Annotated in this window: 49 protein-coding genes (1 of these 49 running past the window's edge); 22 read left to right on the forward strand and 27 right to left on the reverse strand. The window is 40.7% G+C overall.

The genetic code is table 11. The features are described from left to right. The 4 genes from ACIPUA_RS05730 to ACIPUA_RS05745 all read right to left on the reverse strand — a co-directional run. On the reverse strand, positions 1-2,094 hold a 2,094-nt coding region (locus ACIPUA_RS05730), incomplete at its 3' end, for a bifunctional salicylyl-CoA 5-hydroxylase/oxidoreductase (RefSeq protein ID WP_449059419.1). Further along, a complete protein-coding gene (locus ACIPUA_RS05735; RefSeq protein ID WP_042848455.1) occupies positions 2,091-2,531 on the reverse strand; it encodes an acyl-CoA thioesterase in 441 nt (146 codons plus the stop codon). The genes ACIPUA_RS05730 and ACIPUA_RS05735, both read right to left, overlap by 4 nt. A gap of 9 nt (positions 2,532-2,540) precedes the next feature. After that, on the reverse strand, positions 2,541-4,049 hold the full coding sequence (locus ACIPUA_RS05740) for an indolepyruvate oxidoreductase subunit beta family protein (RefSeq protein ID WP_048608769.1): 1,509 nt from the start codon (positions 4,047-4,049) through the stop codon (positions 2,541-2,543). Positions 4,050-4,059: 10 nt separating this feature from the next. Beyond that, positions 4,060-6,258, reverse strand: a complete 2,199-nt coding sequence (locus ACIPUA_RS05745) for a thiamine pyrophosphate-dependent enzyme (protein ID WP_449059420.1) — start codon at positions 6,256-6,258, stop codon at positions 4,060-4,062. A gap of 756 nt (positions 6,259-7,014) precedes the next feature. Between ACIPUA_RS05745 and ACIPUA_RS05750 the strand changes: the two genes are divergently transcribed. Continuing rightward, a complete protein-coding gene (locus ACIPUA_RS05750; protein WP_042848460.1) occupies positions 7,015-8,022 on the forward strand; it encodes an AraC family transcriptional regulator in 1,008 nt (335 codons plus the stop codon). 68 nt (positions 8,023-8,090) lie between these two features. Here ACIPUA_RS05750 and ACIPUA_RS05755 read toward each other — a convergent pair whose 3' ends face one another. The 7 genes from ACIPUA_RS05755 to soxR form a co-directional block, all read right to left on the reverse strand. Beyond that, positions 8,091-8,984 carry a SphA family protein gene (locus ACIPUA_RS05755; RefSeq protein WP_230683895.1) on the reverse strand — a complete coding sequence of 298 codons (894 nt, stop codon included), beginning with the start codon at positions 8,982-8,984 and terminating at the stop codon, positions 8,091-8,093. Between the two features lie 75 nt (positions 8,985-9,059). Continuing rightward, positions 9,060-10,673, reverse strand: coding sequence for a phytoene desaturase family protein (locus tag ACIPUA_RS05760; protein ID WP_048608773.1), 1,614 nt, complete (start codon positions 10,671-10,673; stop codon positions 9,060-9,062). A gap of 3 nt (positions 10,674-10,676) precedes the next feature. Continuing rightward, entirely contained in the window at positions 10,677-11,459 is a 783-nt protein-coding gene (locus tag ACIPUA_RS05765) for a cyclase family protein (RefSeq protein ID WP_048608775.1), read from the reverse strand. 14 nt (positions 11,460-11,473) lie between these two features. Next, positions 11,474-12,010 carry a flavin reductase family protein gene (locus ACIPUA_RS05770; protein ID WP_225833164.1) on the reverse strand — a complete coding sequence of 179 codons (537 nt, stop codon included), beginning with the start codon at positions 12,008-12,010 and terminating at the stop codon, positions 11,474-11,476. 14 nt (positions 12,011-12,024) lie between these two features. Further along, entirely contained in the window at positions 12,025-13,269 is a 1,245-nt protein-coding gene (locus ACIPUA_RS05775; RefSeq protein ID WP_048608776.1) for a styrene monooxygenase/indole monooxygenase family protein, read from the reverse strand. A 35-nt stretch (positions 13,270-13,304) separates the two neighbouring features. Next, complete coding sequence (locus ACIPUA_RS05780) at positions 13,305-14,090, reverse strand: SDR family oxidoreductase (protein WP_042848466.1); 786 nt, start codon at positions 14,088-14,090, stop codon at positions 13,305-13,307. A gap of 233 nt (positions 14,091-14,323) precedes the next feature. Further along, positions 14,324-14,821, reverse strand: a complete 498-nt coding sequence (gene soxR / locus ACIPUA_RS05785) for a redox-sensitive transcriptional activator SoxR (RefSeq protein ID WP_048608778.1) — start codon at positions 14,819-14,821, stop codon at positions 14,324-14,326. Positions 14,822-14,920: 99 nt separating this feature from the next. Between soxR and ACIPUA_RS05790 the strand changes: the two genes are divergently transcribed. Genes ACIPUA_RS05790 through ACIPUA_RS05805 form a run of 4 tightly spaced genes read left to right on the forward strand, consistent with a single transcriptional unit; the run spans position 14,921 to position 19,765 of the window. After that, a complete protein-coding gene (locus ACIPUA_RS05790; RefSeq protein WP_042848469.1) occupies positions 14,921-15,349 on the forward strand; it encodes a DoxX family protein in 429 nt (142 codons plus the stop codon). Positions 15,350-15,361: 12 nt separating this feature from the next. After that, positions 15,362-16,471 (forward strand): efflux RND transporter periplasmic adaptor subunit, encoded by a 1,110-nt coding sequence (locus ACIPUA_RS05795; RefSeq protein WP_048608780.1) that lies wholly within the window; start codon positions 15,362-15,364, stop codon positions 16,469-16,471. 10 nt (positions 16,472-16,481) lie between these two features. After that, the gene (locus tag ACIPUA_RS05800) at positions 16,482-19,586 is read left to right on the forward strand and encodes a MexW/MexI family multidrug efflux RND transporter permease subunit (protein WP_449059421.1); all 3,105 of its coding nucleotides are present in this window, start codon (positions 16,482-16,484) and stop codon (positions 19,584-19,586) included. Next, entirely contained in the window at positions 19,583-19,765 is a 183-nt protein-coding gene (locus ACIPUA_RS05805; protein ID WP_042848473.1) for a hypothetical protein, read from the forward strand. The genes ACIPUA_RS05800 and ACIPUA_RS05805 overlap by 4 nt, the downstream gene beginning before the upstream one ends. A gap of 52 nt (positions 19,766-19,817) precedes the next feature. On the opposite strand, the gene arnT is transcribed toward ACIPUA_RS05805, so the two are convergent. From arnT to ACIPUA_RS05835, 6 genes are all read right to left on the reverse strand, one after another. Next, positions 19,818-21,461: a lipid IV(A) 4-amino-4-deoxy-L-arabinosyltransferase gene (arnT, locus tag ACIPUA_RS05810; protein WP_449059422.1), complete on the reverse strand. Its 1,644-nt coding sequence runs from the start codon at positions 21,459-21,461 to the stop codon at positions 19,818-19,820. A gap of 397 nt (positions 21,462-21,858) precedes the next feature. Beyond that, the gene (locus ACIPUA_RS05815) at positions 21,859-23,133 is read right to left on the reverse strand and encodes a bifunctional O-acetylhomoserine aminocarboxypropyltransferase/cysteine synthase (protein ID WP_449059423.1); all 1,275 of its coding nucleotides are present in this window, start codon (positions 23,131-23,133) and stop codon (positions 21,859-21,861) included. Between the two features lie 296 nt (positions 23,134-23,429). Beyond that, positions 23,430-24,689: an aromatic amino acid transport family protein gene (locus ACIPUA_RS05820; RefSeq protein ID WP_042848477.1), complete on the reverse strand. Its 1,260-nt coding sequence runs from the start codon at positions 24,687-24,689 to the stop codon at positions 23,430-23,432. 278 nt (positions 24,690-24,967) lie between these two features. Further along, entirely contained in the window at positions 24,968-26,326 is a 1,359-nt protein-coding gene (gene dcuC, locus ACIPUA_RS05825; protein ID WP_042848478.1) for an anaerobic C4-dicarboxylate transporter DcuC, read from the reverse strand. Positions 26,327-26,644: 318 nt separating this feature from the next. Next, positions 26,645-27,100, reverse strand: coding sequence for a regulatory protein RecX (locus ACIPUA_RS05830; RefSeq protein WP_042848480.1), 456 nt, complete (start codon positions 27,098-27,100; stop codon positions 26,645-26,647). Positions 27,101-27,227: 127 nt separating this feature from the next. Beyond that, positions 27,228-28,685, reverse strand: coding sequence for a DUF4026 domain-containing protein (locus ACIPUA_RS05835; RefSeq protein WP_042848481.1), 1,458 nt, complete (start codon positions 28,683-28,685; stop codon positions 27,228-27,230). Positions 28,686-28,941: 256 nt separating this feature from the next. Here ACIPUA_RS05835 and ACIPUA_RS05840 point away from each other — a divergent pair, with 256 nt between their 5' ends. The 8 genes from ACIPUA_RS05840 (at position 28,942) to ACIPUA_RS05875 (ending at position 37,942) form a co-directional block, all read left to right on the forward strand. After that, the gene (locus tag ACIPUA_RS05840; protein ID WP_042848482.1) at positions 28,942-29,124 is read left to right on the forward strand and encodes a hypothetical protein; all 183 of its coding nucleotides are present in this window, start codon (positions 28,942-28,944) and stop codon (positions 29,122-29,124) included. 236 nt (positions 29,125-29,360) lie between these two features. Beyond that, positions 29,361-30,362 carry a hypothetical protein gene (locus ACIPUA_RS05845; protein WP_042848483.1) on the forward strand — a complete coding sequence of 334 codons (1,002 nt, stop codon included), beginning with the start codon at positions 29,361-29,363 and terminating at the stop codon, positions 30,360-30,362. Then, entirely contained in the window at positions 30,362-31,507 is a 1,146-nt protein-coding gene (locus tag ACIPUA_RS05850; protein WP_042848485.1) for a BamA/TamA family outer membrane protein, read from the forward strand. The genes ACIPUA_RS05845 and ACIPUA_RS05850 overlap by 1 nt, the downstream gene beginning before the upstream one ends. Next, positions 31,507-32,652 (forward strand): DUF4056 domain-containing protein, encoded by a 1,146-nt coding sequence (locus ACIPUA_RS05855; protein WP_131680236.1) that lies wholly within the window; start codon positions 31,507-31,509, stop codon positions 32,650-32,652. Before ACIPUA_RS05850 ends, ACIPUA_RS05855 begins: the two co-directional genes overlap by 1 nt. 481 nt (positions 32,653-33,133) lie before the next feature. Further along, positions 33,134-33,940, forward strand: coding sequence for a protein bax (locus ACIPUA_RS05860; RefSeq protein WP_042848487.1), 807 nt, complete (start codon positions 33,134-33,136; stop codon positions 33,938-33,940). A 229-nt stretch (positions 33,941-34,169) separates the two neighbouring features. Further along, positions 34,170-35,588, forward strand: coding sequence for an MBOAT family O-acyltransferase (locus ACIPUA_RS05865; RefSeq protein ID WP_048608824.1), 1,419 nt, complete (start codon positions 34,170-34,172; stop codon positions 35,586-35,588). After that, positions 35,575-36,744, forward strand: coding sequence for an SGNH/GDSL hydrolase family protein (locus ACIPUA_RS05870; RefSeq protein WP_042848489.1), 1,170 nt, complete (start codon positions 35,575-35,577; stop codon positions 36,742-36,744). The genes ACIPUA_RS05865 and ACIPUA_RS05870 overlap by 14 nt, the downstream gene beginning before the upstream one ends. Beyond that, entirely contained in the window at positions 36,716-37,942 is a 1,227-nt protein-coding gene (locus tag ACIPUA_RS05875) for an SGNH/GDSL hydrolase family protein (RefSeq protein ID WP_042848490.1), read from the forward strand. The genes ACIPUA_RS05870 and ACIPUA_RS05875 overlap by 29 nt, the downstream gene beginning before the upstream one ends. A gap of 56 nt (positions 37,943-37,998) precedes the next feature. On the opposite strand, the gene gntU is transcribed toward ACIPUA_RS05875, so the two are convergent. The 3 genes from gntU to gntR form a co-directional block, all read right to left on the reverse strand. Next, positions 37,999-39,354 carry a gluconate transporter gene (gntU, locus tag ACIPUA_RS05880; RefSeq protein ID WP_042848492.1) on the reverse strand — a complete coding sequence of 452 codons (1,356 nt, stop codon included), beginning with the start codon at positions 39,352-39,354 and terminating at the stop codon, positions 37,999-38,001. Further along, the gene (gene gntK, locus ACIPUA_RS05885) at positions 39,351-39,893 is read right to left on the reverse strand and encodes a gluconokinase (RefSeq protein WP_042848493.1); all 543 of its coding nucleotides are present in this window, start codon (positions 39,891-39,893) and stop codon (positions 39,351-39,353) included. Before gntK ends, gntU begins: the two co-directional genes overlap by 4 nt. A 530-nt stretch (positions 39,894-40,423) precedes the next feature. Beyond that, entirely contained in the window at positions 40,424-41,419 is a 996-nt protein-coding gene (gene gntR, locus ACIPUA_RS05890; protein ID WP_042848495.1) for a gluconate operon transcriptional repressor GntR, read from the reverse strand. A gap of 199 nt (positions 41,420-41,618) precedes the next feature. On the opposite strand from gntR, the gene ACIPUA_RS05895 reads away from it, so the two are divergent. The 8 genes from ACIPUA_RS05895 (at position 41,619) to ACIPUA_RS05930 (ending at position 50,000) form a co-directional block, all read left to right on the forward strand. Beyond that, positions 41,619-42,656 (forward strand): ABC transporter substrate-binding protein, encoded by a 1,038-nt coding sequence (locus ACIPUA_RS05895; protein WP_048608789.1) that lies wholly within the window; start codon positions 41,619-41,621, stop codon positions 42,654-42,656. After that, positions 42,653-43,669 carry a FecCD family ABC transporter permease gene (locus ACIPUA_RS05900; RefSeq protein WP_449059424.1) on the forward strand — a complete coding sequence of 339 codons (1,017 nt, stop codon included), beginning with the start codon at positions 42,653-42,655 and terminating at the stop codon, positions 43,667-43,669. Before ACIPUA_RS05895 ends, ACIPUA_RS05900 begins: the two co-directional genes overlap by 4 nt. After that, positions 43,666-44,433 (forward strand): ABC transporter ATP-binding protein, encoded by a 768-nt coding sequence (locus ACIPUA_RS05905; RefSeq protein ID WP_048608794.1) that lies wholly within the window; start codon positions 43,666-43,668, stop codon positions 44,431-44,433. Before ACIPUA_RS05900 ends, ACIPUA_RS05905 begins: the two co-directional genes overlap by 4 nt. Before the next feature lie 11 nt (positions 44,434-44,444). After that, positions 44,445-45,263 (forward strand): class I SAM-dependent methyltransferase, encoded by an 819-nt coding sequence (locus ACIPUA_RS05910; RefSeq protein WP_449059425.1) that lies wholly within the window; start codon positions 44,445-44,447, stop codon positions 45,261-45,263. Continuing rightward, the gene (modD, locus tag ACIPUA_RS05915; RefSeq protein WP_042848502.1) at positions 45,260-46,105 is read left to right on the forward strand and encodes a ModD protein; all 846 of its coding nucleotides are present in this window, start codon (positions 45,260-45,262) and stop codon (positions 46,103-46,105) included. The genes ACIPUA_RS05910 and modD overlap by 4 nt, the downstream gene beginning before the upstream one ends. A 133-nt stretch (positions 46,106-46,238) precedes the next feature. Beyond that, positions 46,239-48,233 carry a TonB-dependent receptor plug domain-containing protein gene (locus ACIPUA_RS05920; RefSeq protein WP_449059426.1) on the forward strand — a complete coding sequence of 665 codons (1,995 nt, stop codon included), beginning with the start codon at positions 46,239-46,241 and terminating at the stop codon, positions 48,231-48,233. A 453-nt stretch (positions 48,234-48,686) separates the two neighbouring features. Beyond that, positions 48,687-49,523: a winged helix-turn-helix domain-containing protein gene (locus tag ACIPUA_RS05925; RefSeq protein WP_042848505.1), complete on the forward strand. Its 837-nt coding sequence runs from the start codon at positions 48,687-48,689 to the stop codon at positions 49,521-49,523. Then, entirely contained in the window at positions 49,524-50,000 is a 477-nt protein-coding gene (locus ACIPUA_RS05930) for a FidL-like protein (RefSeq protein ID WP_042848506.1), read from the forward strand. It abuts the gene before it with no gap. Between the two features lie 70 nt (positions 50,001-50,070). Here ACIPUA_RS05930 and ACIPUA_RS05935 read toward each other — a convergent pair whose 3' ends face one another. The 7 genes from ACIPUA_RS05935 to ACIPUA_RS05965 form a co-directional block, all read right to left on the reverse strand. Continuing rightward, positions 50,071-50,928: an MrpH family fimbial adhesin gene (locus ACIPUA_RS05935; RefSeq protein ID WP_042848508.1), complete on the reverse strand. Its 858-nt coding sequence runs from the start codon at positions 50,926-50,928 to the stop codon at positions 50,071-50,073. A 63-nt stretch (positions 50,929-50,991) separates the two neighbouring features. Then, the gene (locus ACIPUA_RS05940) at positions 50,992-51,531 is read right to left on the reverse strand and encodes a fimbrial protein (protein WP_042848509.1); all 540 of its coding nucleotides are present in this window, start codon (positions 51,529-51,531) and stop codon (positions 50,992-50,994) included. Then, positions 51,531-52,025, reverse strand: a complete 495-nt coding sequence (locus ACIPUA_RS05945) for a fimbrial protein (RefSeq protein WP_042848511.1) — start codon at positions 52,023-52,025, stop codon at positions 51,531-51,533. Before ACIPUA_RS05945 ends, ACIPUA_RS05940 begins: the two co-directional genes overlap by 1 nt. Positions 52,026-52,035: 10 nt before the next feature. Further along, positions 52,036-52,485 (reverse strand): fimbrial protein, encoded by a 450-nt coding sequence (locus ACIPUA_RS05950; protein ID WP_226619011.1) that lies wholly within the window; start codon positions 52,483-52,485, stop codon positions 52,036-52,038. Positions 52,486-52,553: 68 nt separating this feature from the next. Continuing rightward, positions 52,554-53,291 (reverse strand): fimbria/pilus periplasmic chaperone, encoded by a 738-nt coding sequence (locus tag ACIPUA_RS05955; protein WP_071547649.1) that lies wholly within the window; start codon positions 53,289-53,291, stop codon positions 52,554-52,556. Positions 53,292-53,325: 34 nt separating this feature from the next. After that, a complete protein-coding gene (locus ACIPUA_RS05960; protein WP_048608803.1) occupies positions 53,326-55,812 on the reverse strand; it encodes a fimbria/pilus outer membrane usher protein in 2,487 nt (828 codons plus the stop codon). 93 nt (positions 55,813-55,905) lie between these two features. Continuing rightward, the gene (locus tag ACIPUA_RS05965; RefSeq protein ID WP_042848515.1) at positions 55,906-56,502 is read right to left on the reverse strand and encodes a fimbrial protein; all 597 of its coding nucleotides are present in this window, start codon (positions 56,500-56,502) and stop codon (positions 55,906-55,908) included. Between the two features lie 939 nt (positions 56,503-57,441). Here ACIPUA_RS05965 and zur point away from each other — a divergent pair. After that, positions 57,442-57,671, forward strand: the 5' end (the start) of a protein-coding gene (gene zur / locus ACIPUA_RS05970) for a zinc uptake transcriptional repressor Zur (protein WP_042848516.1). 286 nt of this gene lie beyond the right edge of the window; 230 of the gene's 516 nt are visible here — the first part of the coding sequence; it begins with the start codon at positions 57,442-57,444; its stop codon lies off the right edge, out of view.

The following is a 57,671-nucleotide window of genomic DNA, read 5'->3' on the forward strand; positions in this document are numbered from 1 at the left end:
CCCCGGGACCCCGGCTTCGTTACGAATGCGGTCAGCCATTGGTGTCTGGTACATCCGGCCATACACCGGCTGCTGTTGCGGCGAAACCTCCCCTGAAGAACAATCCACCATGTCGACTCCCACTTGTTTCATCGCACGAGCAATTTGCACCGCATCATCTACAGTGGTCCCCCCGTCTACCCAGTCGGTACTGGAAAGACGTACTGACAATGGTTTTGACCACACTTGGCGTACTGCGCTGATCACTGCCAATGGAAAACGCAGGCGATTTTCTAACACCCCGCCATACACATCGGTACGTTGGTTGGTTAATGGAGAAATAAAGCTCGACAGTAAATAACCATGACCAGCTTGTAATTCAAGCCAATCAAACCCTGCTGCCTCAGCACGCTTGGCAGCGGCGACAAATTGGTTAGTTATTATTGCCATTTGTGCTTCAGTAAGTTCTGCCGGTGTTTGTGAAATATTGGGTAAATACGGTAGAGCAGAAGCAGAAACTAGTGGCCAGTTCCCTTCTTTCAGTGGGTGATTTTCATTTTCCCAACCACGCTGAGTTGACCCTCGACGCCCTGCATGACCCAATTGAATACCAATTTTGGCACTGGTATTTTGATGTATAAAAGTCGTTATGCGCTGCCATGCCGAGACTTGCTCGTCATTCCATAACCCAGCACACCCCTCAGTGACACGTGCATCTGGGGCGATAGCCGTCATTTCTGCCATGACTAACCCTATTCCTCCTAACGCACGGCTCCCTAGGTGTACCAAATGGAAGTCTTCAACCACGCCTTGATTGGCGCTGTATAATAAGGTCGGTGAAGCCACCACACGGTTACTCAAGGTAACCCCACGTAACTGATAAGGTGTCAGCATTGGCGGTATATTGACTGGCGGTGTGACACCCGCTTGCGCGGCGAACCACTGTTCGTATTTTTCCAGCCAAGGAGTATCACGAACACGCAGATTTTCATGGGAAATACGTTGAGAGCGCGTTAACAAAGAATAAGCAAACTGCTCGGGAGCAAGGTTTTCATAGCGGCTAACATTTTCGAACCACTCGGTGGAATTACGCGCCGCATTCTGAATTTTCAGGACTTCCACGCTACGTACTTGCTGATAATGTGCTAGCCCATTGCGTAAATCACCTTTTGCAGTTTTCAGGCTTTCACACAGCTCAATCGCATCTTCTAAGGCTAATTTGGTGCCTGAACCGATAGAAAAGTGCGCAGTGTGAGCCGCATCCCCCATTAACACGATAGGTACATCTTTCCCTGATGTTGGTTGAGTCCAGTGTACCCAGTTATCACAAATGACCCGAGGGAAACGGATCCAAATTGCTGCGCCACGTAAATGCGCAGCATTAGCCATCAATTTTTCCCCTTCAAGCCATGGAGCAAACAAGTTTTCACAGTAGGTAATCCCATCTTCTTGCGACATCTGGTCAATACCTGCTTTTAGCCAAGTTTCTTCTGTCGTTTCAACGATAAAGGTTGATAACCCCTCTTGAAATTGATAGGCATGAACTTGGAACCAACCGTGTTCATTTTCGGCGAATAGGAAGGTAAATGCATCGAAAATCTTTTTAGTACCTAACCAAACAAAACGGCAACGACGCGGGTCAATATCTGGTTTAAATACCTCTTCATAACGCGTACGTACCGCGCTGTTAATACCATCGGACGCAATGACTAAATCGGCTTGGTACTGACGGGCGATGTCTTGATCGTCCGTGACTTGAGTTTCGAATACTAGCTCGACACCTAGTTCAAGGCAGCGGTCTTGCAAGATATTGAGTAATTTTTTACGCCCTATACCAATAAAGCCATGCCCCCCACTGCGGTGGCAAGTCCCTTTGAAATGCACATCAATGTCATCCCAGTGACTGAATTCCGCAGCAATGGTCTCTGCCGACTCAGGGTCTGCACGGCGTAAGTTATGCAGTGTTGCATCTGAAAATACGACCCCCCACCCAAAAGTGTCATATGGCCGATTGCGTTCCACTACCACAACCCGATTTTGAGGATTTTGCCGTTTCATCAGTAACCCAAAGTATAAGCCTGCAGGCCCACCACCAATACATACAATATTCATCATATTTCCCCTTTTGCGCTTACGGGTTGTTGAGCAGTTAACGCCTGATACAGAATGTCGGGTATAGGAATAGCTTGATGTGTCACTAGCGAGGTGGTGACATAAGTTTGTGTCACTTGCATGCGTAATTCCCCCTCTCTCCCTATGCAGCGCTGACGTAAGGTCAAAGATTTGCTACCAATACGTTCGACATGAAGCTCTAGCATCACTTCATCCCCCATACGGCTAATCGCGGTAAACTCAGCGTCTAAGTGCACGGTCGGCAACCCAAACCGTTGTTCAAGGATATAACCGGCAAACCCTTGAGGAATGAGTTCATCAAACCAGTGTTCAAGTAGGTTGTTAAACATCACAAAATACTGGGGATAAAAAACGATCCCAGCAGGGTCACACTGCGAAAAATGAATTTTATGTGGTCTAGAAAATTTCAGTAAGCTCATGATTTACCCTTAATTTATAGCCAGCCGTTGGCGACATTTTTCTAATTCTTTTCCATGTTCATCAGCCAATGCAGCTTCACGCAGTTCCCGCAAATTAATTGGCGCTAACTTGCTACCCTGCTGGGCAACGATATCCATTAATATTTGGAAATTACGCAACCCTCGAGCATGTGTATCGCTATACCCCTTAACCACACGCTGGCACTGCGTAATTTCTGCAGCTAGTGCAGGGTTGGTTTGTGCAGCCTGAGCCACTAGCTCTAGCCACTTTTCAATCCGTTGTGTTTCAAGTTGATAACGTAACGTCGAACGCCGTCCTTTTCGCCAAGCAGCTAATAGATACAACTGTAAAAAACCAAAGAAAGAACTGGTAGTGATGGTGCGCCCTTTTTCTGTCACTTTGCGAAGCGCTTTGTGTAACCAATGTGGACGCATTAACCAGCGACCTAAATTTTTGGGAAGCGTTTCGCAGATTTCTTCAATGCGTGGATGCATAAATTCATTGATATTCAATAATTGGTTATCTTTTGCCTGTACTTCATCGCGTACTCGCGCAAATCGGCTATCACGGATTTTCAGGTCAGCCACACGGATGGTGTCCTCATAAGACATCCAAAGGGCCAAATGGCGTGCAAGTGCCCGCTGTAACCGCTCATCTTGGCCACCATTTTGCGCAAACAGGTTATTAAGGCGATTCAAGTACAACGTGGCATAAGCAGGGTCTTGGTAATCAATAAGCCGACGGATGCCTTCGGTGACCAGATAATGCACATGAGGAGAAAATTCATTTTCGACACGCGCTAGTAACGCTGAAACTTGCTTGTTTTTAGGTGTATGTATCACGTTTTGTGCTGATGGCGCTTGGTAAGGCTCTTCCGGGTGTACTGACTTTTCGGCACCTAATGCGAAAGCACGCAAGCTTGGTTTTACACCGACGCCACCACGAACAATCGTTTCCTCAAATTGCGTGCGGCTAAAGGGTAAGACCCCTGAACCAAACAACGCACCAAATAGAACCGCGCTGATGACACTGCCTGTATCCTGTGCCGCTTGTGACATATCAAAATGAATAAACTGGCGGGCAGATGAACTTGCGTGACGAATAAGTGCTTGGCTATCGACGCGCCCATCTCCCATCGCTGACTTTTCAGCAATTGAGTAAACACGGTGTGTCGAGCTGATTAAGGTCGTCCGTTCTGGTGTAACAAAACCCCGTTGAACTGCTCTGCCCGCTTCCATTAACTCAGAAGCCAGTACTACATCAACATCACCCGGCATAGGCATCAGGGCTAAAACTGGGCGTGGCGTTTGTAAGTTATCTGCGCCAGGAAATAACTCGACATAATAAATCGTCGCTCCCGTACGCTGGGCAACACCAGGTACTGAAGTTGTTTGCGCAAAATAACCATTTTCTTCGCCTAGATTGACTATCCAATCCGCAAGAACTCCGCCACCTTCACCACCCATCGCTAAAATCGCTATTTTGATGGGCTGCAATGCTATTGAGGATGAAAGCATTTATTCCCCCTTAAAAACTGAATTGTTCACGACGACGCGAATCACGACGTTGTAAATAACCAATAAACCAACCACGAATACGGTGGCATAGCTTGTCCCAGCCAGTTGGATTAGTGATAATCTGGGCTTTAAAAAATGAAGGGCATAAAACAGCGGCATGAGAAACCTCACCGCATAAGCCGCAGCCCACACAGCTATCCATTACTGTTGCAACTGGGTCAGTTCTCAATGGGTCTTGGTTGGGCTTGATGGATAAAGATGGGCACCCTGATAAACGAATACAGGAGTGATCTCCCGTACATGTATCAGGGTCGATACCGAAACGTTCACGCACGACTCGTTTACCCGCAGCAACATCAGTACGAACCTTTTTCTTTTCACGTCGCTGTTTATTCAACATACATTCGCTTTGTGCAATGAGAACTTTTGGCCCTTTCTCATCAGTAGTTAAAGCTTCACGTAATGTGTTAGTCATGGTTTTCAGGTCATAAGTGTGTTTAATGGTTTTAACCCAATTCACACCGACCCCTTTCACGGCCTTTTCGATTTCATGGCCCGTGCTACGCGTTGGGTTTAAAGCGGTTGATGAAAGAATATCTTGTCCACCCGTTGCTGATGTATAGCTGTTATCAACAACAATGGTTAAATTATCACTACGATTAAACACGCTATTCGCAATACCACTGGTTAAGCCGTTATGCCAAAAGCCGCCATCCCCCATAACTGAAATAGCGCGCTTCCCTGCTTTTGCATTCAAGGCCGCAGCACCCGCACCTCCCAGCCCATATCCCATGGTGGTATTACCTAAATTAAAAGGAGGCAGTATGGAAAATAAATGGCAACCAATATCTGCACTGACATGGTGTTCACCCAATTCACGTTCAACCAGTTTCATCGCAGTAAAAATAGGCCTTTCTGGGCAGCCAGTACAAAAACCGGGTGGGCGTGCATGTACCGAGCTATCTAATGTTGGCTCTGCTGCATTCACATATTCAGGTAGAGGGTCATCAAGCTGTTGAGTGGTAATGTTAATGGTTGGAATACGGATTTGCTTTGCAGCGGCTTTAACTTGAGGCTCAATTTTTCCGTAATGTTCAAGGAAAGAACGCAAGCCAGCAAGCACAGTCGCTGTATTGTATTCACCTGCCATCGGCAACATATCCTTGCCATGTAATTCAATATCAATATTTCGTTGGCGTAGGATATTTGCTACGTTTTGCTCTACAAAGTTCGGTTGCCCTTCCTCTAGAATAAGAATGGCCTTTTTATTGCGGCAAAAACGCTCAAATTCATCATCAATTAGAGGATAGGCCACATTCATCACGTATAACGGTATTTGGCTGTTACCAAAAACATCCGCTAATCCAATTTGGTTTAAAGCGCGGATCAACGTGTTATAGCACCCCCCTTGTAATGCAATGCCCACATCTTCTGCGTCTTCAGCAAAAAATTCATTCAGCTCACGCTGTTGGATAAATTTAATTGCAGCAGGCCAACGTGCTTCAATTTTTTCTTTTTCGTGCAAGAAACTTGCTGGCGGCAAAACAATACGGCTAACGTCTCTTGTCGGGTTTTCGAGGGCATCTTTTACGGTAAATTTAGGGTGTTGATTATCAGAGCAAATGAATTGCCCATGAACATGGCAAGAGCGAATACGCATCTGTAACATGACAGGCGTATTACTCGCTTCAGAAAGATCAAACCCATCTTTTACCGCTTGAACAATAGATGGCAAATTAGGACGAGGGTCAAGTAACCACATCTGAGACTTCATCGCGAAAGCATGGCTACGCTCTTGCATAATAGACGAACCTTCGCCGTAATCTTCCCCAACAATGATCAGTGCCCCACCCAGTACCCCGCCAGAGGCTAGGTTTGCTAGAGCATCAGAAGCGACGTTAGTACCCACAGTTGCTTTAAAAGTTACTGCTCCGCGAAGAGGATAGTTCACGGAAGCCGCGAGGGTTGCGGCCGCCGTTGCTTCACTGGCACTGTTTTCAAAACGTATTCCATACTCAGATAAAATATCTTGTGCGTCAGCAAGTACATCCATTAAGTGTGAAATAGGCGCACCTTGGTAGCCAGCAACATAAGAAACACCTGATTCCAATAGTGCTTTTGTGACAGCAAGAATGCCTTCACCACTAAACGTTTCCCCTTGCCCTTGTCGTAATTTTTCAACTTCTTGTATAAACGATCGCTCAGCCATTTTTACCTCACCCGTAAACGTCAGAACGTTTTTATCTTTTTTGTGTTTCTTTCTTGTATCCTTTTTGTTAATGAAAGGTCAATCCATGATTAATCATGGATATTAGATTTATGCAGAGAGTGGATAAGGCTTGCAGATAGGGGACAAATCGCCAATGAAAACAACTAGAAAATACTCTTTTTCAGCAAAATAACTGAAAAGAATTAACCTCAAAAAATAAATTAATGATGCAACAAATAATATAATTGCAGTAAATAACCCCTATAAAAATAAAGGTATTAGCTATTTGATTCAACATAACAAAACTAACTAGATAATTAAATTGATAAATTCACTAATCGATAGATAAATAGAAACAACAACATGATAAATCATGAATAATTAGCTAATTAAATTATTAAAATAACGTTATATTTTATATTGTTAGCACCATCACAATAACCACATAGTTTCTATTTTTTTGCATTTTTTGGATAGTTTCTGCACGTTTTTAGCTAGGTAAGGAAAACTGTTTATGCTATGTTCAATTTACATTTGGTTAAAAAATAATTAATGAGATGTTAATTAAAAACGGAATATAACTGCTTTTATCCTGAATAGTGGATCACTCTTCTCTTAAAAAGAAGTGTCACATCATTAATCGTATACAATAACCATTTGAATTAATTTATAAAAAATATAAAAAATGATAACAATGCAGCTAAAGATTGACCAAATATGAAATAAAGCTGAAAAATAATTTTGGAGGTACCTCCGATGTTGAGCAACTCGTGGCCCCATTCACCTGCACCTCAGATTGAAAATCAGCTCTGTTCTTCCGAGCGCTTATTGTTTACATCCGCAGATCCCGAGGAGATCAAGTCCATGGTTGGTCGGGTGATGAAGCCCCATCAGTTTCATTTACTCAACCCACATCAACGCCTTGATGCCCGTATGCATTATATTCCCATGGGGGATATTTCGCTGAGCCGTCTACGATATGGCGCTGATGTTACTATTGCTCCAGGGCAACTGCAGGACTTTTTCCTAGTACAAATGCCGTTGTCTGGCAGTGCGACCATTGAAAGTGGCGGAAAATGTATAGAGTCCACACCACAAATGGCATCGTTACTTAGCCCAGAAGAATCAACAACCATGCGTTGGAATAGCGATAACGATCAGTTTATGTTGCGTATTTCTCGCTCCTTACTAGAACGGTCTTTAGTTGGCCAGCTAGGACACACTTTAGATAAACCATTAGTTTTTCAGTTGGGTTTTGCATGGCAATCCTGTATTGCATGGCGCACCTTAATGAATTACTTAATTGAATGTGCTACACGTACACCGGATCTACTACAACATAAGTTGATCACCACACAAGTTGAGCAATTGGTTTCTGTCACTCTTCTCTCCACCCAAGGCCATAACTATACTGAAGATTCTGGAATGCGCAGAGCCACAATCCGTCCTCGCCATGTCAGGCGTGTGCAGGAATACTTAGAAGCTCATGCCCATGAACCTATTACAGTTGAGCAACTAGCCCACATTGCGGGAGTCAGTTTACGTAGCTTATATGCCGGCTTTAAAGAGTTTTTAGATATTAGCCCAATGCAATATCTACGCGATTTACGAATGGAACGGGTAAGAGCCGAACTGCTTTCTGGGGAAGCGACCAGTGTCACGGGAGTCGCATTACGTTGGGGATTTGCTCATATGGGACGTTTTAGTGCGGAATATAAACAACGATATGGTGAAACGCCGAGCCAAAGTCTGAAAAAAGCCTAAATGATGTCTTACACAAAGCCCTACATCGCTATTTTAACACGGTGTAGGGCTTTAATTTATTATACTCGTTAGAATGGAATGGCCGCTTTTAAATAAATTTGCGATCCTTCTGGGCGGTTTCTCACTTCAAAATCTTTTTCCCATTTAGCCGTAAATAACCAGCCTTGAGGGTTGGCATAACGAATGGATGGCCCTATCGAATAGGCTCGGGCTTTTCCTTGTGCTGAATTTGGCCCACTATCATTTGTTGTTTGCATAAAAGCATACCCGCCAATCCCTGCAACCCAACCATTTCCAAAGCCCCAGCCTAAGCCATAATCAGCATGAAATGCTTGGCCTGAACGTGTTTTTGTATCGTTATTACGGAAGTTAAAATCATACATCATTTTTAAATCGGCATTCACACCAATTGGGGGAATATAACTTATTGCCCAGACAGGCTGTAATGCCCAGTAATTTTTCCCCAGACTTGATGGGTCAGTTTTACTGTATTTCCCTGTTGGGGCGTAGGCATCTAACCCCACCACATAGTGTAAATCTGCCGATGGATGAAAACCTAAGGCTGGTCCAAATGTCACATCGCCAAGGCCACGGCTGTTGTCTTTCTGACCTGCTGCCTTTGCGGTAACATCCAATAATGGCACAATCGTATGGAAAGCTAAGTCACCACCAAACACTTTTTGGTCTGTCACCCAAATCAGCCTTGGCGCTAATACATTCACATTTACACTAAAACCAGGCACAGGGATTTTATCCCCTTTGTTATCGCGAATACTGTCATAATGCGCATTTCCACCATACATCAGTACATGGACACCTTGTGGTGGTAGCGCCCCTGACATAAAGTTTTCGAGACCATCGGGATAAACACCTAATCCACCACCTTCGGTAGCGACCGCACCAAATGAAAGAATACTGAGACACGAACCTGCAACAAGCCTACTGATTATTTTTGTTTTCATCATATTTCCTGCCATAGTGGGTTGTCTTACTGTGTGTGCTTTGCCTGCGATAGTACAAATCCATTGCTGATTTATTTATGTCCTACGTTTGACTGCCAATTTTTGTGCAACAAGGTAACCAGAGCCACCACCAAGCCCGGGGCCGGGATGTGTTGATGCGCCAATATGAAAGAGATTTTTTACTGCTGTTTGATGTGCTTTTGTTTGCCCCGTCGCCGCAAAAGGGCGTAACCAAAAGAATTGGTCTGGTGAGCAAGTCCCTGAGTAAGGATCTCCGCCGACGAGATTGCAGTTATAGCGTTCAAGATCAGCTGGAGAAATCGCTTTACGGCCGACAATCAGTGAAGAGAACCCCGGCATAACTTGTTCTAAACGCTGCTGTATCCGATCAGCTACTGCTTCACGCACTTGCTCATTCCACTTTCCATCTTCTGGAATTGAAATTTCACCAGCACTATCACCTTTTAAGGTGCGAGGAAGCTCCTGCATTTGAACCCATAAAATCCACCCTCCATCGGGGGCCCTGCTTGGGTCAAGCGCTGTCGGCTGACCAATACCAAACGTCGGTTTATCAGGTAAGTAACCGTTATTCGCTTGGGCCACAGACAAACAAACCTGTTCCATACTTTCCGTAAAATGAACCAAAGGAACATGAAGAAGCTCAGGGTTACACCAAGGAGGAGGAGCACTCAGTGCAAAATGGATTTGCATCCCCGCACGCCCATAACGATAACCGTTTGACCTTTGCTTTATTTGTGGGGAAGCATTATCAAGCAATACGCCATATAACTGAGTCGGGGTAACGTTGCATATCACGCTCTCTGAAGCGCTAATGTCCTGCCCATTAGCCCTAACCCCTGTTGCTCGGCTATTCTTCCCAAGGCCTTGAGTAATAATTTTTTCAACGTGCATCCCTGTTTTGAGCTGCCCACCATGGGCTTCGATAACCTTCGAAAACGCCTCAACAATGCGCTCGCTCCCACCTTTTACAACAGGCATACCACCAGCAACTACCGCTGCAAATGTGAGTTTCCCAATTAGCGCAGAACTCGCTTCATCAGGCCCTAACCCTGTATGTAATACCCAAGGCGCCATTAAAGCTCGGCTAAAATCATGTTGTAGCTCACGCTCAGACCAACGGCGAAAGCTTTCTATTCCAGACTTAGCAAAATCCAATAACCCATCTACACCTCGTTTGCGCCATTGCGAAAATAATAATTTCAACATACCCGCACTGTATGGGTTTTGACCTAATAAACCAAATGTCAGTGCTGCGTCTTGGTTAAATAGCGTCTCTGCCATTTTACGAAATGCCGTACCGTCTCCCGGTGCTAAACTATCAAGTTGCTTTGCTGCTTCAGCAATATCGCGCTTTAATGCAACAGACTGACCATCTGGCTGAACTAACCCTGTCGAATAATCACATTGGCAAAACTCTAAACCATATTTTTTTAAATAAGGTTCGAGTTCCTGATAACCGGGACTGCCTACGAATAACGAATACCAGCAAGACAGTAAGTCGTGGGTATACCCCTCAAATAAATTTTCAGTACGAATGCAGCCCCCTAAGCGGTCATTACGCTCTAGAACCAGTACTGATTTACCGCGTACCGCCAATAAAGCGGCACACATTAATGAGTTCATCCCGCTGCCAACAACAATGACTTGAGGGTGAGAGTGTGTTGTCATAAATCACCCCACCAGCGCTAGTACACGTAATGGGCTACCTGAGCCCCCTTCAATTTTTAAAGGAGCGGCAACAATGACGACGCCAGTTGCAGGTAATTTATCGAGGTTTTTTAAACATTGCAGGCCATATTTATTGCTGCCATGCATCAATGTGTGACAGGGATATGCAATTGGCCAACGATAAGATTGCCCTGCATCAGTATTAATAGTCTCAACACCAAACCCTTTAACATCACGCTCATGAATCAACCACTCAACCGCTTCTTGCGATGGTCCGGGTGTGTGTGCACCATCTTCGTGCATATTTACATATTCCACAGGGTTATCGGCCTTTTTTGACCAATCCGTCCGAAATAATACCCATGCCCCTTTTGGGATTTTGCCGTGTTTGTGTTCCCATTGTTGTAGAAAATCTACCGTCAGTACCCAATCTGCATTGTTAGCCACTTCTTGGCTGGCATCGACCACAACCGCTGGTGCCACAAAATTTTCGACAGGGATCGTATCTACGGTATTATTGGCTTGGTCTTTGCCGCTTATCCAATGAATTGGTGCATCAAAATGGGTTCCTGTATGTTCCCCACAACTAAAATTATTCCAATACCACCCAGGGCCGTTATCATCGTAGCGGGAAATTTGTTCCATACTAAATGACCATACTTGCCCAAATTGTTCGGGTAACTGCAAGGCAGGAAACGATGGGGATAATGTCTGCGTCAAGTCAACAACGCGAATATTGCCCTGTTGCAATTCTTTTACGAATGTCATCAATGCTGGCTGGTTCATAATCTCTCCTACACCTAAAGGGCTTCATGTAAAGCGGTAAACGTGCCACCATGGAAAACCAGCGGCTTACCTGTCTCACTGCTAATCCGCCGAACATGTCCCACCATTAATAGGTGATCACCGATATGGTCTTGTTTATGATTTTCGCAAACTAAGGTGGCTATCGCGCCATGTAGCGCGGGGACACCTTCTGGCGTTACATGGGTCGCCACATCTGCAAATTTATTTTCGATGCGTGGGTTAGCAAAACGCATGGCCAGTTCTTGGTGCTCTTTACCTAAAATATTGATAGTGAAATGACGGCAATCACGAAACACAGATAAATTTGGTGAATGGTTAACTAGGCTCCATAACACCAATGGTGGGTCGAGTGATAACGATGCAAATGAGTTAATTGTTAACCCAACGTCACGGCCATCCGCTGCACGTGTGATCACAACCGCGACCCCTGTTGGATAACAACCGAGTAAATTGCGCAAGGCTTTAGGTTCAAATTCGGTATGGCCCCATTCCCTATCACACATGAATGTATCCTCTGCAATCATAGACATATTGGACTCCCCTTTTAGGCTCGAGCTTCTTCCATCATTTGTGATTGGATGTAAGCCTCGCAAGCTGCCCCATCTTTCCACCAAGGAAATAAGACTGGTGGGTAGTTGAATGCATTAGCGATAGTATGTGAGAGAGATGGCAACTGTTGAGCGGCATCCAAGAGATGTAAAATATGCGGTTCAGGAGGAGCCAATAAAGAGTTTGTCCACTCAACAACATAGCGACCATATTTCCAGAATTGTTCGAAAGTGTCGTTCATCCACTGGGCGGTATAAGGTTTATCTCCATGCGCTAAGATAGCGTCATAGTAAACTTTGCTGGCTTTCGTCGCATTGTTTGAACCTTGCCCTGTCAACGGGTCATTGGTGACTAGCGCATCACCTAAGCCGAACACAATTTTACCTGATGGCAGCGTTAACACGGGCTTACGCACTGTCGGCGCAAATCGTCCCGCTAGAATACCGTTATCATCCGTTAGCTCAATGTTATGGCAGCGCTCCCCTTCCCATGGTAAATAGGTGTTAAGGATCTTTTTACTGTAAGCCAAATGTTCTTGAGGAGTACGCGCCTCGTTCCATTGGTCCATTGGCCCACCGGGGACCCCTTCAAAGACCATAATGTGGCAATCACCGCTGTTCGTCAGAGAAGGGAATACGAAATATTCACCAACTCCAGGGATCAAGTTAAATGAAACTTGTGAATATTCAGGGGTTGGTAACATGCCGTGGACATAGGTCAATGCCAAAGCTCGCTGAGGTTTATCATACGGCGAACGGGTTTCATCACGCTCAAGGAGCTTGACTATTTCACCTTTGCCCCCTGCTAATATTACTAAATCATGGGTTTCCGCTAGGCGTTCGAGCTCTGCAATACCCACATCTTCAATACGTAAATTACCGCCACGAGCCGCAAATAGCTCCATCCAATATGGCATTTTGATACGCTGATCAACGGCTTGCGCATAGTTATCTAAGCGAGACCGCCATGTGATGGCTTTTTCACCCGCTTTTTCTGGATGTGGAACCGTAAAACCAATACCTTCAACGGGTGGGCAATCTTCTTCCCAAAAATTTAGCCCTAAATCACGCTCAAATTGTAGTGAAATATCGAACATGCACTGGCTCGACATCACACGGCCTTTTTTCACATCATCTGGCGTACGGTTTGTTGCAACTGTGACTTCATAGCCTTTATCGAGCAAGCCTAAAGCTAATGGCATACCCGCTTGACCACCACCTACGATAGCAATACGACGCATAGTATTTTCCTCTGCAAAGTCTTTAATATGGTGTCTTATTCAGCAAGACGGGGAATTGCGGGTTTAGCCTGTTCGGGTCCCATAGCCGAGTAACCGCCATCAACGGCGTAATCTGCGCCAGTGACAAAGCTCGCTAGGTCAGAAAGAAGGAACGCGACAACTTGAGCAACTTCTTCAGGGTCGCCAACGCGTTTTAATAAGTGATAATCCGCAGCTACGCGGTCTGTTTTTTGCCGGTTGCCCCCCGTTATTTCATCCATGACACGAGACCAAGTCCAACCCGGTGACACAGAGTTCACACGGACCCCGTCCTGCGCATAATCCATCGCTTGGCTACGAGTGACCTCTAACATAGTGGCTTTAGATGCGGGATATAACCAACGACCAGTTTGCGCAACGCTAGAAGAGATACTGGTGAAATTAACTATCGCCCCTTTACCCGACTTCGCTAAATGAGGTTTGGCAAACTGAGCCGCCATGACGGCACTGACAACATTAATATTTAAGGCAGTTAGCCAATCTTGCCTTGTGGATGACTGGCCTTCATCAAGATAAGTGGCGGCCAGATTAACTAAAAAATCGAGTTGACCATATTTTTGCGCAACACGGTCAATTCCCTGCTTAAGCTGCTGATCATCGGTAATATCTACTGGAAGAAAATCAATATTCGGCTCATTTTGAACAACTTTTTCACCATTCACTGCATCAATATCAAAAATAGTGACCGTCACGCCGTAATCGCTCAATATTTTCGCCACGGTTGCACCAATTTTGGTCGCACCTCCGGTAACGATGGCAATTTTACTATTTAAACCTCTCATCTTCGGCATCCTCTTTTTTACTCTCATTTAATTACAATGATTTCACAAAAAATTAACATGACGAATAATTACGCAAAAATAGCCAAAAGCTGTAGCCGATGGACGCAAAAATTATCCATTCAGTGCGGCAATTTAAATAATAATGTGTTGATATACCTAAACAAATAGCCACTTTTTGCAGTGGCTATCCAAATGGTGAGAAATGTGATGGGATGCAGGTAAGGGGAAATGACTTATGGGCGTTCCAAAATTCGTGCGCCGGGGCCTCTTTTTCCCAATACATCATCAGGGTTGCGAAGCGGGCAATCACTCAGTGATAAACAACCACAGCCAATACAATTATCTAATTCATTGCGCAAACGAGTTAACTGCCTGATCCGCTTATCTAAAGAAGAGCGCCACTGGGTGGACATTTCTTTCCATTGTTCCGATGTGAGTGAACTATTCGCAGGAAAACGCCCCAAAGCTTCTTGAATTTCATGTAGTGGTATCCCCGTACTTTGCGCAACTTTAATGATGGCAATATAACGCAGAACCACAGAGTGAAAACGTCGTTGATTTCCTTGCGTGCGTGTACTTTGGATCAACCCTTTTGACTCGTAAAAATGAACTGTCGACACCGCCACACCAGCACGTTTAGCTACCTCACCAACGGTTAATGCCCTTGTAAAATCTATTTTTTTTCCACTTTCTTTGCGTGGTTTTATCGCTTTCGTGTCTTTCTCTGTCATTTTTGCGTCCCTTAGCTTGACCTCAACTTAACTTAAGGTTTTATAGTACCACCCTGCAAGTTTGTCAATTGACATTATTTTTTTAAAGGGGATAGGTTTATGCCATCGGTGATCACCAAATTGTTAGAAAGCAACAGCTTATGGATTATTGCTCGTTTGCTGATCTTGGTTTTATTTATTTCATCTGGTTTAGCCAAAGTTTTTGATTATGAGAATAGCCTTGCCGAAATGCGTGCTGCCGGTCTGCACCCGGATTGGTTTTTCAATATCGCATCTGCTTTTGTCATGTTAGCCGCTTCCGTTCTGGTGCTTTTCAACCGCCTTTTATGGCTTGGAACTGGTGCTCTAGCCGTATTTTTGTTTCTCACTATTGTGATTGTTCATACCTTTTGGAGCTATACAGGGGAAGAAGCCAAAATCGCTATGTTTTGGGCGATTGAGCATATTTCAGTCATCGGTGGCTTAATCGCTGTCGCTATTGCAGGGCATTTTCGAGGTCTTTATTTCGCGTTAAAAACGCAGAAATAGAAGGAAAATCTAATGAATAAAAAAACAATAATCATACTGTGTTCAATTTTAATTACTGCAGGAGGCGGTAGTGCTATCTATTCTACCTATGCACAAAATGAAGATAATAAACAAGCTGCTTACCAGTACCCTCCCGTTAAAGTCGCGTTAGCCCCAGTCAGTTTAAACACGGCTCCACGAACTTTCTACGGAGTAGGTGAACTTGAAGCAGGAAGCCAAGTGCTAGTGGCAGCTGAAACCAGTGGCCGCATAACTAAAATTGCTTTTGGATCTGGTCAGCAAGTCAAAAAAGGCCAGCTATTAGTGCAACTCAATGATGCGGTTGAGCAAGCCGATTTATCGCGTTATCAAGCACAGTTGCGTAATGCTGCTCGTTTATACGAAAGAACCCGTTCCCTCGCAACACAGCATTTAGTCGCAGAAGCTCAAGTTGATAGTACACGGGCGGAACGCGATATCGCTCAAGGTTTGATCCGTCAAACCCAAGCTCTGATTGCGCAAAAAACCATCGTCGCACCTTTCGATGGCACAATAGGTATTCGCCAAGTACACGAAGGGCAATATTTGAGTCCCGGAGAAACTGTCGCTAGCCTTGTCAATACGAAAACATTAAAGCTCAATTTTTCATTAGATGAGCAGGCATCCCCCGAACTCCATCTGGGGCAGATTGTCGATATTACTGTCGATGCCTACCCAAATAAAACATTCCCAGCTCGGATCACTGCCATTGACCCATTAATCGGCAAATCTCGCACTATTGCCTTACAAGCAACATTAGACAATAGCGATGGGACACTGAAAGCTGGCATGTACGCCAATGTCAATGTGGTGCGCCAAGTCAGCAATCAAGTCCTCACCATCCCAGAAACTGCGGTTACTTATACTGCCTATGGCGATACCGTATTCATTACGCAAGGCGAAGGCAGCGCCATGACAGTTAAACGCGTTTCGGTGAAAACGGGGCAACGTTGGGATGGAAAAATAGAAATAGAGCAAGGGTTAACTGCCGACGATAAAGTCGTGACTTCAGGGCAATTACGCTTAAACGATGGTTCTGCGGTGACACCTGTCGCACAAGACACCTTGTCTGAACCAATGACTCCGACCGTTCAAGGTTCTTAAGGAAGGCGCAATGAAATTTACTGATATTTTTGTTCGCCGGCCTGTCTTAGCTCTGGTCGTCAGCGCACTTATCGTGTTAATTGGCTTATTTGCACTAAGCAAGCTACCTATTCGCCAATATCCACAACTTGAAAGTGCAACTATTACCATTACGACACAATACCCCGGGGCATCAGCAAAGCTGATGCAAGGTTTTGTGACGCAACCTATTGCCCAAGCGGTTTCCTCAGTCGAGGGGGTCGATTATCTATCCTCATCCTCAGTACAAGGTAGCAGCCTTGTCACTGTACGAATGGAACTTAATCGAGACTCTACCCAAGCCCTTGCTCAAGTAATGGCTAAAGTAAACCAAGTTCGTTATAAGTTACCGAAAGAAGCTTATGACCCTGTTATTGAGCTTTCTTCTGGGGAATCCACCGCAGTTGCCTATATTGGCTTTTCCAGTACTAATTTATCGATACCGGCGCTAACGGATTATATCTCCCGCGTTATTGAGCCGATGTATTCCTCTATTGACGGCGTCGCCAAAGTCCAAGTTTTTGGTGGGCAACAACTTGCTATGCGTTTATGGCTTGATGCCGATAAGCTTGCAGGGCGAGGGCTAACAGCCGCCGACGTCGCGCAAGCTGTGCGCCAAAATAACTACCAAGCAGCTCCCGGAAAAATTAAAGGTGAATTCGTTATTTCTAACGTTTATGTCAATAGCGACCTCACCAATGTTGATGAATTCCGTGATCTGGTGATCCGAAATGACGGTAATGGATTAGTCCGCCTGAAAGATGTAGGAACCATTGAACTGGGCGCTTCATCCACTGAAACAAGTGGTTTGATGAATGGGGAGCCGGCTATTTACCTTGGTTTGTTTGCGACACCAACGGGGAACCCGTTAGTGATTGTTGATGGCATGAATCAATTAATGCCTGATATCACTAAAACCTTACCCCCGGGTGTTAAGGTGGAAATGGCATTTGAAACTTCACGCTTTATTAAAGCCTCTATTGACCAAGTGATCAGCACCTTAATTGAAGCCTTGCTCATTGTCATTGTGGTTATTTACCTGTGTTTAGGCTCAATTCGCAGTGTCATCATTCCAATCTTAGCCATTCCGTTATCAATGTTAGGCGCAGCCGCACTGATGATGGCTTTCGGCTTTAGTGTTAACTTGCTCACCTTGCTAGCAATGGTACTCGCCATTGGGCTCGTTGTGGATGACGCTATCGTTGTTGTCGAAAACGTTCATCGCCACATTGAGGAAGGGAAATCCCCTATTTTAGCTGCATTAATTGGGGCTCGTGAAGTTGCAGGCCCTGTGATCGCGATGACCATTACCTTAGCCGCGGTATACGCCCCAATCGGCTTGATGTCAGGTTTAACTGGCGCGTTATTTAAAGAGTTTGCTCTAACGCTAGCAGGCGCAGTGATTGTCTCAGGTATTGTGGCGTTAACCCTTTCCCCTGTGATGAGCTCTTTCATGCTCAATTCAAAACAAAACGAAGGGCGCATGGCGCGAATGGCTGAAACGTTCTTCAGTACGTTAGCTCATTACTATACTATTGTATTGAATTTTTCTTTGAAAAACCGTTGGTTAACAGGTGTTATTGCAGTTGCGGTCTTTATCAGTTTGCCCCTACTTTACCAATCTGCCCCGCGTGAATTAGCCCCTGTTGAAGACCAATCTAGCGTATTAACCGCTATTAAATCGCCACAACACGCTAACCTAGAGTATGTTGAACGTTTCTCACGTAAATTACATCATGTTTTCATGGAGTTACCGGAAACAGAAAGCACATGGATTATTAACGGCACTGATGGCCCTTCCGCTAGTTTTGGGGGAACAAACCTCTCCTCATGGGAACAACGCGAGCGCCCTGCGTCGGCTATCCAAGCTGACTTACAAGGACGTGTTGGAGATGTTGAAGGAAATAGTATCTTTGTCTTCCAGTTACCTGCATTGCCGGGCTCAACAGGGGGACTACCGGTGCAAATGGTACTACGAAGCTCACAAGATTATTCCGTGCTTTACAAAACCATGGAAGAGATCAAACAGCAAGCGCGTGAAAGTGGGTTATTTATGGTGGTGGATAGCGACCTTGACTATAACAACCCAGTGGTTGAAGTCCGCATTAATCGTTCAAAAGCAAATAGTTTGGGGATCAGGATGCAAGATATTGGTGAATCCCTGACTTTATTAGTGGGTGAAAACTATATCAACCGCTTTGGAATGGATGGGCGCTCCTATGATGTGATCCCACAGAGTATTCGCAGCCAACGACTAACCCCTGACGCACTGTCACGGCACTATGTAAAATCGGAAGCGGGAACGATGATCCCACTGTCAACTGTCGTAGATATCAATACGCAAGTTGAACCCAATAAGCTCACGCAATTTAATCAACAAAATGCGGCTATTTTCCAAGCAATTCCGGCTCCGGGAGTCACACTCGGCCAAGCAGTTGCTTATTTAGATGGCATTGCAAGTGAACTACCTGCCGGCTTCAGCCATGACTGGCAATCCGATTCGCGCCAATATAAACAAGAAGGTAACACCCTCGCCTTTGCCTTTATGGCGGCGCTCATCATCATTTATTTAGTTTTAGCTGCCCAATATGAAAGTTTAGTCGACCCACTGATTATTTTGATCACTGTTCCTTTATCTATTTGTGGAGCCTTGATCCCACTCGCGCTGGGTTATGCAACGTTGAATATTTATACCCAAATTGGCTTAGTGACATTAATCGGTTTAATCAGTAAACACGGCATATTAATGGTGGAATTTGCGAATGAGTTACAGGCCAATGAAGGTTTGGACAAACGCCATGCTATCCTCAAAGCAGCACAAATTCGCTTACGCCCAATCCTAATGACAACAGCAGCGATGGTCATTGGTTTAGTACCTTTGTTATTCGCGACAGGGGCAGGCGCCAATAGCCGCTTTGGATTAGGTTTGGTGATCGTAACAGGGATGCTAGTTGGCACGTTATTTACTTTATTTGTTCTGCCCACCATATATTCATTACTTGCCCGTAATCATAGTGCGACTGCACTGACACCAAGGCGTTATGAGCTTGCTGAAGCTAACCGCCTGATAAAAGAAACAGAGGAGGCTTCTCAATGAGCAATACGTTATCTGGTCGTTACCAAAGAAATAGTCGAACTGCGGATACAGTGGAAGTCGATGCAAATACAATGAGTAATAGTATGACAATGTTATTAATTTACCATGGGCTACCCCCTGTAATAGGGAAAAACCACCCGACGGGCAACAACCCTCACGGCAATAAGCCAACTCGCTAATCAGGCGATTAAATATAAATGGTATTACATTCCATGTAATACCATTTTTCTATTAACCCTCGTAGAAAGCGAAAACTAAGTTCCCCTCACGAATTATAATTGGGTTACCAGGAAGAGCATCAATGATCTCTTTTTGTGAACCATCTACCACCACCGCGACATTCTTATAGTGATTATTTTTTAATAAACCGGGTAACTGCCCTAAGCTATAAAACCGATTAATAGCATCAGGGTATTTTAACCCATAGCTTAATTCACCAGTTTGGTGAAGCATCGTAATATCACTACGCTTTAGTACCCATGCTAAAGCTGTCCCTAACCCAACATTATTTGTCAGTAATATCGATTTGTTTTCTAACTGTTTATGGTATTTTTCAATTACATTTTGAGGCGTGTTATTACTTTCAACGCGATAAGGGATCACATGGCCGACACTCAAACTGATTGCCACGGTGCAAGCCGCAGCGAAGTACCAAAACCGTTGCTTAAAAGAAACCAATGCCACTAATAACCAGCAGATAAAAGCGGCGGCGGCCAGCCATAATTTGTTACTTTCATCTGCCTGATAAATGTTAATTTTAGGTATATAAGGAGAAGCAATAATTAATGCCGCGGCAGCCCCACCGACCAATAGGTTAATAATGGCATTTAAGCGGATAGCGGTTGTTTTTTTCTCAGCCCGTACTTTTTCAATGTAAGCCGCCATTAAAATGGCAACCGGTGCAATGCAAGGTAAAATATAGGTTAGTAGCTTGCCTTTTGTGATGCTAAAAAATACAAATGGGGCGATAAACCACAATAAAAAGTAAAGGTAAATCCCTTTTTGCCGCCAAGCATAATGTATAGCCCCAAAAAGATAACCCAACCATGGTAAAACAGCAGCAAGTAATATAGGAATATAAAACCAAAATGGTGATTTGTTCTGTGCGTTGTCCGCCATAAAGCGTTGAATATGCTCAACCCAGAAGAAGTAATTCCAGTAGTCAGGCTCACGGCTAGCAATCACAAATGCCCAAGGTAAACAGATAACAAATGCCGTAAAGATTGACACAAAAGAAAAAACAAAGACTTCTTTGAATTGCTTAAAGTACACCGCGGCAAGAGAACAAACTAAAACAGGTAATACAAGCACTAAAAAGCCTTTCGTCAGAACCCCTAGTCCACAAGCCACCCCCATCATAATAAAAGCGCATAATCGATGAGAAAAACGTTGTGTGGTTAGACCCCATTGGAAAAAGAAAATCACCATCGTAATAAAAGCGGTGACTATTGGGTCTAGAATATTGTAGGTGCCTATCGTAAACACCATAAGCATCGAAAGGTAAATAAAGGCAGCGTTAAATGCGATACGTACATTTTTCCATGACATTTTAGCGCTGAGATAAACAAATAACCCACTGACCAAAGTGCTAAAGACAGCGCCAAGGCGCACGGACACATTATTTTCACCAAATAACATTTGAAACAGTGCCCCAACCCAATAGCCAAAAATCGGTTTTTCGAAGTAACGAATATCAAGAAGTTCAGGCACACTCCAGTTATAGCTAATAATCAGTTCCCGGCTAATTTCGGCATAACGTAACTCGTCAGGCTGCCATAGCAACCTACCGTTTAACGGTAAAAAATAGGTCACTAAGATAAACCCAAATAGTAAGCACCACTTAAGGTAGGCAACTTTATTGTTTGCCATAATCATTTTTTCTCAACCATTCTTGTTATTGATATTTAATATCTTTTAGCTTATTCGCTTTAAATAAACACTTTTTACTGACTATTTAGTTATTATCGTTATGGCAATTAAACCCCGTTTAAACAAATCAAAAGTTAATTTGTATCAGGCTGATTCTTGGTAAACAATCCATAAATAGAAATTATATTTCATCAATAATAAATAGATAAGAATTGAACATTAAGGTTAAAACCTTACAGGGCCGTTCAGTTTTTCAAAATACTATATAAAACTAATTATTAATATAAAAATAAGAACTAATACAACAAACAAAACGAGTATCATCTTTTTTGGATAATAAAAAAGAAAAAACTGGTTATGATTTTACTTTACCATAACCAGTTTTTATCAAGTTTTACACCAATTATCTTGCCGCAACTAATGCCTGTTCAAGGTCAGCTAAAATATCATCAATATGTTCTATACCGATAGATAAACGGATCATATCCCGCGATACGCCTGCCTGTGCGAGTTCAGCATCATTTAATTGGCGATGCGTTGTGGACGCCGGATGGCAAGCTAATGATTTAGCATCACCAATGTTCACTAATCGTACAATCAGTTGCAGTGCATCAATAAAACGTGCTCCTGCTTCTTGACCACCTTTAATACCGAAAGACATTATACTTGCCGGCTTTCCGTTCATATATTTCTGCGCTAAACCGTGCTCTGGATTGCTTGGTAAACCTGCATATTTCACCCATTCAACTTGTGGGTGCTTTTCAAGGAAATTAGCCACTTTTAATGCATTTTCTGTATGCCTATCCATTCTTAATGCTAGTGTTTCTAAGCCTTGTAAGATTAAAAATGAATTAAATGGCGACAACGCCGCCCCAGTTCCACGTAAAGGCGCAACACGGCAGCGAGCAATAAAGGCGGCAGCACCAAAGTGCTCTGTATAGCTTACACCATGATAAGCCACATCAGGCTCTATCAATAAAGAAAAGCGATTTGGATACTCTGCCCAAGGGAATTTCCCTGAATCGATAACCATCCCGCCAAGTGATGTCCCATGACCACCAATATATTTAGTCAATGAATGAACCACAATATCCGCACCATGTTCAAAGGGACGGCATAAGTATGGGGTTGCCACTGTGTTATCGACAATCAGTGGAACACCATGGCGGTGAGCAACTTCGGCTAATGCGGCGATATCAACAATAAACCCTGCCGGATTGGAAATTGACTCACAAAAAACTGCGCGGGTTTTATCATCAATCAGCGCTTCAAGTGCGGCTAAATCATCATGCTCCGCAAAACGAGTTTCAATCCCTAAACGTGGTAACGCGTGGGCCAATAAGTTATATGTGCCACCGTACAATTTTGCGACGGAAACAATGTTATCACCTGCCTGCGCAATAGTTTGGATGGCATAAGTAATAGCTGCCATACCGGAAGCAACAGCCAGCCCAGCTACACCGCCTTCTAATGCTGCGACACGCTGTTCTAAAACATCATTTGTTGGGTTCATGATGCGTGTATAAATATTCCCCCCGACTTTTAAGTCGAAAAGGTCAGCGCCGTGCTGAGTGTCATCAAATGCATACGATGTAGTTTGGTAAATTGGAACCGCAACAGACTTGGTTGTTGGGTCTGGAGAGTAGCCCGCGTGAATCGATAATGTTTCTAATTTCATTTGTTATCCTTGTTATGACGCACTGGAAAACACGGCCAGAAGAGATAATTATAAGTGGGTTCTATGCTGTGATATCAATAGATATTACCTAAGACTATATACTAGGCAACTATTTGAACTTGAAATTATTTCATATAGATTAGTCTACACTCCATGCCTTAGAACGCTTTGCACCGCTCAACGCCGATAATTAATCACATAAGGTATTATTCTTATAATCTATTTCTTATTCATATAAAAAAAAGCCACAACCCATTGAGATTGTGGCTTTTTAAAACGAATCGAATTACCCGCGATTATTGAAATGCACCATAAATAACAGAAGTAATGGACGCTAATCCGCAGACAAAAGTGAATATTTGTGCTGGCTTTGACGTACTAAATTTTTTCATTGCAGGAACAATATTCATCGATACCACCGGTAGAATGAACAGGATAGCCGCGATCATTGGCGCCCCCATCGTTTCAATCATACCTAAAATGCTTGGGTTACGAATAGTGACGATCCATGTTGTTATCACAATAAATAACATAGATGCTGTCTCAATTTTCCTAACTGAGAAAGAAGAGCGGGATTTAATTAACCCAACTAAACCTTCGTGGGCACCTAAGAAGTGACCAAAATAGCTAGAAACAATCGCCGCAAAAGCAACAATCGGCCCTAAGTAAGACAAAATTGGTGATGGATTGATATTAGCAATATGCGATAACACGCTAATGTTCTCTTGCTTGGCAATTTCCAGTTCTGCTGGGCTTAAAGATAACACCACAGAAAAAACAAAGAACATCACAAAGCCTGTTAACATTAAGGCTGCACCACCTGTGATCATATCAGTTTTGACGATTGCCTTGTCACCAAATTGTTGACGTTGGTCTTTGGTAAATTGGCTGATAATCGGGCTATGGTTAAATGAAAATACGATCAGTGGGATAGCCATCCAAACTATAACTGGCATTGCACTCCAATCAGGCGACACTTCTAGCATCGACATATTCCACTCAGGGATTAAATATAAAGACAATGCTAATAAGATGAAAACTAATGGGTAAACCATCAAAGAAGTGAGTTTTAACATGAGGTCACGACCAAACACCACCCCTGCTGTCATTGCCGAAATCAACACACCTGACAGTAACCAACGCGGAGGTTGCGCCATGCCAAGCTGATTGACAATAAAAGAATCAACGGTATTGGTGATACCCACGCCATAAATTAATACAATTGGGTAAATAGCAAAGAAATAAGCAAAGGTAATGATATTTGCCCCAACTTTACCAAAGTGCTCTTCTACAGTATCAGTAATATCCGCATTCGGATTTTTTGCAGACAAAACAAAACGCGCTAACCCTTTATGTGCTAGCCAAATCATTGGGGTAGCAATTAATGCCAACACAACTAATGGCCAAAAACCCCCAGCACCTGCTTTAATAGGTAAGAATAAAACCCCTGCCCCTACGGCTGTTCCAAATAAAGAAAGTACCCATGTAAAATCCTTATACGTCCATTTACTTACTGGCTTATCCGTTGTAACCACTGTTTTTTCTATTGTGCTCATCTTGTATTCTTCATCATTAACGTTATTAAAATCAGATGCGCCGATTTTGCATGAAGTTAGTAAGACCGCCTAATTTAATTTACCTATTTTGTTCAACTTTTTGGCGTAGATCTCGTTAATAACGTCAAATAAAAAAACTCAATGTAATTCCTCTGTAAAAATCCTTTTTAGCTTGTGATTAAAATAATAAATTTTGCATCTAAAGAATTTAATTTTAAATGTGATAAAAAAATGGCTGAACTACTAGCTCAGCCATTTACATAAAAAATAGGTTGGGTTTATAGATAGACAGGAACTAAAATTTCAGTTGCAATGACCACAACAATTAAGCCAACTAGCACTGGAATTGACGTTCTTTTTACCACTTCAAACGGTGAAATTTTAGCCATCCCAGACACCGCAACGACGACACCTGAAACAGGTGATAATGTGCGCCCCAAGTTAGAAGCTTGTAACATTGGGATCACCAAATAAGCTGGGTTGACGCCCATCTGTTTTGCTAGATGTGGAATTAATTCGACAAAGGCATAAAACGGTGCATTACCAGACCCTGTTGTCATTGCAGCTAGCATTGTAATAATTACCAATGCAATCATCATGACAATCGCGCCCGAACCAAATGATTGTGCTAGGTCAATAAGCCCTTTGATAAAACCAATAGTACTTAAACCTTGTGCAAATACACCCGCCGCAACTAATAACATAACCACTGTAGCAAAGGCTTCAGCCATCCCTTTATAACAAACCTCTAAGCCACCATAGACGTGTTTTGCACTGAAACTACGAATGAATTCAATAACAGCAGCTAAAATAATACAACCAACAATGATTGTAACTATGTGCAGTTCAGGCGCCCACTTACCATCAAATACTAATACACCAATAATCGGAGTGAATGGTAAAATGGCATAAAAAGAAGGCGCATGAGTTTTGATTTCATTGACGTCAAGCATTTCCATTTTGACGTTTTCTTTTCTATCTAGATAACGCTGCCAGAAGAAATGTGCAATAGACATAGCAACAATTGCAGCAATAGAAATAGGCAAAGTCACTTTAAATGCAAAATCAACTAATGGCATTTCAGCAGCTTGCGCCGCTAAAATAACGTCACCTGAAGTCGGTGCCAGAATAATTGCCGCTGGTGAAGCACAAATTGCCGCCGCTGCACCACGGCTAATCCCGACATTCACCATCACGGGGAACAAGGTTGCCATCAATAACACCCCAAGACCAGTCGCAGAGGAAACCGCCAGCGACATCAAGCAAGCAACAATATAAGCCGCTACCATTAATAAATATGGCGAGTTGATCATTTTTAGCGGTTTTGATGCAATTTTAACAACCACATCATTGGCACCAATATGGGTCATGTAAGATGCAAACCCACATAGCACCATAATCATCATACCAAGGTCACCACCTCGGCTCATTAATAGGAATTTTATGTATTCCAAAATGTCTGTTGTACGCCACCCCGTCGTAGGAACAGAACTTGGTAAAATACTTTTGCCCATAATAGCGGTAATGATCAGAAGTAAAATCCCCCCTGTCATTAGCACGCCCGTTGCCGAATACCCTTTTATGATATAGCGCCCAACTCCAATGGCGACAATAACGCCGATTAAGAGCTCAATCATTTGTTTCTCCTGCCTGTCTCATTTTGTAATTATAAAAAATTACTCTGCCTAATAGTTAAGCAAAATTCACTGACAATGATCATGCCAGACGATATTTTTTAATATAGATATGAATAAAAACACAAGATAAAGAAATAATAAATCTTTTATAGAAGAGATTTTCTAGCGGATTTTACCAATTACCCTCTTCAGATAGGTAGAACAGACTAGATTAGGTTAAAAAAAGAAATTGAAGTATATGCGGATACCAATGGGTTCGTCATCAAGATAGCTAATCAAATACAGAAAACCTGCATTGATATTAAAATCAGGAAACAATCAACTAAACAGTTCGTAAATCATATCGCCAAAAAAACCTCGATATTGTAAATAACGGATCTGTTTACTCTTTTCTTTAAAATCTTGGGGTAGGTCATCACCAAATTTTTTGCTGCGTACCAATGCCGCTTTCTCAAACCAATCCACATCAACATCAGCAAAATGTTTTTCAACTAAAGCTTCAGAAAAGCCTTTTTGACGCATTTCTTGCTTAATTCGCAACGGACCATAACCTTTGCGAATATAGCCCTGCATTAATAGTGCCACCACCCGATCATCATCAAGAAAGTGTTGCTCACTGAGTCGTTCAAGGGCTTTTTCAATCAACGATTCATCAATAATACCTTCATTTTTCTCATACATTCGTCGTTTCATACGGCTAAATAACTCAGCTTTACCGTAGTCACGGCGAGAAAGCATAAACAGGGCATATTGGTACAGGTCAGATTCATTCATAGTGTCAAACTATCATCATTAAATTGGGCACTTTACGCGCCCAGTCTAACACAAACCTTTGTACTCTAAATAATCCAAGGCATATATAGGCAACAAGCTTCGCCCATGTGACTTGCAGTCTAACGAATTAGTGAACTTGCGCGCCACTCAGTAGCTTGTATATCGTATCCGGCGTGTAACTTCCATCTTGGAAATAAATTGTCCAATCCGTAATATCATCACGGGTTAATGGATAAGTTTCCCCTTCTTGCATATCTTTCACATAAAAAGGATGGTTAATTAATCGGCCTTCAAACTGGTCACCATTCCAAGAAATTGGCTCAAACCACATATGTTCGTGCCCATCATAATCCTCTTCCGCATCATGATAACCAATGCCACATTTCACTAAGAAACGCCATTCAGTATCAGCTTCATCATCGTTTTTGCCTAAAAACTTCGCAAAAAAACCTTTCTTTTGAGTGACAGGTTTTGGACCATAATTATCTAACATGTGGGTGAAATACTCCCAGCGCAGCTTCGCTTTACGGGACATATCCGCCGTTTCTTCGTCTGTGCGCATAAACATCATCGCATTTTGATCTTCAAACCCTTCAAAGAAACTCTCTAATACTGGGTTTTCTTGTGTAACACGGAACAACATGACTGACGGGTGCTGATGAGACTCATCCCTGTCGTGCCAATCCCCCATAAAACGCTCAGAAGTTGCATCACCAAACTCAAAATTCATTTCTTCTAATGGCTTTAAGTTATCAATAGGCGTTGATTTACCGACATGAAGCAACCCTTCCTCAAATGGCAATGCCACCAGGTATTCGTAACCTGATTGTGTTTGCCCAATAAAAATTGGCTCGTTAAAGACGATTTTACCGTGTGTAATACTGTTGTTCACAAAGCTCCAGAATAATTCTGGGATACCATAATAAGATGCGATTGGGTGTGGAATAATAATTTCAGCTTCAGACAACCCACAACGGGCTAAACCATGGGTATGGAACCAATACATGGTTGGTGCGCGCTCTTCTTCCGGTTTATTTTCATTATCTTCTTGGTCATAAATAGCGTGCACAACATATAAAGAATCAATGCTTGGCATTAAATCATCTATTAATTGAAAATTAAGCCACTCACGAGTAAACACTTTCCCTGCTGCCGAAATATCCAGCCCTAAGAGTAAATCAGGCACTAAGATTTGAATGATTTTCAGTTGTTGAAGGTAGCTGACTAACGGCTGCTCTTTGAATAAACATTCCACAATCACCGCTTGAGGAGCCGAACTCGCCTCCGCGTATAATTCTGGACTAATAGGGTCTGTCGCAAAATATGGGTTGATCGTATATTCAGGGTCGCTATCTACCAATGAAATATAGAAACGCAATTCCTCTTCACCTTTTTTACAGCTAAAAAAGAAACCGTCTTCATCTGGAATATAGTCTACTTCTCCATCCGTAAAATAGGTTTGTTCTTCTAAACGCTGCTCAAGTAACGAAGATGTCAATTCAGAACCTGGAATAGCGACCATCATAGATGCTTCTTTTTCGCCTTCACCTGCTGCAGTATCAAGGTAATATTGTTTATTGTTCATTTTAAGACCTATTAATAAGTGACTTTAGCGAGGATATCAGCTTATATTCATTAAGAATATTGTGAATATTCTTAACAAATTCAGATTGTGATTTGATCCTTTATATTGTAACTAAGTAAACCAATAATCATTATTCGATAATAATTTATTCTACTTTTCATACGCTATTGGCTGAGGCACAATGACCTCCTTTCTCTGACTTGCTTCGTATTGATGAGGCAAAAGAACTAATTTCTATCTATATAGGTGTGAGAATATGATTGACCTGACAGAAGCACAAAAAGAATACATTGACGAACTCGCAATGCAGCGTGTTTACAATATGAATAGCGACGAAGTATTCGTACATGCTTTAGAACAAAAAATCCATCAAATGGAAGATCACTTAAAAGCCTATTTTCATGAACGTGTTAAGTTTCACCAACAGAATAAAAAATAATCTTTTACGCTCTTCGTGCCGGTAACCTTTTGTCTATCGGCACCTATTTTTCGGTTTTGGAAAGCACAATCTTAAACAAACTATCAACCTACACTCATTTTACCCAAAGAGTTAATAAAAAAGCATTAAGCGCTATCCCTAAAAAAAAGATTAATGATAAAATTCCGATTATCGCTGTAAGACGAATAATAATCTGCTTTTACACCCCCTTTACTTCCTAAAATTGAGCCAATGTTATGAAACGCATCCAATTCAGTCATGTGCTAATCCTTTCTTCTTTTTTATGTATTCCCGTAAGCTTTGCCGATAGCGACCGTCCATTATTTTCAGTATCAGTTAGTGAGTCAGGGGCGCCACAAAACAATAACGAAGGCGGTATTACTCGTTCTTCTGCTACAGAGTCACGAGTACTGCCGATTTGGGGTGATGAAGCACGCGCCCGCGGTTATGATTTGCCGGAGCCATTTGGTGCAAGCTATGGTTATATGAATATGCGCCAAGATATTGTAGTCGACAGAATTGGGTTTATTTCTCCTGAAAGCCCTGAGTTTTCAAATGCGATACACATTGAAGCGGGACATACACGGCAAAAAAGTGAAACCCATACACTTAAATTAGATTCATGGGTATTTCCATTCTTAAATATTTATGGGTTATATGGTCACACTAAGGGTAAGTCCCATACCACACTAAAAGGTGGAAGTTTCGAGTTAGCTCCGGGATTCGTTATACCACTAGATCCTTTATTGAAAGGCCAACCTTTTGATTTAGATTTTAAAGGTAAAACCTATGGTGCTGGGTTTACTTTAGCCGGGGGATATAACGATTTTTTCACAACATTAGATTTAAATTATACAAAAACTGACCTTGATATTCTTGATGGTGATATTAAAGCTTTAATAATTTCACCTCGAATTGGCTATACATTTACTTTTGACCCATTGATTGATGGGCAAGGGAATACCAAAGTTCAAGTTTGGACTGGTGCAATGTACCAAGATATTACCCAACGTTTTAAAGGTGATATCAATAAGCTCAATTTACCTGGGAAATTCCAAGATATAATTAACTCAATGGATGAACCTGGTATGAAATTCGACGTCAAACAGCACCTTGCCCATAAATGGAATAATACTGTCGGTGCTCGCGTCGAGTTTACTCGCAATTTTAATGTACTCACTGAGTTTGGTTTTAATAACCGTAATACTTTCTTTGTCTCTGGAGAATTCCGTTTTTAATGTGGTATTCGGCTATTATCCAAAGGCTGGCATTGGTCAGCCTTTTTATTCTTTTCCCTGCTAAAGCAGATATTCTCCCCGACCGCCAACAAATTGATGGCTGGTTAAACAACCTCGGGGGTGAAAACAGCTTTGATGACAGCAAACCCATTGATTGGGGCGTTTTGCCGGGGCCTTTTTATACCCCTGAAATGGGGATAGGCATCGGTACTGCGCTGGTTGGTTTATACCGGATAGATAAAGAAGATAAACAAACGCAACCGTCTTCAATTGGGTTAAGTGGCTTCGCTTCATCTACAGGCGCATTTGGTTTGAATTTCACTAATTATAATTTTATTGATAACGACCAGTGGCGATTATTTATTTCGGGTACCATCAATAACATTCCTACTTATTATTGGGGAAAGGGCTATTCTGCAGGTAAAAACGACCATAATAAAGAAAAGTACCATTCCCAAGAATTCCAAATAACGCCAAGAGCATTGTATAAACTAACGGATGCCACTTATATTGGACTCGGTTGGAACTTTTCATCAATTAATGCCAGCGACCCAGATGATGGTGCAAAAAAGTACTTCGCTAATTCCGTCGGTGGGCGTTCTGTTATCAACTCAGGGGTCAGCGCCTATTATAGTTATGATACCCGCGATTTTTTGCCTAACGCATACCAAGGGCAAACCTTTGAAGTGACTTACACTTATTTTGCGCCAAATCTTGGTAGCGACACCCGTTTTCAAACCACGCAATTACAATACGCTTACTACCATCAGATTGCCGAAGATACCGTGGTTGCACTTGATAATTATGCGCGGTTTTCAACAGGTAATGTGCCATGGAATCAATTATCGTTATTAGGTAATGGTAATCGAATGCGAGGCTATTACGAAGGTCGCTATCGCGACAATAATATATTCACTAGCCAAATAGAAATTAGGCATAAGCTAGATTGGCGTCATGGTATTGTCGGTTGGTTAGGCACAGGGACGATGAGCGATACACCGTCCGAACTAGGTCAAAGCCACTGGCTCCCTACTGTTGGTGTCGGGTATCGCTTTGAATTTAAGCCAAGAATGAATGTACGTTTGGATTTCGGCATTGGCCGTAATAGCACTGGTGTCTATTTTCAGGTCGGGGAGGCGTTTTAATGTTTAAGTGGGTTCAAGCGTCTTGTTTAGCCTTGCTATTAACTGCATGCCAAAATCATAGCAAGCTTGAATTGCCCGCTATTTCCCCCGTATTAACTTCGCATACCTTTGAAGAAGCTACACAAGATTGGTCCGTTATTCCTTCATTAGTTCCTCCTCAAGGCTTACGTGCATGCTGTGCCTTCGGGTACAACCTCCAAGCACAATTATGGGGGCTCCCCGTTCCTTTTTATACTATCGATAATATTGTAGAAGCCGATAGCCTTGGTGAGCATCATTATAATGATAGCTTTTTAGGGGCAAGTGCAGCTTTAATGGGGCTTAGTAATGAAAAAATTGGCTTATTATATACAGATAAAGGTGGGTTTATTGATATCTCGCATGTCAGAGATACTGCAGATTATACTTTTTACTTATTCAGCCAAATTTATCCACGCCTTGGCCAAGAATGGACACTTTCACTAAGTGAAGAACTGGCCAGTAGACAAATTCATTTCAGCCCCTTTACGCCACCGCCATCTGCACACCAACGTTATACGCTCAGTGCCTATCTTGCGGCTAAACTTGCTTTCCAACTTGCCGTATGGCACGAAATTGCACAATGGTATGGTTATCAATCGGTTCCAGGCTTTTCAGAAGGGATCTCGGCTTTTTCCCCTGAAGATCTTTACTCTAATTTGCTCGGAGCACGCCTTGCAATGACCGTTATTTTGCAGGGTCGAGCGAACTCTTTGCCGGTTTTTTCTCAATCCATAGAAAATATCCTACCTTTAGCCCTGCACCAATTGGGCGCATCAAATAGAGCCGAAACAAGTAAAATGTTCGATAACATTGATGGCCTATGGTGGAATAGTTACCGGAGAGTACCTGAAAAATTCCTTGTATTAACAAGGGACTATAATACCAGCGATGACAGACTACCTTTAATACCGACTCAAATCATACCTCAGGGAGGGTTGCGATTAACGCTGCCAGATAACTACCTACAATACAATTTACCACTACTTGCTCAGTTACGTTTGCAACCCACTGAAAATATGAGACAACTTCCTGTACCAAACCATTATTGGACTGTTGCGGACTTCCCGGCCCTTGCAGAAGAAGCTAAACAACAAGATATACAGCAACAGATTTTACAACCCTAAATTTCCCCTAAAAATTGCTCACTTAAACGAAATTATCACGGTCAAGGTGACGAGTAAAAATGAAGCTTAACTCGCTTTTTTTACCTTTCATACCGCCTATTTGTATTTCACTTTTGTTCCCTCTTTTATCGTTAGGAAAAAGAGGCCTTTCCCATTTTGATTATAAAATAAGCGACTAAGTGGCTATTTATTGAGCAAAATAGCCTTATAATAACTAAGTGAACTGTGTGATAAACAATCGAATTTAACTTAAGTGCAGCCATTCAAAGTAAAAACAAGTAAGACATTTTAATATATAACCATAAAAACTAGATGTAAAAATATTATTTTTACATCAAAATCAATACAGTTAAAAATAAACAAAAAAACCTACAATCCAATACAGAAGTTTACCTAATATTAGCCGGATAAAAGTAGCTCGTAAAAATTTAATCTGCTAATATTCGCTCGAATTTTGTTCAGAGATACTTAGGAGAAGCAAATGCCCTCTCGAACGATGAGGACAAACGCCGTCTTCGCTTTCTTATTTTTACTTTTATTTTCGAGCCTCAGTATGGGCTCCACCAGTACCAGCACAATGCTCAATAAAGAGTACTCTAATAAAACTGTGCAAAATGTAAGTCAGGCCAAAACATCACTCCCTGATTTACGTAAATACCCTTCTGGTACACCACGAAAGAAAGCATTTTTGAAAACGGTTGTCCCTGTTATTGAAAAAGTTAATAAGCAGATTATGGAAGAGCGCAATTGGTTATTATCCGTTCGCGCAAATAAAAAATGGAGCGCTCAAGAACTGCGCCGTCTTAGCCAAATCTGTGATAGCTATGGTATGAAATGTAGCAACCCAAAACGCATCAATTGGGATAAGCTATTAAGTCGCGTAGATATCATGCCAACGCATTTAGTGGCCACACAAGCAGCAACAGAATCAGGTTGGGGTACATCACAACTTGCATTACAGAACGGTAACTTATTTGGTATGCGCTGCGGAAGTGGGTGCCGAACTAACAAAGGTAAAGTTAAAGGCTATTCAGCATACTCTTCAGTTGAAGATACCGTGACAGCGTATATGAAGAATATGAATACCCATAATGCTTATGAATCACTACGTAGTTCACGAGCAAAACAACGCCTATCAAAAGATGAGTTAGATACCACAAAACTTATCAATGATATGAAAGGGTACTCCGAGTTAGGTTCATCCTATAACCGTTATTTACAAGAAATGTACGCGAGTAATGAAGAACTGATTACACAAGCTCAAAAAAGAGCAGCCACTCGCATCTAATTATTGTATCACCAGGTACAAGATATAAAAAATCCACTTAACAAAGTGGATTTTTTTATCGCTATAAATTGCTCATGTTATAGCAGGCAGATACCCTGCGGGGGAATTGAATGCCGCCAACAAAATCATTACTCAAAATATGACGAGCAATATTCTGATTGCATAGAAGAAGAGATCAAATATCATATGCTCATCTTCTACCAAAATAATTAACATCTTTGAGTCTAATATGAATTTCTTCTCTTTTGAGTTTCTTGGCTCTTTCTTGATATTTTTTCTTATTTATTGGGCTTGTCAGCCCAGTGCAAAACTACAAAATGGTCTACTAATTACCGCAAGCTATTTTTTTGTTTATTCGTTTAACCCTGATTTTGCCTATATTTTATTTGGTTATACCCTATTCATTTATTTTCTCACAAACTGGGTGACAAATTGGCTATCAAATCGATGGGTCTATCTCATCCTAGCCACAGTTATTATCGGTTACTTCACCTACTTTAAATATTATTCTTTCTTTCAAGAAAGTATTCAGCAAACTTTAGATAAATTTGGTTTTAGTGTTGGGCTCCCTATTCTTGAAATACTGGCTCCACTCGGTCTTTCTTTTTATGCATTCCACTCTGTTAGTTATACAGTTTCAGTATGCCGTAAAGAAATTCCTAAAGCTGATTTTTTCGATGTCGCTTTATACCTTGCATTTTTTCCAAGTATTGTGGCGGGGCCGATTAACCGCGCAAAAAATTTCATGCCTCAAATCCAAGCAGAAAGCCGAACCATTCTCAATAGTCGCAAGGCAATCCTGTTGATTTCACTGGCGCTAATTAAGCTCTTTTTATTTAGTTCTTACTTATCCGAAAATTTTGTTAACCCTGTTTTTGATGCCCCTATCGGATATAGCGCAGGAGAGATCTTAGTAGCCACTTATGCCTATGCATGGAATATCTACTTTAACTTTTCCGGTTACACCAACCTTGTTACGGGCATCGCCTTATTATTAGGTTTCAGAGTACCCGTTAACTTTAATGCCCCTTATTTAGCCGCAAACCTAAAAGAATTTTGGGCACGTTGGCATATTAGCCTATCGACTTTTATTCGTGATTATATTTATATCCCACTAGGAGGTAACCGCAAAGGCTTTAGCCGTATGAATGCTAATGTATTCCTTGCTATGGTGATCTCCGGACTCTGGCATGGTGCCGCAATGACGTTCGTGGTGTGGGGAGCAATACATGGCTTAGGGATTGTTTTACTCAATTTAAAGAGTTTGTGTATGGAAAAATTGGGTTGGACAAAGGCACTCTCTAATAAAATATTATCAATTTGGGTCTCACGAATTATCACTTTCCATTTTGTCTGTTTTGCTTGGATCTTTTTCCGTAGTGCTTCTTTTGATGATGCGATATTAATGATTAATCAAATTATTGCCCCAGGCTTTATTGCATCAATTAATGCAAGCCTAGGTCTGCTTATTGCATTTTGGGTCTTACTCATTACCTATCCTTACTTTGTACAAGGTTACCATTATGTGGCGAAAAAATACCAAGATATCCCTTGGTATTACTACCCTATTCCACTTGCTCTTGTTTTAACAATTATGTTTATGCTTTCACCTTCAGGTATGCCGGGGTTTATTTATGCTAACTTCTGAGTTTAAAAAAAACCTAATTAAAACCGGCCAAGTTTTAGTTATTGTGTTACTAGCAGGACTGTTGTTGATTTGGTTAAACCAAGCTTCTTTGGAGCGATTCTGGCAACAAAAATATCATCAAGATACACCATGGGCGAAAATGGCAGGAAACCCTATTTGGGATTACGGTGCTTATTTACATGACGGTGCTCTCGAGGCGGGAAGTGTATTTACTTATCATGCTTCAGGGCAAAAAGCACAAGACGACCAGCAAGCCGCTGAATTAGCATTAGCAAATAAAAACAAGAAGCTGAGTTTCCCAGACGGTTTTCAAGTGGGCCTGCATTTTATGAATGGTTATATCTACCCAGCAGACAGCTTATCAATAACTTTCCCTGAGTTGCTTAAGCGCCCACAAGCGAGAGCAAAAAGCCTCAAGGGCAATTTAAGTCACTTAGCTATCAAGCAAAACCAACCTATTGTAGAGAAGCATATAGCCAACATTGAAAAAGGCCAGCAAGTTCTATTTGCAGGAGACTCAATGATGCAAGGCATTGCTCCACATGTTAAGAACAAGCTATTGAAAAAATATAATATCGATAGCATTAATTTAAGCAAACAAAGCACTGGCCTTGCCTATCCACGCTTTTTCAACTGGCCCCAAACCATTGCTAAGGCATTGAATGATAACCCTAATATTAAAGTTCTTGTTGTTTTCTTAGGGCCTAATGACCCTTGGGATATGCCACCAAAAACAGGTTATAAATACGTCAAATTTAAAAGTGAAGACTGGGAAAAAGTTTACCGAGAGCGTATTAATGATATAATATCGACCGCACGCCAGCACAATGTAGATGTTATTTGGGTTGGTCCTCCTAATATGCGTAAAAATACGCTATCCGATGGTATGAAATTCTTAAGAAGCCTCTACCAGTCTGAAGTTGAAAGTAACGGCGAAATTTATTTTTCTGTCAATGATGTCTTTAAATATAAAGGCGATAACTACTCTGACTATATCGGCGATGAAAGCAGTACAATTAAATTGAGAAGTGGCGATGGCATTCATTTCAGCAGTAAAGGGCAACAACTTATTGCAGAAAAAGTTTTCTCATTGATCCATTTCGAAGCAGAGGAAGAAAAGGAACCTCATGAAACTGAACAATCTGCGTCAAGCTAAGCTCAAAATTTTAGCGGGTAGCATCATTGCACTGCTATCGTTGGGCTTATTGTCTTGTCAAAATACATCAGACAAAACGCGCATACCAAGTTCGAAACAAGGACAAACTGTTATATCTCAAGGGCAATTAATCAACAATGCTGAGCCTAATTTAACGCAATTAGCAAATAAATTACGTCAAGGTAACCAGCAAGTTCATATTATTCAAATTGGTGATTCCCACACTGCGGCTGATTTTTTCAGCGGCAATTTAAGGAGTTTATTTCAGCAACGTTATGGTGATGCAGGTCCTGGCTTTATTCCTCCTATTTCTATTCCGGGACAACGTACTGCAACCATTAACCGCATGAGCGAGAAAAAAGAATGGTCACTTTCTTCTAGCCGTAAAGATGAGCGTTTTGATTACCCCTTAGGGGGAATGATTGCTGAACCACAAGCCGCAAAGAGTAAAGTGCTACTCAAGCCGTTACAACCGGCTCTAGGGGCCTATCAGCTTCAAACGCTATACCAGAGCGCGAATGACTCTCAAATGAGTGTGGCTCCAGCTGTTTCACCTAATGTTGCACTCCCGGCAACAGGCTATCAGTGGTATTTTTCAACCCCGGTTAACACCCAGTTACCCGCAGAGGTTACGGTCAATAAAAGTGCTGGGTTAAAGATTGGTGGCTGGCTCGTACGTTCACAAAAGCCAGGGGTTATGCTTTCCGCGCTAGGGATCAATGGTGCAACACTTAGTATGGTAGATAAATGGCAACCACAATGGAGTGAGACTTTAGCTCAGCTGTCACCTGATATGGTGATTTTAGCTTATGGTACTAATGAAGCCTTTAATGATACGTTAGACCTTGCCGCTTATGAGCAAAATTTACGCGCTAAAATCCGCTTAATCCGCCAGCAAATGCCAAATAGCGTTATTTTATTAGTCGGGCCGAATGATTCGATTAAATTTAATGATGCCATGAATTGCCAAGCTCAAATGCCTGTAAACTTAATGAATGTTATTCAAATTCAGAAATCTGTTTCAGCTCAGGAACATACGCTGTTTTGGGACTGGCAAGCCTTTATGGGTGGCCCTTGTTCAATCCGTACATGGGCAGCACAAGACTTAGCACGACCAGACAATGTACACTTGTCTGTTGATGGTTACAAAAAGAGTGCTCAAGGTTTATATAGCCAGTTGAGCCAGCTTTTACAGTAACGAAAAGCAAAAAGGTCAGCCGATTAAAGCTGACCTTTGTTTTTATACCTAAAAAATTACAAGAAAACGAAGAAAATCATACCGACAATGGCGCCCGTCGTCCCTAAGATAGTTTCCATTACCGTCCACGTTTTTAGAGTCTGCGCTTCAGTTGCACCAGTAAATTTACCAAACAACCAGAAACCTGAGTCATTAACATGACTTAAAATCAATGAACCACCGGAAATACAGATTGATAAAGCAGCAAGCTGCGCACCTGAATACCCTAATTCACTGATAACGGGTAAAACTAAACCTACCGCTGTTAAGCACGCAACCGTTGCAGAACCTTGGATAACACGTACAGCACCCGCTAAAACAAAACAGGCTACCGCAATAGGTAAACCCGCGCCGATTAGCGAATCCCCTAGCGCTGGACCAACACCTGAATCCACAAGAATTTGTTTGAAAACACCACCAGCCCCAGTCACCAACAGGATAATCCCCGCAGGCTGGATCGCCGCAGAACAAACTTCCATCAATTTTTCTTTATTCATACCATAACGGAAACCTAAACCATATATGGCAAGCAAGCATGCAAGTAATAAAGCAGTGAAAGGATGACCAATAAATTCGAGCCAATGTTCCAGAGTTGAGCCTTTCTCAACAAAATGAGTCCCAATTGTTTTTAAACCCACCAAAACTAATGGAAATAACACTAAACATAAGCTGAACCCAAAACTTGGCATTTTGCCATGTTCTGTATTTGGTGCTTTATAATCCGCAGGAATATCAATGTGTACAAACTGGCTAATAAATCGCCCATATAGAGGACCCGCTAGGATCATACTAGGAATTGCAGCACATAGACCAATGAGAATCATCCAGCCATAATCTGCGCCCATTTGTGAAGCAACCAGCATCGGTGTCGGCCCAGGCAACAAGAATGCCGCAGCGGCAGCAACCCCAGCAAATAATGGGATAGCTAAACGGACAACGTTATGCCCAGTTCGATTTGCCACTGCAAATACCACACCGATTAACAGCACTATGGCGACATCAAAAAATAATGGCAGTGCACAAATTAACCCTGCGATACCTACCGCATAGTGCGCATGTTTCTCACCGAAAAGGTTAAGTAACTTATTCGCAACCTGATCTAATGCCCCTGTTTCATGCAGGATTTTGCCAAACATTGCCCCTAATGCCACAACAATAGCAAGGAAACCTAGAGTCCCAGCCATTCCTTTTTGCATCGTCTCGGTTATTTGTTGAACTGGCATTCCTGAAAACAACCCTGCACCAATTGACACTATCATCAGTGCAACAAAAGCATGTAGGCGTGCATACATGACTAAAAACAGTAATAAAACTACCGAGCCAACCGCTGTGAGTACCAATGTTAATGTGCTAAGCGTCTCAACCGTGCTCATGATTTTTCTCCCGCGACAATTTGTTTAATCGTTAAGCAGGTATTACCGATGACATCTTCAAGAGTTTGGCGAATATCAACTATATGAACATCAGTTTCCGCTGCATTGGGTTCTTCTAAGGCTGCAAATTGTGTTTTTAACATTTCAGGTTTGAAGAAATGCCCTTTACGGGCTTTTAATCTTTCTTCAATAACCTCTGAATCCCCTTTTAAGTAGATAAAAAATAAATTTTTATTGTCTTCTCTTAATATATCTCGATATTTTTTCTTTAATGCTGAACATACAACTAAAGAAATAGAATTTGTTCTCTGCATAGCAAAAATTGCCTGGTTTAATGCGACTAACCAAGGTTGGCGGTCATCATCATTTAGCGCATGACCCGATGCCATTTTTAAAATATTTGCTTTAGGGTGCAGAAAGTCGCCATCAAGAAAGGCGGCATGTAATTCCTGAGCAACGCCATTTGCTACTGCAGATTTACCGCTACCCGATACCCCCATTAGTACAAATGCATAGTTTTGTTGTTGGGTATCACTCATAGGAAACTCCTCAGGCATTCAAAATTATTCTGGCTTTTAATTAATACCGTTATGTTACCGGTAACAAGTTACGGGTAACATTATCAGCAGTGAGGATTTATTTAGCAATCAAATTGGCGAAGAAGAGAACAGATCTGTGATGATTATCTCAATCTGAGTTTAGTGAAGATAGGCAAAGAAAAAAGAGGCACTAACAATATAGAAATTTAAAAGTATGTTTTATTTTAAATTTCAATTAACCCATCTTTAATATTCATCTAAATAATTCGTGGTGTCGCTAGGCGGCAAACGAGCCAAGCCCTAGGAGCATACTCCGGTATGTGACTAGGGTTGGTGAGTGCAGCCAATACTTTTAGTGCATACGCCGAAATTTAGCTTTAAGGCTATATTAAACCACACTATTTCCCTAAATAATTCGAATTAGAGGTAGGCGGCAAATTGAGGATATCTCTGGGAGCATACATAAGTATGTGACCTGAGTAGCCGAAAGCAGCCAACACCCCTATAATTTGAAGTATGACGGGAAATAATTAGATGCTCTCGCCCGTGAGTAGAGAAAACCCCACATCAAAATGTGTCTCCGTCAGCTTATTCCCTGACATTCTCGCCAGCAACACTTCTGCGGCTTTTCGCCCCATAAGGTCCCTTGGCGTCAAAATACTGGCTAATTTCGGTGTCATGACTTGCCCCACATCGTGACCATGGAACCCCGAGATGGCAAGGTCTTCCGGAATTTGAATACCTAAGCGCTGGCATTCAAAAATAGCGCCTATAGCCAAGTCATCATTAGTACAAAATAAGCCATCGGTATCAGGGTACTTAGCGCGACACTCATGCAATAATTGAGCACCTAGTGAATATGATGAACTGGCTTCTGTCATCAGATTACGCGGCTCAAGGTTGGCATCCAACATTGCTTGCTCATAGCCTTTCAAACGAATAAACGTACGCTCATCGTGCCTTGCCCCCAAATACACAACATGACGACAGCCGCGTTCGAGCATCGCTTGAGTCATTTGGCGGGAAGCTTCAAAGTTATCAATCCCCACGGCAGTATCTAAACAAGGGGAAACGCTATCCATAATTTCAACCACAGGGATCCCTGAAGTTTTCAGCATGCGAAGCGTCCGTTCCGTATGGGTACGCTCAGCTAAAATCACCCCATCGATATTATAAGAAAGTAACGACATCAGCCGCTCCTCTTCTTTTTCGGGCAAATAGCCATAGTGTGCCAGCATCGTTTGATAACCATGACAGTCAGTGACTGCCTCGATACCTCGGATCACCTCAGCAAAAACTTGGTTGGTCAATGAAGGTAATAGCACCCCAATTGCATGGCTTGTTGCATTTGACAATATATCAGGAGCTTTATTAGGTATATACCCTGATATTTCAACAGCTTGAGCAATTTTTTCACGCAGAGATTCCGAAACTTGCTCTGGGTTTCGTAAAAAACGGCTCACCGTCATTTTTGTCACGCCAACTTGGTCGGCAACATCCTGCAAAGAAGGTCTTTTTTTCTTCATAATTCCAAAGTGATATCCCATTCGTTAACGGTGCTATGTTCTGCGATCTTTTGCTGGATAGCAATCTTTGTTGCTGATTCACATCACATAAACGTCGATTTTTCCTAAGAACGCCATTTTTGTGGTTGACTCTCTATCATGACTCCGTTAATTTCCGCGTTATATAATTATTATCATAACGAATAGATTAAATTTAAATATGGCCATAAATCGTAGGCATTTTATTAAATTGAGTGCCGTTCTCGCTACTTTTTACAGCTTACCGAGTTTTGCACAAACTCGTTATAAAGTTGAACAAGCCCTATTTGGTAAACTCCCCGCGCCAAATAATATTCAACGGGTAATAAGTTCAGGCCCACCTTCAGACTTATTACTGTTTGCACTTGCCCCTGAAAAAATGGTCGGGTTCGCTTCTATCTCCCTAAAAAAAGGGCAAACTGGCCTTTTCGCTCCACAGTGGCTTGAATTACCTGTTTATGGCCGTTTAGCGGGTCGTGGTAGCACATTATCCCTTGAACAACTGTTGTCCTATAACCCAGACCTAATTATTGACACTGGAAATATAGACGAAACTTATCGCTCACAAGGAGAGAAAGTCGCCAAACAAACAAATATTCCTTATTTATTAATCTCTGGGGGGCTACAAAACTCACCGCAACAACTCACTCAGCTAGGTGAAATCCTTGGTGCCATTCCACAAGCCCAAAAGCTCAGCCACCTTGCTCAGCGATACCTAGATGATGCGATTTCATTTGCGAGTAAAAACCGACAAAAACCACTGAGTTTTTACCTTGCACGCGGAGCAAAAGGTTTAGAAACCGGTGCTAAAGGCTCAATTCATACTGAAGCCATTGAAATGCTTGGGTTACATAATGTTGTAGATATTCCTAACTTCCATGGTCTTACCACAGTTTCGATGGAACAACTATATCAATGGAACCCAGATATCATTATAACGCAATATGAAGAAGCCATTGGGTTTATGACAACCTCCCCGTTGTGGAAAGGCTTAAATGCGATTAAAAACAATAAATTACTTATATTCAGTGGAATGCCATTCGGCTGGCTAGATGGGCCTCCAGGCATTAACCGCCTACTCGGCATGAGGCGATTACAAAGTCATTTTGATAAAAATATTGCAATACACATTAAATCCGATATTACCGAATATTTTGAGCTTTTTTATCATTCATCTTTAACGCCGGAGCAAGTTGACTTGCTGATAGAAAAATCATGAATGAACGACTTAATAAAGGCGCAAAACCCTTCATATTAGTTATTATTTTACTTATCAGCTTGGTTATTGCCCTTACAAGTGGTAAGTACTCACTCACTTTAAATGAGCTTTATCACATGCTTGTGAACCCACTTTCATCACAAACAACATTGAACGACCTTCGTCATGAAACAGTTTTTTGGCAAATACGCTTCCCTCGTACATTGGCCGCGATTTTAATTGGTGGTGGGCTTTCTATTGCAGGAGCTGCATACCAAGGAATGTTTCGTAACCCCTTAGTTTCCCCTGATATTTTAGGTGTTTCCGCAGGGGCTGGTGTCGGGGCGGTTATCGGGATATTCTTCGGTCAATCACTATTTTATATCCAGCTGTTTGCGTTTATTGGTGGCCTAATTACCGTTGCCTTAGTTTGCTTTATTGCTCACTTAGCAAGGCAACATGACCCAATCCTCTCGCTAGTTCTCGTCGGAGTTGCGGTCAGTGCTATTTGTGGCTCCGCTATCTCTTTAATGAAAATCCTTGCAGACCCCTATACACAACTACCTTCTATCACATTTTGGCTACTTGGCGGCCTATCTTCCATTACACAAGAAGACTTAATATCCGTCTTGCCACTCATGGTCATTGCTATCATCCCACTATTGCTATTGCGTTGGCGTATGAATTTACTCAGCTTATCGGATGAAGAAGCCAAAAGTCTCGGGGTCAATGTCAGTTTGACACGCGCCATTTTCATTATTTGTGCCACGTTACTCACTGCGAGTGCTGTTTCTATCGCAGGAATTATTGGCTGGATTGGCTTAATTGTTCCGCATATCACCCGAATGATAGTGGGTGCTAACTTTCGTTATCAGCTTCCTGCCTCAATGGCGATTGGGGCAATCTTACTGCTTATTACTGATACACTAGCTCGGACTATTGCAGCAATCGAACTTCCATTAGGGATCTTAACTTCTGCCGTCGGCGCTCCCTTCTTTTTGGCTATATTATTACAAACTAGGCGGGTTAAATGAGTATTATGACCCTAAAAAATGTCGCTATTGGTTATCATCACACTGCAATAATTGATGACATCAATCTTTCTTTGCCTGAAAAAGAAATTACCTGCCTACTAGGAGCCAATGGGTGTGGCAAAACAACGCTAATGAAAACCATCTTAGGTTTGCTGCCCGCGATCAGTGGTGATATTTCACTGAATAACCGCTCTCTAAATTCACTATCACAGCGTGATATCGCGAAAGTAATTGCTTACGTACCTCAAGCACACGATACCCCTTTCACCTTCAACGTATTAGATATGGTAATGATGGGGCTCACCCCGCATATTTCATTATTTTCTGTACCCAGTAATGCCGAAAAAAACTTAGCACTTCAACAATTAGAGCGGCTCAGCATTCCACACCTTGCAACTCGACTGTACAGCACATTGAGCGGGGGGGAAAAACAGTTAGTATTGATAGCAAGAGCCTTGATACAAAGGCCATTACTCTTAATTATGGATGAACCTGCAGCTAGCCTTGATTTTGGTAACCAAATACGCCTACTTGAACAAATTGAAAAGCTTAAATCCCATGGTATGACGATATTGATGTCAACTCACCACCCACAACATGCTGCGGCGGTCGCTGACCATGTTATCTTGCTTGATAAGCAACACAGAGCAAGGCAAGGGATATCAAAAAGTATGTTAACACTTACTAACTTGGCAGCACTTTATAATGTGGATGAGCAAAGTATTGAAGCTCACTTCCAATTTCCATCATCATTTTCTTGTTAAGGTCAGGGATCATGTTAATTAACCAAATTGATTTCGCAAAAATGTACCAGCAACATATGCAGCAGGCACAACGCACCCGTAAAGAACCTGAGCATTGGGATAAAAAAGCTCAACAAATGGCACAAAATTGTACCAATCCAAATGACCCATATTTGGTTCAGTTTCGTGAGTTAATGGATTTTACTGGGGCTCAAAGCCTACTGGATGTCGGCTGTGGCCCAGGCTCTATTAGCCTGTGTCTCGCCAATCAATTCAAAGAGGTCATTGGTATTGATTACAGTGGTGGCATGCTGGAAATGGCGAAAATTCGTGCAAAAGAGCTCGGCATTTCCAATGCCCACTTTGAAAAATTAGCGTGGGAAGATAACTGGGACACTCTGCCTAAAGTGGATATTGCCGTCGCTTCCCGTTCGACATTAGTGGATGATTTAAAAACCGCGCTGCTAAAACTCAACCGCCAAACAAAACTGCGCGTTTACACCACTCATACTATCAACCCAACCTTTATTGATGAAAATATTATTCGAGAAATTGGTCGCGAAGTAATACGTTTACCAACTTATATTTATGCAGTGAATATCCTACACCAAATGGGTATCAATGCCCGTGTAGACTTTATTAAGAGCCCGAATAAAGGCGGTTTTGATAGCTTTGAAGCCTTTGCCGATAGCGTCAATTGGTCACTAAAAAACATGACGCCGCAAGAAACAGAAGCTCTGTATCACTACTATCATGCACGAACTGCGTCAGGTGAGAAAATTCCTTATCCATCAAGAGATTGGGCGATGGTCTCATGGGATGTTGTCGATGAGGCCGATTTAACATTATGATTTATTTACCTGATGCATTAATCGACCAATTGCTGTTGGATGATATCCAATACGGCGACCTGACCACTCGCGCCTTAGGGCTACACTCCCAACTTGGTGTAATGACATTTTCCTCTAAACACGGCGGCTGTATTAGTGGGCTCCACATCGCCAAACGCATGTTAGAAAAACTCGGTATCCGTTGTGAGTGCCATTTTCAAGATGGCCAACACGTTGAACCTCAAAGTATTCTAATTCGTGCTACTGGGCCTATTGAAGCCCTGCATCAGGGCTGGAAAGCCACACAAAACGTGCTCGAATGGTGTTGTGGTGTGAGTCACTATACTCAGCAAATGGTCAGTATCTTGAAACAATATCAACCTAACGCACAGCTAGCCTGTACGCGAAAAACAATCCCAAACACTAAGCCCCTTGCCTTAACTGCGATTTTGGCGGGGGGCGCTATTGTTCATCGAGCAGGTAGTGCTGAAAGTATCTTGTTATTCACCAACCACCGGCAGTGCCTTGAACAACCAGATGATTGGCATACACATGTAAAAACATTGCGCCAAAACGCCCCCGAAAAACTGATTATTGTTGAGGCCGATGACTACCAACAGGCCGTTTTGGCGATTGAGGCACAGGCCGATATTGTGCAACTGGATAAACTCCCACCTGACCAAATTCAGCAATTACAAAAACTCGTACAGCAGCAACATTCTCCTTGCCAGTTATCGATTGCAGGGGGAATTAATTTAACAACCATTGAAGAGTTCGCCCAAATAGGTGTGCCGTTGCTAGTCACATCAGCTCCCTACTATGCGGCGCCTCGAGACATAAAAGTGAACATTTTTAAACAATAACCGAAAAAGTTCGCATAAAAAAAGCTATTTGCCAAAAACAGCCTACCCCGTAGGCTGCATTAACTTATGGCTAATCACGCATATCGTTATATAAAAAACAACACATCGAAATTAATGAAACGGGAAAGACATAATGAAAATAAAACAAATAACCTATTTGGTTGGGATGGCTTTATTCACAGCGCAAGGGCACGCCGCCTCAGTTAACAGCGAAAAAAATACTGATGTAATGTCAGTTTGGAGTACACCACTTGCTGCGGATGCGAATATTATCACGCAAGAGCAAATGACACAGTTGAATAAAACCAACGTGGCACAAGCATTGAGTACCATGCCAGGGGTTTCTATTCAAAAGTCAGGGAATCGTAACGAAACTCAAGTTAATGTGCGAGGTTTTGATAGCCGCCAAGTCCCTATCTTTTTTGATGGGGTCCCAACGTATGTCCCTTATGACGGCACCCTTGATCTTGGGCGTTTTATGACTAGCGAACTCGCGAGTGTTGAACTCTCTACAGGCTATACCTCATTACTGCAAGGGCCTAACTTGATGGGCGGTGCGATTAACTTAACGACCGCTACACCTAAAAAGCCATTTGAAGCCAATATCAACTTCAACCAAGGCTTTGCCCGCGGTGCAGATAACGCTCACAATATTAGTGCACGCTTAGGTGGCCGTAACGACCTAGGTTTTATCCAAGTTAGCGGTAGCCAATATAAGCAGCGTTTTATGGGAATACCAGATGCAGAAAATAACAATCCATTAGCAGGTAGCAATGGTCGCCGCCCGAATTCAGCCACAGATGATAAACGTATGATGGTAAAAGTCGGTTGGACACCCCGCGAAGCCGACGAGTATGTGATTACTTACCTAAAACAAGATGGTGATAAAAACAGTGCACCGAGCGTTACCAGTAAGAAACAACAAATTTGGCAATGGCCTGCCTATGATAAAGAAAGCATCTACTTCAATAGTACAACTCAAATAACTAATGATATCGCACTACAAAGCCGCCTATATCACGATACCTTTAAGAATACACTCCATCAATATAAGTCTGTGAAAGACTATAAGAAAGGTACTTACAACTACAGTCGTTATGATGACTATAGCAATGGTGCCGATATGCGTGTTGACTTCACGGTGCGTGAATTAGATATGCTTTCATTTGCCGCACACTGGAAAGAAGACATACACCGCGCTAGGTCTAAAAGAGATGTGCCATTCGACCGCTATAAAGATAATACCTATTCCATTGCTACGGAATATCAATGGGTTGCGACTGATAAGCTAGATATTGTCGGCGGTATTGGCTATGACTGGCGCAAAAGTGCTGATAGTAAACGTTATGATTATAAATCAGGCGACTTTAATACCTATGATGGAAATAACCAACATGCATTTAACTGGGAAGTGATGGCTCGCTACCACTTAACGAATGAAGATACCATCCAATTTTCTGTGTCAGAAAGAAGCCGTTTCCCAACGCAAAAAGAGCGTTATACAAAAAACAAAATGAAGAGTGATGATTCCTTCGTTATTAACCCTCACCTTGATGCAGAGCGTGCCCTTACCTACGACTTAACCTACAAAGGATATGTCACACCACAATGGACCTACACAACCAGTGTTTACTATAACCACGTTTCGGATGCCATCATGGCACACCATATTGGCAAAAATGCTGATGGCGGTGATTTGCTACAAAACCGCAATAGTGGCAAAGTCGACTACTTTGGCATTGATGTAGGAACAACAGGGCAAATCACCGATTGGTTAGAAGCAGGCTTAAGCTACGGCTATATTCATGCTGATCCAAAACACTACAGTGTCAAACATGTCGCCGAGCTACCTACCCACAAAGCCTTTGCTTGGGTGAAATTGACTCCTTACGAACCGTTTAGCATTACGCTTACCGAAGAAGCAAGAAGTTGGACATTTAACTATGTCGATAATGACAGCAAAGTACGTGGGTTCGCCAAAACTGACCTTCGTTTCGATTATGAATTAGGGAAAGGTATTTCAGTCAACACCTCTGTAAATAATCTATTTGATAAATCCTACGAATACACCAATGGCTATATAGAAGAAGGTCGTAACTATTGGTTAGGTATTGAATATAAATACTAACATTTAATATATTAGGCAGAGGTTTAATCCTTTGCCTAATATAAATTGCATTAGAGTTTAAATTATAGCATAAGTAAAATCTCAAAAACTAAGTACATTTACTTACTGCAAACACCAAATAATGAAATTATTTCTAATGCCATCAACTCTATAGGTTTATATATTTTTTTTACAACATAGATGATTTAAATTAAGACTTAAATCTCACTAAAATAAAAAAATTCAGCGTTAAATAACGATAATCAGTTCAATTCAATAAATTTGTTAACAAACCACAAAAATGCTCACCCCACAATACTTGAAGTTAATTGATTCCCTATTTAGACTATAAGTACAAAAATAAAAACTCAAAAAATCACTTACCTCAAATTAATTAAAGATAACTTTAAATAATTACATTTTTATAACTTAATGCTATTTAAGCCTTTAATTTAGAGAGAGCAGAAAGTATTTATGAATAATTTACATGGTTACACCATTGATGATAAATATATTTTCGAGGAAAACTCAAGTTTAATTTTCTTAAAACTTGATCGCAGTCAATATATTGAGTTATCAAAAACAGCATCTCGATTGTTCGGTGAGATTATTTCATTAAATCTGAAAAAAGGAATCGCAACACGAGATGAACTTCTTACTAATGTGTGGGAAGAGTACGGTCTTGTAGGTTCAAATAATAATTTAAACACTTACATCAGTGAAATAAGAAAAAAGCTTGAGCAGATTGGTATTGATCCTAAATCAATCGTGACGGTACCTAAAAAAGGGTTCCGCCTTGATAGTCATATTTCTATCCACGAAAATGAAATTATCGATAAAGATTTAGATAAGCAAGAAACTGAAATAAAATTTGGCCCAATTCCAGTCAATAAGCAAAAAATAATCACAGTACAAAATCATCAAGTTAAAAGTTCACAAGTAAATAAAAAACCTATCAAATTGATATTACTAGCAATATCAACGTTAACAGTTTGTTACTTAGCCTATCTATTCATTTATAACTTAACACCTAAAGCTAATGCTACAAGTAGTTATTTAACTTTAAGTGCCCGGGAAAACTGTGTTATACAGACCCCCCTAGGCATGATAGGAAAGGTTTCAAATGAAAACATAAGCTTTATACAAGCCAGACTCGATAAATATAATATCTCCTGTAATGAACCAAAACGTATTATTCTTTTATCTAATTTAAACAGAACATATTCATTTGATAAAAATTTTTCCCTTAGTATCTGCAAAGAAATGAATAATAAATATGATTGTGTATCAATAAACGATCAGAGAATTTAAATGAAAAAATATATTATTGTCTCTATTCTTCTAGTCTCCACTGCATCAATCACCTCATATACCTTGAAACAAAAACAAAATGAGATAAAAATATGCCATTCTGAAATTGTTTGGATTAAAGATAATGGAAATCAAGATGGATTGAATATGAAATCAAAAGTTGCCATCCAATTAGATCAAGATAATCATGGCCGAATGAATTTATACGGTTATATTAAAAATAATGAGGTAACCTATCGTTTAGATAGAGCCGTTTACTTTGATTATCACGCCGTTGACTATAAAAATAATTATGTTATTAACTTTAAAACTTTGTCTATTACATCATCCGATAGTACACCCGAGTCCATTTTTTCCAAGTTCATTCAGTTAGAAAAAGATAAAATAAAATACTATGTCAATATTACCAAAATGGATGATAACATTTATATATTAAATGATGAAAGTTACTCTTCCTTTACCTGTAATATCAAGTAAAAAAAAGCCTACTAAATAGTAGGCAAAACCGTCAACATGGGAAAATGACGAATACAAAATATAGTTTAAATTATGGGATAGTAAGAACCAGTGTAATGCGGCCACTAAATTTCCCTGGAATAACAGTACCATTTGTTTTCAAAGTCGACTCTACACGCACAGGCCAAACTTTATTCTCTTGAACCGACTGTACAATTCCAATCGCTGCGGAACGGTTATTTAATGTAACATGTGATTTTAATGAACCATCTGGTCTTAAATTTACATCATCATATTGTAAGTTTGATGAGACTTTCACACTCATATCTTGGTTACAAATAACATAAAATAAGCTTGTTTGCATGTTGCCATTTAATTCATTAGCGTTTAATGACCCATGATTGAGTTCAAGTATACCTCCGTTACCATCAGGAGAAGTAAAGTAACATTTACCTGCTGGTGGCGGAGCAATACCACAAATTCCCCCAGGTAACATTGTTGCATAGCTTTTTTTCGCAGTTTCTCCTACAAAAATCCCCACACATTCATCAGTAGTGATCGAACCACTATGGCGGCTCTCTCCTCTACGAGGGAATGTCAACCCACACTGTGATTGTGCTGCTTCAATTATCGAAGCCATAGTAGGATAATTAGCAAAATTAATCCCACATGACCAATCAGCTCGGGAAGCTATTCCCCCTTTAGTTTTTCCTGAATGCAAATGGTTTATACTAAAATAACAATTCTTAGCCCCTTTGCTACCTAATACGGAAACACAAGGGTTCGGCTCCGTAGGTGAGTTTGCTTTCCAATAATCCATCTGATAGTAATAGGTATATCCATTTCCTTTTACTATATCTTCCACATATGAAAAATATGTTGAACCATAGCTTATTGATGTAATTAAAAAAAGAGGTATAAATAGTAATTGCTGTATTCTTTTTCCCATTTTAAATCTCTTTATAGTTGAATTAGAGGTTATTTCTATAAAAGTAGGCGTCTGAAAATAGAATTACTCATACTCAAATAAAAACGTAGCGATTGCCGAAATATGCCCGGTTTTAATTTGCTGGTTAGCAATAGAATCAGGTGTCGCTTTGAGAAAAGTATCAAACTTCAACTCATTTTTTCCTGACTGAGTAATAGGAATTAATGGAGAAACCTGATTGATTTTAATTTCCTCACCACTACTGAGCTTAAAACCGATGCCTAAGCCTGGATTAGATTCTGCACCTGTCAGGGCGATAAAACCTGGCATCTGACCATGTTCAGCCCCAGAAATTTTTACTTTCATTCTCTTTGCAATACTGAGATCACAATTAGATAGAGTAAGCGTCATTTCACGTCGCGGTAATTGATATGTTGGGTCATAAATATCCAGTAAACGGATATCACCAAAATCCACCTCAACATTCTTATTTTCAGGCAAAACCACACAAGGTGAGTTAACCAACCTTCCTTTTATTTTGACATTATTTGTTGCTGCTACAACAATATGGCTAGCTGTAAAGCTAAAAAATCCGATTAATAATAGCTGGTTGATTTTTTTCATTACTCGTACTCCACAACCATCGTTGCATTGGCAACAAAATCACCTGTTTTTATTTCATTATTTCCATTACGTATTAAAACAGCCCATAAAACGCCAGGAGAACTTGGGTCAATCAAATACTTTTTTCCAAGCTCTAAATCTTGGTCTGCTAATTGAAACTTAACAGCAAGATTATCGACCCCTGTACTTATTCCATTAAGGTCAAAAGCGCTTTTCGCACCATTTAATTTTAAGTACATGGCCCAATTATTTTTATTGTCACCGCATTGAATTTGGTAATTTACTTGTTTTTTCTGATCATTACCTTGTATCGATTTAACTGAAATAGTCTCGAAATCTACTTCAATATCTTTGCCATCATCAATGTGGCATGGTGGTGGCGTGATTAAATTACCTTTTATACTGATTTCAGTCTCATAATCCTTTGCATTTGAAACAAAAGGCAATGAGACCATCAATAAGACTGCACTCATAATCATTTTTACATTCAACATGTTTCAGTCCTTATTGATATTCCACTTTCAATGTTGCTGTCGCTGTAAAACTCTTTGCAGGAAGGTCTGTTCCACTTTTTTTAACTAATATCGCATCAAGCTTTGCAGGATTTGCAAAATTAAAAGAACGTTTACTTCTAAGTGGAAAATCTTTTGAATCTGCTGTAAAACGCACAGCCAAATTTCCAACGCTTGTTTTTAATAACCCCTGATCAAATGAAGATGAGAGTCCATCAATAAATATGTTTAATTTAGGTTTAATTCCATCCTTACAACTCACCGTATACTCTATGGGCTCTTTATAAACTTCACCTTGAACACGAGTCGTCATAACATCGCCAAAATCTATTTCGATGGTTTGTCCATTATTGATTGTGCAAGGTTTGGATAAAACTTCACCTTTAATATCAATATATAAGAATCCTGAAAATCCAAATACATTTGATATATTAAAAGTCATTAAAACCCCCAATATCCGCATTACATTTTTTCTGGATATCATAAAATTAATGGACATAATCATTAGCCTTATTTTCTAGGTACTACGGAACATTCTGTTGCTTGACAACTAAATTTCAAATCAACCGCACCACCAAAATCATTAAGATAAACTAAGGTTGGCATAGAGCCTAAGCCTCCAGAAACCGTACCTAAACTGGATTCATCAAAAGGGGCTATCATGACCGGCTCAAAATTTGTAACGTCTGTATTACCTTTTTTCAATTTAGTAATTGATAAAAAATAAGGTGATGGGTTTTTTACTAAATAATCAGCACCACGCTTAACAATTTTTATATTATTTTCTTGTGGGATAAATTCCATACGCTCTTTTATCATTATCGTTATCGGTCGATAAAAAATCTTAATTTTTGTTTGTAATGCAATTTGTAGAACATTGGCCTTTTCGCTACGTGGTGGAATTTCCCTTACATTCAAATAATAGATACTTTCCCTGTCCTTTGGTAACTGAGAAATAGCCGGCAAAGATTGGATTTTAATTTGACTTTTAGAATTTGCTTCTATTCTATGAACCGGCGGAGTCACAATAAAAGGCGATGTAACTTTCTCATTATTATCATTTTCTATCCATGCTTGTGCTAAGTATGGGCTTGTTGAGTGCTCATTTGTAAGCCCCATACTCACCGATTTATCATTTTCATTATAAATAACACGAGTTCTATCAAGCGCAATAGCCGCATAAGCCGATTGCATTAATAAAAACAAACTCATTACTGTTACTATTTTAGCATTTAGACTTATATTCATATTTTCACCGTTGACGTTAATACATTACTTATAATTATTTGCATGGTAATAATATTGTTTTTTCCATGCCAATTTCTATTTTTTCAGGTATTTGAATATGACATGATGATTTATCACCCCATTTAACTTTAAGGATATCTGATTGATTAATACCTGCTAAATAAACAAACCCATTATCTGATACAATTCCAACTTCAATATTTTTCTCATTGATAACGGATGATCCAAAAGGTGGATAACTATTATTTTCTAAACTGATAGTTCCTAATATTTTTTCACCTTTAATCACATTGAATTTCCGATAACCAATCGCCCCCTCAGTTAAGGTTGCATATTGGTTTGAATCCAATGCTTCGGCATTATCCGGTATGCTATTTATATCAATCCGTAAATTATTACGGTTGAAATCCATGATACTTGTGATAACAGCCTTACCATAACGATTTGTTTTAATGGGTGTTACTCCAGTTCGAACAGGGATCCCCTCAATACCATTCGTATCGATTAAGACTCTTGACCCTCCATTTATTGAGGTATTACGATGCAATGCTCCACCTTCTGGAGTAACTGTTAGCCCACCTTTTAGTTGCATAGATAATGCAGTTTGATTGTCCTGAGTGTACGTTCCATTGATATTAACTTGTGCTGCATCACCATCATAATTATACATACCTGATGTCGTTACTTTATTTTTATCCCACGTTCCCGCAGAAATAGAATATGTGCTTCGCTCATTAATACGGTCATAGTAATTGACATTATGACTACTATTACTAGAAAATGAGCCTGAATAACTAATACTTGCTTGATTATCATTTAATGGCACATTTAAATTTAAATAAACGCCATTATCATCATTTTGATGAGATTTGGTTTTATATGCAGTTAAACTTAAGCTTAAATTTTTTATTTTCCCTATATCAAAATAATTAGAAACCGTTAGGTTATATTGGTCAGTTGAAGAACGGTTCCAATAAGTTTGATGCGAGTAATTTAAATACATATTTGTATTATATTCAGGAAACGCCGTGCCAAATATAATGGTATATAATTCTTTACCACTATCCATCGTGCTATCATTATAACGCCTATCAATAAATTGACTCATATTCATATAGTTTCTTTCAGAAAATCGATAGCCTGCAAATGTAATTTGGCTATTGATATCATCGAACTGTTTAGAATATGTTAAATTATAGGAGTTCCCTGTCAAAGTACGATGATTATCCGCTCTTCCCATCTCCGCTCTAGATACACTAATATTACCTGAAAGCACACCAAATGGAGCGAAATCACGCCCTATCCCTAACGCAATATTTTGATATTCTGAAGAACCTAAAACCCCACCATAAACAGTCGTGTTATTTGTTGCTCCCCACGATAAAGAACCTAAACTAAATACAGGCCCTTGAGTACTATGCTCATTTTTACTTGGCTTACCCAAAACAAGTTTATAAATAAGTTGCCCTGGTCGCGTTAATGTTCCCAACCTCGAAGTTTCAACTTTATAATTTGTGACATTACCATCCTGTTCTTGAACAGAGACGTCTAATGTCCCTCCTCCAAAAGAGTTAACATCCTGAATTCTAAATGGACCAGGGCTTACTTCTGTCTGGTAAATAATTCGGCCATCTTGTTTAACAATCACCGTTGCATTTGATTTTGCAACTCCCGCAATTTCAGGGGCATACCCTTGTAAACGAGGTGGAAGCATAGATTCATTAGTTTCTAAGCTCGCTCCCACATAACGTATGCTATCGAATAATTCAGAAGATAAATATTGCTCACCAAATGTTAAGCGTGAATTTAACGCTCGAATTGCGCGATACAGGTAAAGTTGGTTCCATGACCATGATTGGCCACCTTTATTTAACTCACCCTTTTGAGTCTGCCAGTCTGCTCTAACGCGCCATGCACCGATATTTGTCCCCATGGTTCCTGTCGCAGTAATACCAGACTCAGTCCCTTTATCACCAGTACGCTTATTAACAATACGCCCAGTTGCATTGTAATCAATAAACGCACCTAAAATACCATCATCCCAACGAGATGGAGGATCCCAATTAGGGTCTTGATACTCCATAAATGCTTGAGGAATATTTATATCGACATTATTTTTTGCTAAGTCACCCTGAATACTCATATCAGGAATAGAACGAATATCTAAGCATTGGTCATTATGCAACCACGTTACTTTTTTACTCCAATTACTTTGTAAACCGAGTTGCTTATAAAGCTCTGGTGTAATACATGCAAGAGATATTTTATCATCATAATCAGGTGTAAAAAAAATAATAGGTTGCTCCATAGAAATTTTAACTCTATTAACAGATACCGCTAATGAGTAATTTCCAGGAGGAATATAATTTGCGTGAGAGAATTTACTGAAGTCGACATTTTCAGTGCTGTCTGTTTCAAGAAAGTCCGTGTTAAAATCAATAGCCTCTTCGGAAAATACAAACATCGGCGTTAATATTAAAAGCATTAATTTTGTAATTAAATTGAGTCTTATGCTTTTCATTTAATTATGCGCCTATCAAACAAAGTAAAAAGGTATAGAAACATATGGCCTTCCATACGCCACATGTTTCTATTTATCTAACTCAAATAAGTCTTATTGATATACGATTTTGAAGTTAGCAACAGTATTGAAACTACCCGTTGTTGCTTTAGCGTTAGCATCTTCATTACCTTTAACATATGCTGCAAAATGTAGAGTTGTTTCTTTGCCATCTCCTGCATTTAACGCATAACCGTCACCAGTACCTGGGAATGCTTTACCAAATTCAACAACTTTGTCTGCACCGTTAGTAATTACGATACCTGCGTTTTTAACTTTTCCGCCTAAACCAAGTAATTCACCTGTAAAGCCTTGGAATCCAGAGATTGTTGGACCAGTAAACGTGATTTTTGCGTTTTTGTAAGTTTCAGTTGAACAATTTTTCAATACGATATCGAAATCTTTGCTGTCTGAACGATATTGGTTTGATGTCAGTTCATGTAATGCGATTTCACCAAACTCAACTAGTTGTTTTAGGTTATTTGCATCAATTGAACATGGAACATCGTTAATGAAACCAGTGAAACGGATTTCACCTTGTGAGCTTTCTACTGTTTTTGCTGGAACGACAGGATCTTCAGCTAATGCAGCTCCAGAGAAACCAATCCCAAAACCAATAGCTAGAGTTAATGCTAATTTATTCAATTTCATAAACATTTCCTTAAATAAGTAGGAAGGATTTTCCTCTTTCTGATTTTTATTGATAATTTGCGCTTATCAGTAAAGTTTTTCAGCACTCCAGCTTTATAAACTTCTTTCAGATTAGAGGGTTATATATAAATAAGGTCCTTCTCATTTATCATCTTTTTTAAAAACGTAAATCCATTACACTAGTTTTCTTGCTTTTTAATTAACAACTCAATTTTCGCTGTAACTTTTAAAAATTGACGTAGAAAACTAAATGAATATTTATACATACGCTTCAATTCTTTCTGATGTCAATTCTACAATCTCAATATATATTGTCAAAAATCACACCTGAGGTGAGTTTATATAGAATAATAACCCTATATTCACTTAAATATAAAATAAAAAACCAAAACAACTCATTTATATATGAATCAAATATGTCATTTAGGAAAATTTATATAAAATCTTCACTTTCTATTTATAAGATTTTCAAAATATTTCAAAATAAACAAAATTAGCCACTAAAATATAAAACTATACAGCAGAGGAAATTAATATATTTAATCTATAAATAGTAACTTAATTGAACAAAATCCAAGGAAAAAAAATTTTATCACTCATTTATAGGAAAAATAAAATTTCAGATAAGATAAATCTTAATTAAAATTTATATCAAAAGGTAACACTTAGTTTCAAAGAATTGTTTTAGACTAGTTACCCTTTTAAAAATTAAATGTTTAATTTTTGTTATTTATATATTGATAATGCTGTATATAAAAATATCTTCTTTATCTCCTTCATGAGTTATAAATTTTATTTTTCATTTTTTTATCTAACAAAGCTTAGCTAGATAGCTGTCTTCATCCTTTCACTTTTTCTTTTCAAGCTATTTCAGTCAGAAAACTATGATAAACTTGTTACCATAGTTGATACTTTGTTTTCGAAGTTGGGGTCAGTAAAATGAAAAAAATGAATGAAGATAAGATACTGGTAATGGCAGAACGCATTTGCCAGTCAAGAGGCGTTAGATTGACTCCACAGAGAGAAACTGTATTACGCCTTATCGCGCAACAACACGGTGCTATCAGTGCCTACGATTTATTAGACTTATTACGTGAAGTTGAACCACAAGCAAAGCCCCCTACCGTTTACCGTGGGCTTGAGTTTTTAATGGAACAAGGCTTTATTCA

The sequence above is a fragment of the Providencia sp. AGC89 genome (genome assembly GCF_053543535.1).

Coding starts and splice junctions, on each gene's coding strand:
- ACIPUA_RS05735 (WP_042848455.1), bottom strand. CDS start 2,531: ATGAGCTTACTGAAATTTTCTAGACCACATAAAATTCATTTTTCGCAG.
- ACIPUA_RS05740 (WP_048608769.1), bottom strand. CDS start 4,049: ATGCTTTCATCCTCAATAGCATTGCAGCCCATCAAAATAGCGATTTTA.
- ACIPUA_RS05745 (WP_449059420.1), bottom strand. CDS start 6,258: ATGGCTGAGCGATCGTTTATACAAGAAGTTGAAAAATTACGACAAGGG.
- ACIPUA_RS05750 (WP_042848460.1), top strand. CDS start 7,015: ATGTTGAGCAACTCGTGGCCCCATTCACCTGCACCTCAGATTGAAAAT.
- ACIPUA_RS05755 (WP_230683895.1), bottom strand. CDS start 8,984: ATGAAAACAAAAATAATCAGTAGGCTTGTTGCAGGTTCGTGTCTCAGT.
- ACIPUA_RS05760 (WP_048608773.1), bottom strand. CDS start 10,673: ATGACAACACACTCTCACCCTCAAGTCATTGTTGTTGGCAGCGGGATG.
- ACIPUA_RS05765 (WP_048608775.1), bottom strand. CDS start 11,459: ATGAACCAGCCAGCATTGATGACATTCGTAAAAGAATTGCAACAGGGC.
- ACIPUA_RS05770 (WP_225833164.1), bottom strand. CDS start 12,010: ATGTCTATGATTGCAGAGGATACATTCATGTGTGATAGGGAATGGGGC.
- ACIPUA_RS05775 (WP_048608776.1), bottom strand. CDS start 13,269: ATGCGTCGTATTGCTATCGTAGGTGGTGGTCAAGCGGGTATGCCATTA.
- ACIPUA_RS05780 (WP_042848466.1), bottom strand. CDS start 14,090: ATGAGAGGTTTAAATAGTAAAATTGCCATCGTTACCGGAGGTGCGACC.
- soxR (WP_048608778.1), bottom strand. CDS start 14,821: ATGACAGAGAAAGACACGAAAGCGATAAAACCACGCAAAGAAAGTGGA.
- ACIPUA_RS05790 (WP_042848469.1), top strand. CDS start 14,921: ATGCCATCGGTGATCACCAAATTGTTAGAAAGCAACAGCTTATGGATT.
- ACIPUA_RS05795 (WP_048608780.1), top strand. CDS start 15,362: ATGAATAAAAAAACAATAATCATACTGTGTTCAATTTTAATTACTGCA.
- ACIPUA_RS05800 (WP_449059421.1), top strand. CDS start 16,482: ATGAAATTTACTGATATTTTTGTTCGCCGGCCTGTCTTAGCTCTGGTC.
- ACIPUA_RS05805 (WP_042848473.1), top strand. CDS start 19,583: ATGAGCAATACGTTATCTGGTCGTTACCAAAGAAATAGTCGAACTGCG.
- arnT (WP_449059422.1), bottom strand. CDS start 21,461: ATGATTATGGCAAACAATAAAGTTGCCTACCTTAAGTGGTGCTTACTA.
- ACIPUA_RS05815 (WP_449059423.1), bottom strand. CDS start 23,133: ATGAAATTAGAAACATTATCGATTCACGCGGGCTACTCTCCAGACCCA.
- ACIPUA_RS05820 (WP_042848477.1), bottom strand. CDS start 24,689: ATGAGCACAATAGAAAAAACAGTGGTTACAACGGATAAGCCAGTAAGT.
- dcuC (WP_042848478.1), bottom strand. CDS start 26,326: ATGATTGAGCTCTTAATCGGCGTTATTGTCGCCATTGGAGTTGGGCGC.
- ACIPUA_RS05830 (WP_042848480.1), bottom strand. CDS start 27,100: ATGAATGAATCTGACCTGTACCAATATGCCCTGTTTATGCTTTCTCGC.
- ACIPUA_RS05835 (WP_042848481.1), bottom strand. CDS start 28,685: ATGAACAATAAACAATATTACCTTGATACTGCAGCAGGTGAAGGCGAA.
- ACIPUA_RS05840 (WP_042848482.1), top strand. CDS start 28,942: ATGATTGACCTGACAGAAGCACAAAAAGAATACATTGACGAACTCGCA.
- ACIPUA_RS05845 (WP_042848483.1), top strand. CDS start 29,361: ATGAAACGCATCCAATTCAGTCATGTGCTAATCCTTTCTTCTTTTTTA.
- ACIPUA_RS05850 (WP_042848485.1), top strand. CDS start 30,362: ATGTGGTATTCGGCTATTATCCAAAGGCTGGCATTGGTCAGCCTTTTT.
- ACIPUA_RS05855 (WP_131680236.1), top strand. CDS start 31,507: ATGTTTAAGTGGGTTCAAGCGTCTTGTTTAGCCTTGCTATTAACTGCA.
- ACIPUA_RS05860 (WP_042848487.1), top strand. CDS start 33,134: ATGCCCTCTCGAACGATGAGGACAAACGCCGTCTTCGCTTTCTTATTT.
- ACIPUA_RS05865 (WP_048608824.1), top strand. CDS start 34,170: ATGAATTTCTTCTCTTTTGAGTTTCTTGGCTCTTTCTTGATATTTTTT.
- ACIPUA_RS05870 (WP_042848489.1), top strand. CDS start 35,575: ATGCTAACTTCTGAGTTTAAAAAAAACCTAATTAAAACCGGCCAAGTT.
- ACIPUA_RS05875 (WP_042848490.1), top strand. CDS start 36,716: ATGAAACTGAACAATCTGCGTCAAGCTAAGCTCAAAATTTTAGCGGGT.
- gntU (WP_042848492.1), bottom strand. CDS start 39,354: ATGAGCACGGTTGAGACGCTTAGCACATTAACATTGGTACTCACAGCG.
- gntK (WP_042848493.1), bottom strand. CDS start 39,893: ATGAGTGATACCCAACAACAAAACTATGCATTTGTACTAATGGGGGTA.
- gntR (WP_042848495.1), bottom strand. CDS start 41,419: ATGAAGAAAAAAAGACCTTCTTTGCAGGATGTTGCCGACCAAGTTGGC.
- ACIPUA_RS05895 (WP_048608789.1), top strand. CDS start 41,619: ATGGCCATAAATCGTAGGCATTTTATTAAATTGAGTGCCGTTCTCGCT.
- ACIPUA_RS05900 (WP_449059424.1), top strand. CDS start 42,653: ATGAATGAACGACTTAATAAAGGCGCAAAACCCTTCATATTAGTTATT.
- ACIPUA_RS05905 (WP_048608794.1), top strand. CDS start 43,666: ATGAGTATTATGACCCTAAAAAATGTCGCTATTGGTTATCATCACACT.
- ACIPUA_RS05910 (WP_449059425.1), top strand. CDS start 44,445: ATGTTAATTAACCAAATTGATTTCGCAAAAATGTACCAGCAACATATG.
- modD (WP_042848502.1), top strand. CDS start 45,260: ATGATTTATTTACCTGATGCATTAATCGACCAATTGCTGTTGGATGAT.
- ACIPUA_RS05920 (WP_449059426.1), top strand. CDS start 46,239: ATGAAAATAAAACAAATAACCTATTTGGTTGGGATGGCTTTATTCACA.
- ACIPUA_RS05925 (WP_042848505.1), top strand. CDS start 48,687: ATGAATAATTTACATGGTTACACCATTGATGATAAATATATTTTCGAG.
- ACIPUA_RS05930 (WP_042848506.1), top strand. CDS start 49,524: ATGAAAAAATATATTATTGTCTCTATTCTTCTAGTCTCCACTGCATCA.
- ACIPUA_RS05935 (WP_042848508.1), bottom strand. CDS start 50,928: ATGGGAAAAAGAATACAGCAATTACTATTTATACCTCTTTTTTTAATT.
- ACIPUA_RS05940 (WP_042848509.1), bottom strand. CDS start 51,531: ATGAAAAAAATCAACCAGCTATTATTAATCGGATTTTTTAGCTTTACA.
- ACIPUA_RS05945 (WP_042848511.1), bottom strand. CDS start 52,025: ATGTTGAATGTAAAAATGATTATGAGTGCAGTCTTATTGATGGTCTCA.
- ACIPUA_RS05950 (WP_226619011.1), bottom strand. CDS start 52,485: ATGACTTTTAATATATCAAATGTATTTGGATTTTCAGGATTCTTATAT.
- ACIPUA_RS05955 (WP_071547649.1), bottom strand. CDS start 53,291: ATGAATATAAGTCTAAATGCTAAAATAGTAACAGTAATGAGTTTGTTT.
- ACIPUA_RS05960 (WP_048608803.1), bottom strand. CDS start 55,812: ATGAAAAGCATAAGACTCAATTTAATTACAAAATTAATGCTTTTAATA.
- ACIPUA_RS05965 (WP_042848515.1), bottom strand. CDS start 56,502: ATGAAATTGAATAAATTAGCATTAACTCTAGCTATTGGTTTTGGGATT.